The sequence below is a fragment of the Methylobacterium isbiliense genome, from assembly GCF_022179325.1.
GTDB classification, from domain to species: Bacteria; Pseudomonadota; Alphaproteobacteria; order Rhizobiales; family Beijerinckiaceae; genus Methylobacterium; species Methylobacterium isbiliense.
This window is the reverse complement of the sequence record NZ_BPQQ01000041.1, coordinates 1-57,671: the sequence shown is the minus strand read 5'-3', so window position 1 is coordinate 57,671 and position 57,671 is coordinate 1. Positions and strand designations below refer to the sequence as shown.

The window sequence follows — 57,671 nt, the reverse complement described above, 5'->3', positions numbered from 1 at the left end:
TTCGTCGAGGAAGATGTACTGGCGCACCGGGTCCCAGCCCGTGCCGCCCCATTCGACGGGCCAGTTCGGCACCGCCCAGCCCTTCCGGTTGAGGATCCGCTGCCAGGTGACGATGTCCTGCTTCGACGGATGGTGCCCGTCGACCATCTTGCGGCGGATGTCCTCCGGCAGGTTCTCCTTGAAGAAGCCGCGCACCTCCTCGCGGAAGGCCCGCTCCTCGGGGGTGAAACGAAGGTCCATGTGAGCCCTCACGTATGCGCCGATCCTCCCTCTCCCAAACGGGAGAAGGGTTCCGTCCTGCTACAGATCCTTGAATCCTTTACCGTCCGCCGCCAGCCGCTCCAGCAGGGGCGAGGGCTTGAAGGCGTCGCCGTAGAGCGCCTCGTAGGCGCGCAGGCGCTCCAGCACCCTCCGCAGGCCGATGCCGTCGGCCCAGAACATCGGGCCGCCGCGGTAGACCGGCCAGCCGTAGCCGTTGATCCAGACGATATCGATGTCGGAGGCGCGGATCGCCTTGCCCTCTTCGAGGATCTTCGCGTCCTCGTTGACCATCGGGTAGAGGCAGCGCTCCAGGATCTCCTGGTCGGAGGCCGGCTTCTGCGCCACGCCCTGGCGTGCGGCCACCGTGGCGATGATCTCCTCGGTCACCGGGGACGGCGTGGCGTTGCGCTTGGCGTCGTAGTCGTAGAAGCCCGCGCCGGTCTTCTGGCCGCGCCTGTCCTGCTCGCACAGGAGGTCGCGCACGGTCTCCGACCTGTTGGTCTCCCGGCTCCAGCCGATGTCGAGGCCCGCGAGGTCGCTCATGGCGAAGGGACCCATCGGCAGGCCGAAATCGTGGATCACCCGGTCCACGTCCCAGGGCTTCACGCCCTCCAGGATCAGGCGGTTCGCCTCGCGCTGGCGCTGGGCGAGCATGCGGTTGCCCACGAAGCCGTGGCAGACGCCGACGAGCACCGCGATCTTGCCGATCCGGCGGCCGACCTGCATGGCGGTGGCGATGACGTCCTGGCTCGTCCTGGCCCCGCGCACGACCTCGAGGAGGCGCATCACGTTGGCGGGCGAGAAGAAGTGCAGGCCGATCACGTCGCCGGGGCGGCCCGTGGCGGCCGCGATGGCGTCGATGTCGAGGTAGGAGGTGTTGGAGGCCAGGATCGCGCCGGGCTTGGCGATGCGGTCGAGCTTCGAGAAGATCTCCTGCTTGATCGCCATGTCCTCGAACACCGCCTCGATGATGAGGTCGCAATCCTTCAGCGCGTCGAGGTCGAGCGTGTCCGTCAGGAGGCCCATGCGGGTCTCGACGTCCTCGGGCCGCAGACGGCCCTTCCGGGCGGTGTTCTCGTAGTTGGTGCGGATCGTCCCGAGGCCGCGGTCGAGGGCCTCGCGCTTCGTCTCGACGATCGTGACGGGCAGGCCGGCGTTCAGGAAGTTCATGGCGATGCCGCCGCCCATCGTGCCGGCGCCGATGATGCCGACCTTGGCGACCGGGCGGGCGGGCGTGGTCTCGGGCACGTCCGGGATCTTGGCGGTCTGGCGCTCGGCGAAGAAGACGTAGCGCTGCGCCGCCGATTGCTCGCCGGAGACGAGCGTCAGGAACTGCTCCCGCTCGAAGGCGAGGCCCTGCTCGAAGGGCAGCCGGCAGGCCGCCTCGATGCAGGCGATGCAGGCCTCCGGCGCCTCGAAGCCGCGCATCCTGCGGGCATTCTCCGTCCGGAAGGCGTCGAACAGGCCCGGATCGTCCCGGCCCTCCGCGATCCGGTCCTCGCGGTCGCGGATCTTGGTCAGCGGGCGGCCCTCCGCCGCCACGCGCTCCGCGAAGGCGACCGCGTGGGCGCGCAGGGATTCCTCGGGCGCGAGGTCGTCGATCAGCCCCATCGCGGCGGCCTGCTTGGCGCCGATCGGCGCGCCGCCGACGATCACCTCCAGGGCCTTGCGCGGGCCGACGATGCGCGGCAGGCGCTGCGTGCCGCCGGCCCCCGGCAGGATGCCGAGCTTGACCTCCGGCAGGCCGACCTTCGCGGAGGGCACCGCCACCCGGTAGTGGCAGGCGAGCGCCGTCTCCAGCCCTCCGCCGAGCGCGTTGCCGTGGATCGCCGCCACCACGGGCTTGCCGACGGCCTCGATGCGGTTGAGGAGGTCCGGCAGGCCGATGCCGCTCTGTGGCTTGCCGAACTCGGTGATGTCGGCGCCGGCCGAGAACATCCGCCCGCCGCCTATGAGCACGATCGCCTTCACGGCCGGATCGGCCTCGGCGCGCTCGATCGCCGCCCGGATTCCCTCGCGCAGGGCGGAGCCGAGCGCGTTCACCGGGGGCGATTGCAGCGTCAGGACCGCGACGGCGCCCTCGCGGCTCTCGGAGACGGGGGTGGCATCGGTCATCGCGCGTGGTCCTCCGCGGTGCATCCGTACAGGTCCAGGCATCCTTCCGCCGACCGCGCACGACCGGTGCCGAGGCGGTCACCGGTTCGGCGGCGGAAATGATGCAACATCAAAATCCTAAGCAGAATTGCCCCGTGCCGTTCCGCTTGGGGTCAGGGCCGATCGCGGGAAGCGCGGGAACCTCTCTCGCCTGGGAGAGAGGGGTTCCCCACGCTCCATCCGGGAGAGGCCGCCCGCGCCTTCCCGGCCGCTCTCAATAGATCTCGAACAGCCCGGCCGCGCCCATGCCGCCGCCGACGCACATGGTGACGACGCCGTACTTGGCGCCGCGGCGGCGGCCTTCGAGCAGGATGTGGCCGGTCATGCGCGCGCCCGACATGCCGTAGGGATGTCCGATCGAGATCGCGCCGCCGTCGACGTTGAGCCGCTCGTCCGGGATGCCGAGCTTGTCGCGGCAGTAGAGCACCTGGCAGGCGAAGGCCTCGTTGAGCTCCCAGAGGTCGATGTCGTCCACGCTCAGGCCGTGCTGCGCCAAGAGCTTGGGCACCGCGAAGACCGGGCCGATGCCCATCTCGTCGGGGTCGCAGCCCGCCACCGCCATGCCCCGGTAGGCGCCGAGCGGCTGCAGCCCGCGCCGCTCGGCCTCGCGGGCCTCCATCAGCACGCAGGCCGAGGCCCCGTCCGAGAGCTGGCTGGCATTGCCGGCGGTGATGAAGCGCCCCTCCTTCACCCGCTGGCCGTCCTTGAACACCGGCTTGAGGGAGGCGAGGTCGTCGAGGCGCGTCTGCGGCCGGTTGCCCTCGTCCTGCGACAGGGTGATCTCGCGCGTGGTGGTCTCGCCCGTCGCCTTGTCGGTGACGCTCATCCGGGTGGTGAGGGGCACGATCTCCTCGGCGAAGCGCCCGGCCTCCTGCGCGGCGGCGGTGCGGGCCTGCGAGGAGAGCGCGTAGGCGTCCTGCGCCTCGCGCGAGATGCCGTAGCGGTCCGCCACCGTCTCGGCGGTCTCCAGCATCGTCATGTAGAGGGCGGGCAGGCGCTCCACGAGCCAGGGATCGGCGCCGCGGAAGCGGTTCATCCTGTCGTTCTGCACGAGCGAGATCGATTCGAGGCCGCCGCCCACCGCCACGTCGAGCCCGTCCGTCACGATCTCCTTGGCGGCGGTGGCGATCGCCATCAGCCCCGAGGCGCATTGCCGGTCGAGGCTCATGCCCGCCACGCTCGGGGGCAGGCCCGCCCGCATCGCCGCCTGCCGGGCGATGTTGGAGCCGGTGGAGCCCTGCTGGAGGGCCGCGCCCATCACCACGTCGCCGACCTCGGCCGGGTCGATGCCGGCGCGCTTCACCGCCTCCGCGATGGCGTGGCCGCCGAGCGCCTGGGCCTGGGTGTCGTTGAAGGCGCCCCGGTAGGCCTTGCCGATGGGCGTGCGCGCGGTGGCGACGATGACGGCTTCCCGCATCTCCAGTCTCCTCCTGCCCGTGGGGCCGCACGGGCGGCCGGACCGGGCTTTGGCCCACTTATCGAGGATCGGGTATGGCGCCGCAAGGCCCAAAACCGTGGGCGTCTGCCCATGGTGCCCCTCCCCGGCCGCCGCGTTTTCGAAAGGGCGGCTTGCTTAATCGCCATAGAGAGCTAAGGTCCCGCCAAAACGCAAGGGCTTTTGCGCGGGAGCCCCGGCGCAAGAGCGTCTGCCAAGAGCGTTTGTCATGATGGAGGAGCGCCGGTGACGCTGTTCGATCTCTCCGGCCGGGTCGCGATCGTGACCGGCTCGTCGCGCGGCATCGGCCGCGCGATCGCCGAGCGCCTGGCCGAGCACGGGGCGCGGGTGGTGGTGTCCTCGCGCAAGGAGGAGGGCTGCCGGGCCGTGGCCGAGGCCATCAACGCGCGCCACGGCGAGGAGCGGGCGATCGTGGTGCCGGCCAGCATCTCCTCCAAGGCGGATCTGCAGCGCCTCGCGCGCACCACCGAGGCGCGCTTCGGCCGCATCGACGTGGTGGTCTGCAACGCCGCCTCGAACCCCTATTACGGCCCGATGAGCGGCATCAGCGACGAGCAGTTCCGCAAGATCCTCGACAACAACGTGATCGCCAGCCACTGGCTGATCGGCTTCTGCGTCCCGGGCATGATCGCGCGGCGCGACGGCGCGATCATCCTGGTGTCGTCGGTGGGCGGCCTGAAGGGCTCCGGGGTGATCGGCGCCTACAACGTCTCGAAGGCGGCCGACTTCCAGCTCGCCCGCAACCTCGCGGTGGAACTCGGGCCGCACAACGTGCGCGTCAACTGCATCGCCCCGGGCCTCGTCCAGACCGACTTCGCGCGGGCCCTGTGGGAGAACCCCGAGAGCCGCGCCGCCTACACGGCCCGCACGCCGCTCGCCCGCATCGGCCAGCCCGACGAGATCGCGGGCGCCGCGGTGTTCCTGGCGAGCCCCGCGGGCTCGTTCATGACCGGCCAGAGCCTCGTCATCGACGGCGGCCAGACCATTACCTGAGCCCATGCGCCTGAACCCTTGCAGCTGAGCCCCACGCTGAGCCCCAAGCCCGGACCCGACCGCCCCGTCCCGAGGCCGCCGATGACCGAGACCACCGCCCTCCCGGAATCCAGTCTTCCGGCATCCCTGCTTCCGGCCTCCTGGCCCGCCCTGTCCTTCGCCGAGGCGACCGCGCGGCTCACCGCCCCGGGTTCGCCCTTCGCGGTCGGCGAGGCGGTGATCCGGGGCGTGCCGACCCGGGTCTGGGCCGCGGCGCCGCCGACGCTGCGCGACATCTTCCTGGGCGGGCGGCGGCACGGGGACAAGACCTTCCTGGTCTTCGAGGAGGACCGGGCGAGCTACGAGGCCTTCGCGCGCGCCACGCTGATGCTCGCCCAGGACCTGATCCGCGGCGGCGTGCGGCCGGGCGACCGGGTCGCCATCGCCATGCGCAACCTGCCCGAATGGCCGGTCGCGCTGTTCGCCACCCTGCTCACGGGCGCGATCGCCGCCCCGCTCAACGCGTGGTGGACCGGGCCGGAACTCGAATACGCGCTCAACGATTGCGGGGCCGCGGTGGCGATCGTCGATCAGGAGCGCCATGCCCGCCTCGCGGAGCGGCGCGCCGCCTGCCCGGCGCTGACCCGCGTGCTCCTCGCCCGCGCCGAGGCGCCGGGGGCCGAGAGCCTCGACGCGATCATCGGCCCGGTCGCCGCCTGGGCCGGCCTGCCCGACGCGCCGGTGCCGGACGTCGCCCCGGCGCCCGACGACGTCGCGACCCTGTTCTACACCTCGGGCACCACCGGGCGGCCGAAGGGCGCCATCGGCACCCACCGCAACGGCGCCTGCGGGGTGATGGCCCATCCCTACTCGCAGGCGCGCGCCTGCGTGCGGCGCGGCGAGCCGGTGCCGGTCCCGGACCCGGATGCCCCCCAGAAGGCGTCCCTGGTGGCGATCCCGTTCTTCCACGTCACGGGCTGCTTCGCCACGCTGATCCCCGCCCTGTGGCGGGGCACCCGGCTGGTCCTGATGCGGCGCTGGGACGTGGCGCGGGCGATGGCGCTGATCGCGCGCGAGCGCTGCACCACCGCCGGGGGCGTGCCGACCATCGCCTGGCAGCTGCTGGAGGAGCGGGCCGCCGCAACCCACGACCTCTCGTCGCTGGAGGTCGTCACCTATGGCGGCGCCCCCGCCCCCGCCGAGCTGGTGCGCCGCCTGCGGGCCGCCTTCCCGCACGCCCAGCCCTCCACCGGCTGGGGCATGACCGAGACCTCCGGCACCTTCACGCACCATCAGGCCGAGGATTACATCAACCGCCCCGACAGCTGCGGCCCGCCCCTGCCGGTCTGCGAGGCGCGCATCGTCGGTCCGGAGGGGCACGACCTGGCGCCCGGCGAGGTCGGCGAACTGCACGTGAAGGGGCCGAACGTGGTGGCGGGCTACTGGAACCGCCCCGACGAGACCGCCTTCCGGGACGGCTGGCTCGCCACCGGCGACCTCGCCCGGATGGACCAGGAGGGCTTCATCACCATCGTCGACCGCGCCCGGGACATGCTGATCCGGGGCGGCGAGAACATCTATTGCTGCGAGGTCGAGACCGCGCTGCACGAGCACCCGGCGGTGGTGGATGCCGCCGTGGTGGCGATCCCGCATCCGACGCTCGGCGAGGAGCCGGGCGCCGTGGTGGCGCTGGCGCGCGGGCAGGACGCTTCCGAGGAGGAGCTGCGCGGGTTCGTGGCGGCGCGGCTCGCGGCCTTCAAGGTGCCGGTGCGCATCCTGTTCCACGACGAGATCCTGCCGCGCAACGCCAACGGCAAGATCCTCAAGAGCGAATTGCGCAAGCTGTTCTGAGGGCGGATGCGGGGATCTCTCCTGAGCTGGCAGGCCTGGGCGCTCGCCTCGGCCGCCTTCGCGGCGCTGACCGCGATCTTCGCCAAGGTCGGGGGCGACGGGGTCGGCGCCGATTTCGCCACCTTCGTGCGCACGCTGGTGATCGTCGTGGTGCTGGGGGCGCTGCTGACGGCCGGCGGCCGGTGGCAGGCGCCCGGCACGGTCCCGGGCCGGTCCTGGCTGTTCCTGGTCCTCTCGGGGCTCGCGACCGGCGGCTCGTGGCTGTGCTATGCCCGGGCGCTCACGCTCGGCGAGGCGGCCCGCGTGGCCCCGCTCGACAAGCTCAGCGTGGTCCTGGTCGCGGTGTTCGGGGTCCTGTTCCTCGGCGAGCGGCTCTCCGGCCTCAACTGGCTCGGCATCGGGCTGATCGCGCTCGGGGCCGTGCTCGTCGCCGTGAAGGGCTGATCACCGCTGCACGAAGCCCGCCGCCATGTTGACCGCGAGCGCCAGCACGCTGGTGTTGAAGAAGTAGGCGTAGACCGTCTGCACGGTGGCGACCCGCCGCATGGTCTTGGCGGTGATGTCGGTGTCGGAGGTCTGCGAGGTCGCCCCGATCGTCACCGAGAAGTAGACGAAGTCCCAGAAATCCGGCTCCGGGTCGCCGTTGAAGTCGAGCCCGCCGCGGCTGTGCCCCGCCTCGTCCGCGCCGTAATAGAGATGGGCGTAGTGGATGGCGAAGACCACCTGCACGAAGGCCCAGGCCGCGACCAGGGTCAGCACCGCGAGGGCGATGTGGGGGATGCGGTAGGCACCGTGATCCTGCTGGTCGAACACCAGCATCGCCACCGCCACGCAGCTCGCCGCCGCGGCGAGCAGCGCGAACAGCGACACAACGAGCGCGCTGTCGTCGAGGCGCGAGGCCTCCCGGCGCAGATCCTCGGTCGATTGCCGCACCGTCAGCCGGACGACGAGGGCGATGTAGGCCGCCACGCCGAGGCACCACCCCGCCATCAGCCGCGTCCAGATGGACTCGAAGGGCAGCACGGTGCTCAGCACGAGCACGAGGACGGCCGCGGCCAGCAGCCGCGGCCGCATCCAGAACGCCAGGAGCGGGTTCGTCATCGTCGCCAGGGAAGCGCCCCGCGGGTGCGGGCCGGGACAGGCCTCGAGCCTTAGCATTGTTCCGCCGGGCCGCGACCGGCCCGGCGGCGAAAATGATGCGGGACGCGCAAGATCCGCCGAGCCGGCCTCTGCGCCGGCTCCGGGCCGCGGGGCCTGACGGCGGGCGAACCGCCTCACATCGGCTCGGGACCGCGCCCCATCGCGGCGATGCCGGTGCGGGAGATCTCCACGAGGCCGATGGCCGACATCAGCTTGACGAAGCGGTCGATCTCCTCGGTCGAGCCGGTCAGCTCGAACACGAAGGAGGTGAGCGTCGCATCGAGCGTGCGCGCCCCGAAGGCGGCGGCGAGCCGCATCGCCTCGACGCGGTGCTCGCCCCGGCCCGCCACCTTCACGAGGCACAGCTCGCGCTCCAGCGAATCGCCCTGCAGCGTCAGGTCGACGACCCGGTGCACCGGCACCAGCCGGTCGAGCTGCGCCTTGATCTGGTCGATCACCGCGTTCGTGCCCGCGGTGACGATGGTGATGCGCGAGAGGTGCCGCGCGTGCTCGGTCTCGGAGACGGTCAGGCTCTCGATGTTGTAGCCGCGGCCGGAAAACAGCCCGGCGATGCGCGCGAGGACGCCGGGCTCGTTGTCGACGATCACCGCGAGCGTGTGCCGGTTGACCGGCTCGACCCGGACGGGATCGGGGTAGTGCGTGTTCATGGCGTTCATCGTATCCCCCGAGCCCTCACACCAGGACCTTGCCTTCCTCGCCGATCACCGAACCGAGCTCCGCCCCGGTCTCGCCCAGGTAGTCCGACAGCAGCATCTCGTTGTGCGCCTTGCCGGAGGGGATCATCGGGAAGCAGTTCTCGGTCTTGTCGACGATGCAATCGAAGATCACCGGGCCGTCGTAGTCCAGCATCTCCTGGATCGCCGCGTCGAGGTCGCCCGGCTTCTCGCAGCGGATCCCCTTGGCGCCGTAGGCCTCGGCGAGCTTCACGAAGTCCGGCAGGCTCTCCGAGTAGCTCTGGGAGTAGCGCGAGCCGTGCAGCAGCTCCTGCCACTGCCGCACCATGCCCATGTACTCGTTGTTGAGGATGAAGATCTTGACCGGCAGGCGGTACTGCACGGCAGTCGACATCTCCTGCATGTTCATCAGGATCGAGGCCTCGCCCGCGATGTCGATCACCAGCGCGCCCGGATGGGCGAGCTGCGCGCCGATCGCCGCCGGCAGGCCGTAGCCCATCGTGCCGAGGCCGCCGGACGTCATCCAGCGGTTCGGCTCCTCGAACTTGTAGTACTGGGCCGCCCACATCTGGTGCTGGCCGACCTCCGTGGTGACGTAGGTCTCGCGGGCCTTGGTCGCCTCGTAGAGGCGCTGCACCGCGTATTGCGGCTTGATGGTGGTGCCGGACGGCCAGTAGCCGAGGCACTCGCGCGCCTTCCAGCCGGTGATCTTCGACAGCCATTCGGTGAGCCGCGCGGTGTCCGGCTCGGGCGTCAGCGCCCGCCACTCCCGCAGCATCTCGGCGAGCACCGAGGCGCAGTCGCCCAGGATGCCGATATCGGCCTTGACGGTCTTGTTGATCGAGGAGGCGTCGATGTCGACGTGGATCTTCTTGGAGAAGGGCGAGAAGGCGTCGAGCCGGCCGGTGATGCGGTCGTCGAACCGCGCCCCGATGCAGACCATCACGTCGCATTCGTGCATCGCGAGGTTCGCCTCGTAGGTCCCGTGCATGCCGAGCATGCCGAGGAACTGCGGGTCCGAGCCCGGATAGGCCCCGAGGCCCATCAGCGTCGAGGTGACCGGGAAGCCGGTGGCGCGGGCGAGCTCCCGCAGCAGCCGCGCGGCCTCCGGCCCCGAGTTGATGACGCCGCCGCCGGTGTAGAAGACCGGGCGCCGGGCGCCGGCCATCAGGGCCACCGCCGCCCGGATCTTGTCGGGGTCGCCGTGGATGGTCGGCCGGTAGGTCTTGTGGGCGTTCTCCACCGGGCGCCGGTAAAGGCCGCTGGCGAACTGCACGTCCTTGGGCAGGTCGATGACGACGGGGCCGGGCCGCCCGTGCGAGGCGACGTAGAAGGCCTCGTGCAGGATGCGCGGCAGGTCGTCGATCGACTTCACGAGGTAGTTGTGCTTCGTGCAGCTGCGCGTGATGCCGACCGTGTCGCATTCCTGGAACGCGTCGGAGCCGATCAGGTGGGTCGGCACCTGGCCGGTGATGCAGACGAGCGGGATCGAGTCGAGCAGCGCGTCGGTGAGGCCCGTGACGATGTTGGTGGCGCCGGGCCCCGAGGTCACGAGGACGCAGCCGACCTTGCCGGACGAGCGGGCATAGCCCTCGGCGGCGTGCACCGCCCCCTGCTCGTGGCGCACCAGGATGTGCCGGACGCTCTCCTGGTGGAACAGGGCGTCGTAGATCGGCAGCACCGCCCCGCCCGGATAGCCGAACAGCGTGTCGACGCCCTGATCCTGCAGCGCCCGGATCACCATCTCGGCGCCGGTCATCACCTCGCCCGCACTCATCGCCTGCTCCCTTCCCTGTCCCTGTCCGCCGCGCCGGGTCCGTTCGGGCAATAAAAAAGGGCCCCGAAGGACCCTGCATGCGCCACCGAGGGGCTCACGAGCTGTCTCAAGCCCGCCCCGTCCGTGGCGCCTCCCTTACAATAAGACCCGCGCGCATGTCGCGATGCACCTGCCCTTGGAAAAGTGGCGCGGACCGTACGCGGGCGGGGGCACCCGGTCAACCGGTTTCGATGGCGGATGCTTCGACTTTCGGGGCAAGGGGAGGCGGCCGCGTTTGGAAATCCCGGCCGGGCGCCTATCTGGCGCGCGAGGACGTCGCGCCGGACCGGCGCGAAGGACGGGGCGGGATCGGGGGCGTGATGGCGGGGGCGACGGCCTATCTGGTGGTCGATGTGGCCGGCACGGCCTGCGCGGTGCCGGGCGCGGCCGTGGACGAGATCCTGCCCCTGCCCCGCCTGTGGCGCCCGCCCGGCGGGCCGGCGGCGCTCGCAGGCTTCTTCGACCTCGGCGGCCAAGCGGTGCCGGTGCTCGACCTCGCGGTGCTGTTCGGCCTCGCGCGGCCCGCCCAGGCACGCCGGATGGTCTACCGCCACCTCCTCCTGATGGCCGGGCCGATGCCGCTTGCGCTCCTCGTCGACCGGGCCGCCGACCTCGTGCGCGTGCCGCCCGAGGCCGTGACGCCGGTGCTGGACGGGGCCACGCTGAACGGCTGCGTCGCCCACGAGATCCGCCTCGGCGAGCGTCTGCTGCACGGCCTGAGCCCGGAGCGGATCCTGCTCGCCGAGGAGCGCGCGCGCCTCGATGCCCAGACCCGTGCGGCCCAGGCGCGCCTCGCCGAGTGGGCGGCATGAGGCGGACGGGATCTGCGGCGTGAGACCGGCCTCCGCCGCCCCGATCCACGACCCGGCCTTCGCGGCGCTGAAGGCGGCGGTCGTCGCGCGCACGGGCCACCACTACTATGCCGACAAGGACGACCTGCTCTGGGAGCGGCTGCGCGCCCGCCTGCGGGCCGCCGCGGCGCCGGACGCCGCCGCCTACCTCGCCCGGCTCGGAGAGTCGGAGGAGGAGTGGGCGGCGCTCGAAGCCGAGATCACCATCGGCGAGACCTTCTTCTTCCGCTACGCGGAGCAGTTCGCCGCCCTGCGCTCGACGATCCTGCCCGAGCGGATCGCCGCCCGGTCGCCGGAGAAGCGCCTGCGCCTGTGGAGCGCGGCCTGCTCCACAGGCCCCGAAACCTACTCGCTCGCCATCCTGCTGCACGAACTCCTGGGCGAGCGGCTGCCGGACTGGCGCCTCTCGCTCACCGGCACCGACATCAACCGCGACGTGCTGGCGGTGGCGCGCCGGGCCGAGTACGGCGCCTGGGCGCTGCGCAGCCTCCCGGCCGAGGAGCGGGCGCGCTACTTCCGCCGCGGCGCGCGCGAGAACACCTGGGTGCTGCGCCCCGAATACCGCGGGCTCGCCCGGTTCGAGCCGCAGAACCTGCTCCACCTCGTGGACGGCACCGCCTCGCTGGCGCTCACCGACTACGACGTCATCCTGTGCCGCAACGTGCTGATCTACTTCCACCCCGACACCGTCACGGCGGTGGTCCGCGCGCTCGCCGCCCGCCTGCGGCCCGGGGGCTGGCTGCTGCTCGGCCACGCGGAGCCGAACCCCTCCTTCTCGGAGATCCTCGACCCCGTGAGCCTGCCCGGCACCGCCGCCTATCGCCGGCCGCCGGAGGAGCGGGAGCGGCCCCCGGTCCCGCCCGCCGCGCCGGAGCCGGTCGCCACGCCTGCGCGTCCGGCCCGCCACGTGCCCGTCCGGACGCCGCGCCCGCAGGAGCCTCCCCTTGCGCGTCCCCTGGCGCGTCCGCTCGCGGGTCCGTCGACCCGCCCGCCGGCGCCCGCCCCCGCCGCCTCGGCGTCCGACACGCCGCTCGCCGCGGTGCGCCGCCTCGCCGATGCGGGCGACCTCGATGCGAGCTGGCAGGCCTGCCGCGCCGCGCTCCAGGCCGATCCCACCGATGCGACGCTGCGCCTCTACGAAGGGCTGCTCGCCCGCGCCCGCGCCCGGCCGGAGGAGGCCGAGCGCGCCTTCCGCGGCGCGATCTACCTCGATAAAGGCTTCGTCATGGCCCACTACCATCTCGGTCTGACGCTGATCGCCGCCGGCCGCCGCGAGGCCGGCTGCCGCGCGCTGGCGAACGCGCTGCGGCTCGCCGCCGGCCTGCCGGCGGAGGCCGGCCTGCCCGAGGGCGACGGATTGACTCCCGGCGACCTTGCCGAGGCCGCCCGGCCCTTCCTCGGGGGCGGCGCCCCGTGACGGCTCCCGGTCCGGCGGCAGGCGCCCAGGACGGCCCTGCTCACGAGATCCTGGCCGACGAGGTGCTGAGCCCGGCCCGGATCGCGGCGCTGCTCGACGCGCGCAGCCGCCGCCTCGCCGCGCGCGGGCAGGCGCTGCCCGAGACCCGCGCACGCCTGCGTACCCTCGTCTGCCAGGCCGGGGCGGAGCGGTTCGGCCTGCCGGTCGAGGCGGTGGCCGAGGTGGCGCCCTTTCGGCCCTGCACGCCGGTGCCGGGGGCGCCGCCGGCGCTCCTCGGCCTCTCGGGCCGCGGCGGCGTGCTCCTCAGCGTGCTCGACCTCGCGGCGGCGCTCGGCCTCGGCGCCGAGACCCCGGAGGACGGGCGCTGGCACCTCGTGGTGCTGCGCCGCGAGACCCCGCGCATCGGCCTGCGCGTCGAGCGGGCGCTGGCGGTGGTCGACGCCCTGGTGGACGAACCTTCGGGCGACCGCCCGGTGTCCGGCCGCGCCCGGGCCGGGGCCGACGACCCGCAGGGCTTCCCCCTGGTGAACCTCCCTGCCCTGCTGCGGCCGTTCCTCGGCGCGCGGCAGCCCGCCTGACCCTTCCATCTCGGAGCGTGAGACCAGCGTGTCGATCTCGATCGGGAACCGCATCCTCCTCGGCTTCACCGCCGTCATCCTGGTGATCGTGGCGCTCGGCATCTACGCCCTGGCGCAGATCGGCGACGTGCGCCGCTCCACCGACATCATCGTCACCCGCGACCTCGTGGTCATGCGTCAGCTCGACACCATCCGCGAGGCCCAGCGCCGGATGAGCGACCTGCGGGACGAGGCCACCACGCGCTACTTCCTGCGGGCGCTCAACCGGGAGGTCCCGCCCAAGGAGGAGCCGGCCGTGACCTGGCGCCAGGCCGCGGCGGCGACCGAGACGGCGCTCGCCGGCACCATCGCCAGCACGGCCGAGTTCCGCGCCCAGTCGCTCTCCGCCGACCGGGCCGCCGCGTGGCAGCAGATGAGCGAGATCCTGACGGCGGCGAGCGTGGAGCTGCGCAGCATCCGCACCCTCACCGAGCGCCAGTTCGAGGCCCTGGGATCCTCGGATCTCGCGACGATCCAGTCGGCCGAGACCGCCCTCGACCAGGCGCAGGAGAACTTCGTGCGCGCCATGGCGCAGGCCCGCGACGCGCTCGGGACCGTGATCGCGGTGGGCCAGCGGCGGGTCGGCGACATCTACGAGGAGAGCCGCATCTCCACCATCGCGGCGCTCGCCACCTGCGTGGTGATGGCGCTCGTGATCACGTGGCTGATCCGCCGCGCGGTGGCGACCCCGCTCGAGGCCGTGATGGCCTTCGTCGCGCGGGTCGGCGAGGGCGACCTCTCGGGCCGGCTTGCCGAGACCAGCCGCGACGAGTTCGGCCGGCTCGGGGTGGTGCTGAACCAGATGGTGGAGGGGCTGCGTCAGCTCGCCAGCCAGAACCGCAGCGCCACCGCCAACCTCAACGCCGCCGCCGCCGAGATCCGCGCCTCCGCCCAGGAGCAGGCCGCGAGCGTCGAGGAGCAGTTCGCCGCCGTGCAGGAGACCGCCGCCACCGTCGACGAGATCACCCATGCGGGGGCCCAGATCGGCAAGCGCGCCCAGGAGGTGATCGCCACCGCCCAGGCCACCGCCCAGACCTCGCAGGCGGGCCTGCGCGCCGTCGACGAGACCGCCCGCGCCATGGACGCGATCCGCGAGCAGAGCGAGGCCGTGGCCGGCAACATCGTGGCGCTCAGCGAGAAGACGCAGGCCATCGGCGAGATCATCGCGACGGTCAACGACGTTTCGGAGCGCACGCATCTCCTCGCGCTCAACGCCGCCATCGAGGCGGCGGCGGCGGGCGAGTCCGGCCGCAGCTTCGCGGTGGTGGCGAGCGAGATGAAGGCGCTGGCCGACCAGGCCAAGGAGGCGACCGTGCAGGTGCGCGCGCTGCTCGGCGACATCCAGCGCGGCATCAACGCCTCGGTGATGCTGACCGAGGAGGCGGTCAAGCGCGTGGCGCTCGGCAAGGAGCGCTCGGACACCACCCATGCGACGATCGAGGAGATCACCGCCCGGGTGCAGGAGAGCGTCCAGACCTTCCAGCAGATCGTCGCCTCGACCAACCAGCAGCAGCTCGGCATCGAGCAGGTGATGGGCGCCCTCCAGAACATCCGGCAGGCGAGCCAGCAGACGGCGGCCGGCACCCGGCAGGTCGAGACCGCGGCGGCCAACCTCAGCGAACTCGCGACCGCCCTCACCGCGCTCGCCGAGCGCTACCGGCTCTAGGGCGGCCCGGGGAGCCCGCCCGATGGACATCCGCGCCATGCTGCTCGCGGCCTTCGAGGCCGAGCACCGGGAGCATCTCGGCGCCATCCGGGCGGCGCTCGCCGCCGCGCGGGCCGGCGCCGCGCCGGACTGGAACGACGTCTTCCGCCGCGCCCACAGCCTGAAGGGCGCGGCGCGCGCCGTCGACCTGCCGGCGGTGGAAGACATCGCCCACCGCCTGGAAACCCTGTTCGACCGCATCGTGGAGGGCGCCCAGCCCCTCGACCGGGCGGCCGAGGCTGCCGTGACGCTCGCCCTCGACCGCATCGAGGGGATGGTGGCGGCGCTCGCGGAGGTGCCCGAGCCGGCCCTGCCGCAGGACGCTGCCGCGGCCCTCGACCGCTGCCTGTCGGGGAGCCCGGCGGCCGCGCAGCCCTCGGCCGAGACCGCACCTGCGCAGCGGCCCGCCGCGGCGCCCCGCCCGGCTGCCACGGAGGTCACGCCCGCGCCGCGGCCAGCCGAGGCGCCACACCCCCCTTCTGCCGAGACCGTGCCCGCGCCGCGGCCGGCCGAGGCGCCCCGCGCCGAGCCCGCCGAGGCCGCGCCCGCGGTGCTGCGCGTGGCGGGCGAGGATGTGGACCGCCTCTCGCGGGCGGTGCACGACCTCTCCCTCGCCCTGCAGAGCCAGGACGAGATCGGCGGGGCGGTGGCGGCGCTGGAGAGCGGCGGACGGGCGCTGCGGCGCACCGCCGACGCCCTGCGCGAGCGGGCCGGCGAGGTCTCGACCCTGTCGCGCCGCCTGCGCGAGGCGGGCGATCCGGGGGCGGCCGCCCTCGACGCCGCCCTCGACCTGCTGCGCCGCCTCGACGGCGAGGTGCGGGCGATGGTGCGCGGCGCCTCCGGCCTCGCCCGCACGCAGCACCGCGCCGCCGGCACGGTCGAGGTCGCGGTGCGGCGCCTGCGCGAGGATGCCGACCGCCTCCTCCTCGTGCCCGCCGAGACGGTCTTCGGCGGCTACGGGCGCATGGTGCGCGAGATCGCCCGCGAGGCCGGGCTGCCGGTGGAGGTGCGGCTGGAGGGCCTCGATCGGCCCGTCGACCGGGTCCTGCTCCAGGCCCTCAAGGATCCGGTCCTGCACCTGATGCGCAATGCGGTGAGCCACGGGGCGGAGCCGCCGGAGGCGCGGCGCGCGCGCGGCAAGCCGGAGGCGCTCACCATCACCCTGTCGGTGAGCCTGCGCGGCGGCGACCTCGTGCTCTCCGTGCGCGACGACGGGCGCGGCCCCGACATCCCGCGCATCGTCGAGACCGCCCGCCGCCAGGGCCTGATCCCGCCGGAGGCCCGCCCGAGCACCCGCGAGGCCCTGCGCCTCGTCTTCGCGCCGGGCTTTTCCACCGCCGAGCGGGTCGACCGGCTCGCGGGCCGCGGCGTCGGACTCTCGGTGGTCGCAGAGGCGGTCGCCGCCTTGCGGGGGCGGGCGCGGCTGCGGCGGGCCGAGCCCTGGGGCGCGGAGGTGATCGTCACGGTGCCGGTCTCGGCGGCGCGCCGTCCGCTCCTCCTCGTCGAGGCGGCGGGCCGGATCTACGCCCTGCCGGGCAGCGCGACCGCGCGCCTGCTGCGCCTCGCCCCGTCCGACCTCGTCCCGGTCTCCGGGCTGCCCCACGCCCGGGTCGCCCTCGACGGGCGCGAGGTCAGCGTCCCGGTGGTGCCGCTCGCCGCCCTGCTGGGCGGCCCCGCGGCGCTGCCGGTCGAGGACGGGCGCGTGCGCGCCGTGCTGGTGCGCAATGGGGCCGACCTCTGCGCGGTCGCGGTCGACCGGCTCCTCGACGTGCGCCCGAGCCTCGTCGGTCCCCCGCCGCCGATCGGGGGCGATCCCGGCCTCGTCTCCGGCACGGTCCTGCTCGCCGACGAGAGCCCCGCCCTCGTGCTGGATCCGGCCGGCCTCGTCGCCCGCTCGGCGGAGGCGGGCGGGCGGCTTGCCGCCCTTCCGGCGCCGGCGGCCCGCAGCGCCCGCCGGCGCACGCCCACGATCCTCGTCGTCGACGATTCGATCACCACCCGGACGCTGGAGAAGAGCATCCTGGAGGCCGAGGGCTACCGGGTCTTCGTCTGCGTCGACGGCCAGGACGGCCTCGACCGGCTGCGCCGCGACGGGGCGCAGGTCGACCTCGTGGTGGCCGACGTGGAGATGCCGCGCCTCGACGGCTTCGGGCTGTTGCGGGCGATCAAGGAGGATCCCGACTTGACGCGCCTGCCGGTGATCCTGATGACCTCCCGCGGCGACCCCGCGGACATCCGTCGCGGTCTCGATCTCGGCGCCGACGCCTACATCACCAAGCAGAAGTTCGATCAGCGCGAACTCCTCGACACGATCGGTCAGTTGCTGTGAGCCCCCTCGCCCGCCCCTCCGTCCCGTCCCGGCGGTCCCTCGACGCCGCCGGCCGCCCCGGCACCGCGGCCCGGCCCGCCTCGCGCCGCCGGCGGGAGGCGGGCCGGTGAGCGCGCCCATCCGCGTCATGCTGGTCGAGGATTCCCTGGTGGTGCGCCAGCTCCTCGCCCATATCGTGAGCCGCGATCCGCGCCTCGCCCTCGTGGCCGCGGTCTCCTCCGGCGAGGAGGCGCTGCGGGAGATCCACCGGGTGCAGCCCGACGTGATCTCGATGGACATCCGCCTGCCGGGCATCGACGGGCTGGAGACCACCCGGCGGATCATGGCCGAGCGGCCGACCCCGATCGTGGTGATCGCGGATGCGGTGGAGGACGCCTCCCTCAAGATCTCGATGAACGCCCTGCGGGCGGGCGCGCTCAGCGTGGTGGAGAAGCCGGTCGGCACCGGGCACCGGGCCTACGAGGCGGTCTCGGACGAGATCTGCACGCAGCTGCGGATCATGAGCGCGGTGCCGGTGATCCGCCGCCGGGCGATCGGGGCGGAGCGCGCGCGGCCCGTCCCGCTCCCCGACCTGCCGGCGCGCGACGAGGCGGGCGTGCTGCCGACCCTGGTGGCGGTGGCGGCCTCGACGGGCGGACCGCCCGCCTTCGCGCGGCTCATCGGCGCCCTGCCGGCCGACTTCCCGGCGCCGATCCTCCTCGTGCAGCATATGGGCGCCGCCTTCATGGACGGGTTCGCCGCGTGGCTGAACGGCGTGGTGCCGCTCGCGGTCGAGATCGCCCGCGACGGGGTGCGCCCCCTGCCCGGCCACGTCTACGTCGCGCCCGGCGACCGGCACCTCGTGCTCGGCAGCGGCGGCCTCATCGCCGTCTCGGACGAGGCGCCGGTGGGCGGCCAGCGCCCCTCCGCCACCGCGCTGTTCCGCTCGGTCGCCCGGGTGGCCGGGCCGCGCGGGCTCGGCATCCTGCTCACCGGCATGGGCGAGGACGGGGCGGCGGGCCTCCTCGACATGCGCATGGCGGGCGCCTTCACGCTGGCCGAGCACGAGAGTTCGGCGGTGGTCTACGGCATGCCGGCGGCGGCGGTGCGCCTGCGGGCCGCCGGGTCGGTGCTGCCCCTCGACCTGATCGCCCCGCGCCTGTTGCGCGCGGTCCAGCCCGGAGGTCCGCGATGAGCGCGCCGGTCCCGGGCATGGCCGGGGCGCTCCCGGACGAGGCCGGCGGGCCCCCGCGCGAGGTCCCGGCCCGGATCCTCCTCGTGGAGGATTCCGAGACGCAGGCCCTGCAATTGCGCCTGCTCCTGGAGGCGAGCGGGTTCGCGGTCACGCGCTGCGCCACCGCCGAGGCCGCGCTCGAAGCCCTGAACCGGGGCGTGCCGGATCTCGTCGTCGCCGATTACCACCTGCCCGGCATCAACGGTGACGAACTCACGCGCCAGATGCGCCTGTCGCTGCGCACGCGCGCGACCCCGGTCCTGATGCTGACGGAGGCCAAGGGCCGCGACCTGGAGCGCCAGGGGCTCGAGAGCGGCGCCGATGCCTACGTGCCGAAATCCGCCGACCGCGACCTCCTGGTGCTGCGCATCCGCGCGCTCCTGCGCGAGCGCGGCGCGGCCGGCCCGCGCGAGGCGGCGCACGGCGCCTTCCGGCGCGCCCGCCTCCTCGTGATCGACGCGAGCGCCAGCGACCGCGCCGCTCTCGCCGGCCTCCTCGCCCAGGAGGGCCACGAGGTCGTGACCGCCGCCGGGCCCGAGGAGGCGCTCGACGCGCTCGGCGCGCCCGGGGCGGCCTTCGACTGCGTCACCGTCGATCTCCTGGCCGCGACCTACGATGCCGTCGCGCTCTGCCGGCGCATCGCGGCCCTGCGCGGCGACGGCGCGGGCGGCTTCTCCCTCGTGGGCATTGGCAGCGCCGGGGCGTCGAGCAAGGACCTGCTGGTCCGCGCCTTCTCGGCGGGGGTCGACGACGTGGTGCCCAAGGGCGCCGAGGGCGAGGTGCTGGCGATCCGGGTGCGCACGCTCGTGCGCCGCAAGCTCCTCGACGAGGACAACCGCCGGGTCGCCGACGAACTGAGCCAGCACGAGCGCGCGGCCGAGCGCGCCCGGGCCGAGGCCGCCGCCGCCGAGGCCAAGGCGGCGCTCGCGGGGGCGCTGGCCCAGGCCAACCACGACCTCGCGGACGCCAACCGGCAGCTCAAGGACGCGCAGGCCAAGCTCGTCCAGGCCGCCAAGATGGCCTCGCTCGGCGAACTCGTCGCCGGCATCGCCCATGAGATCAACAATCCGCTCGCCTTCATCCTCGCCCACCAGGGCACGGTGGAGCGCCTGCTCGGCGAGATCGGCGCCGAGGCGGACGCCCTGTCGGAGCCGGCCCGGCGCGCGCTGGTCAAGGCCCGCGACCGGGCGGGCTCCATGCGGCTCGGCCTCGGGCGCATCCAGGACCTCGTGGTGAACCTGCGCAAGTTCTCGCGCCTCGACGAGGGCGAGATGCGCTCCGTGAACGTGCCGGAGGCGATCGAGACCGTGCTGGCGCTGCTCCAGCACAAGCTCGGCACCCGCATCGCGGTGGAGCGGCGCCTCCACGGCGCCACCGAGATCCACTGCACGCCCGCGCTCCTCAACCAGGTGGTGATGAACGTGATCGGCAACGCCGCCGACGCGATTCCCGGCGAGGGCACGATCACGGTCGAGACCCTGAGCGACGGGGAGAACGACCTCATCCGCATCAGCGACACGGGGCCGGGCGTGCCGGAGCACCTGCGCGAGCGCATCTTCGAGCCGTTCTTCACCACCAAGCCGGTCGGGTCCGGCACGGGACTCGGCCTCGCCATTGCGTACGGCGTGGTTCAGGCGCATAGCGGCGCGATCACCGTCGAGACGGCGCCCGGGGGCGGCGCCTCCTTCGTCATCAGCATTCCGCGGCGGGCCTCGTGACCGTGGGCGGGACGAACGATGGGACGAGCATGGACAGGAGCGCCGCACGGGGCACGATCCTCGCGGTCGACGACGAGCCGGACATCCTGGTCGCGCTCGAAGACCTCCTGGAGGACGAGTACCGGGTTCTCACGGCGAGCCGGCCCGAGGCGGCGCTGGAGATCCTGAAGGCCGAGCCCGACGTGGCGGTGATCGTCTCCGACCAGCGCATGCCGGGCATGACCGGCGACGCGCTGCTCGCCCGCGCCCGCGGCCTGAGCGACGCGCAGACGATCCTGCTCACCGGCTATGCCGACCTCTCGGCCGTGACCTCGGCGCTCAACCGCGGCGGCATTACCGGCTACGTCACCAAGCCCTGGGATGCGGGCCTGCTGCGCGGCGCCGTCCGGGCGGCCTACGAGCGCCACCGCCTCGGGCGCGATCTCGCCACCGAGCGGGCGCTCCTGCGCGGCCTCCTCGACCACGCGGGCGACGCCATCGCGTTCAAGGATGCCGAGGGCCGCTTCGTGCGCCTCAACGCCGCCAAGGCGGCGCGGCTCGGCACCACGGTGGAGGCCTGCCTCGGCCGGCCCGAGAGCGACTTCCTCGACCCCGCGGCCGCGCAGGCCGTCGCGGAGGCCGACCGGGCGGCAATGGCCGGCGGCCAGCGCACCGAGGCCACGGTCTCGGGCGGTCCCGCCGCTGCCCCCACCTGGGCGCAGGTGGTGCGCGTGCCGATCCCCGATCCCGGCGGCGGGACCGGGCACCTCGCCACCATCGAGCGGGACGTCACCGAGCAGAAGACCCTCGAGGCGCGCCTGCGCCAAGCCGACAAGATGCAGGCGCTGGGCACCCTGGCGGGCGGCGTCGCGCACGACTTCAACAACCTGCTCACCGCCATCATGGGCAGCCTCGAACTGGCGCTGCCGAAGGTCGAGGGCGATCCGCGCCTGTCGCGGCTGATGACCAACGCCTTCCACGCCGCCCAGCGCGGCGCGGCGCTGACCAAGCGCCTGCTCAGCTTCAGCCGCCAGCGCGATCTGCAGGCCCGGGTGGTCGACCTCAACCGGGTGATCCGGGGCATGGACGACCTCCTCGGGCGCAGCCTCGGCGGCTTCGTGCAGGTCGAGCACCGCCTGAGCCCCGACCTCTGGCCGGCGCGGGTCGACCCCGAGCAGCTCGAACTCGCGATCCTGAACCTCTGCATCAACGGGCGCGACGCCATGCCGGACGGCGGCGTGGTCTCGCTCGCGACCCGCAACGCCACGGTGGCGGGCAGCCAGGAGCCCGACCTGCCGGACGGGGATTACGCGATCATCGCCATCGAGGACACCGGCACCGGCATTCCCCCGGAGATCCTCGGCCGCGTGTTCGAGCCCTTCTTCACCACCAAGGCGCAGGGACAGGGCACGGGCCTCGGCCTCGCGATGGTGTTCGGGCTCCTGCGGCAATCGGGAGGCACGATCCGCATCGACAGCGAGGTCGGGCGCGGCACCCGGGTCGACCTCTACCTGCCCCGCTCGCACGAGCCGCTCGACGCGGACCAGGCGGCCGGCCCGGACGCGGTGCCCCTGCGCCGCCGCGCGCGGATCCTCGTGGTGGACGACGACCCGCAGGTGCGCCACGTCACGGCCTCGTTCCTCAGCCGCTTCGGGCACGACCCCGTGGAGGTGCCGAGCGCCGAGACGGCGCTCGCCCGGCTCGAAGCCGAGCGCTACGACCTCGTGGTGGCGGACCTCGCGATGCCGGGCATGACCGGCCTCGACCTCGCCGAGCAGGTGCGGGCGCGCTGGCCCGCCCTGCCCTTCCTGATCGTCACCGGCCACGCGGAGGCGGCCCGCATCCCGCCTTCCTACGCGGTCCTGGAAAAGCCCTTCCCCTCGACCGAGATCGGCGCCCGGGTCGCCGTGCTGCTCGCGGAGGCGGACTCGGCGTGAGGCCGCCGCATCGGTCGCACAGAGCGTGTCCGGGCGGGCGGAGGCTCACGCAAGTGGACGGGCGCGTCCCGCCGAGTTCAATCGGCGCGTGCATCGACGTCAGGTCGCGGACACGACTTGGCGCTCGGCGCCTCTGATGGCACCCGTGCTTGCCGTCGTGGATCGTCGGGGCAGGCTAAACATCAAATCGCTTCGAGATGATCTCGCCATCAGGCGGGGATATGCCGGCAGTATTCGGGATGCAATTCTGTAATTTGCCGTGGTGCCGAAGCCACGGTTTCGACCGAATGCCCCGGTTAATCTGACCGCATGTGCATCACAGCGCGCGGTTCTCCGATGAACGTGAGGTGGCAGCCTTTCGAGGTGTCGGGTCGGGTCCGGGCCGACCTCAAGCGGCAGCAGGCCTGCATCCTCTGGTTCACCGGCCTGTCGGGCGCGGGCAAGTCGACGGTGGCCGACCTCGTGGAGACCCGGCTCACCCAAGAGGGACGGCACGCCTACATCCTCGACGGCGACAACCTGCGGCACGGGCTCAACCGGGATCTCGGCTTCACGGATGCGGACCGGGCCGAGAACATGCGCCGCACCGCCGAGGCGGCCCGGCTCCTGGCGGATGCCGGGCTGATCGTGCTGGTCTCGCTGATCTCGCCCTTCCGCCGGGAACGGGCGCTGGCGCGCGCGATCGCCGGTGACATCCCGTTCTTCGAGGTCCATGTCGACGCGCCCCTGGCCGAGTGCGAGCGGCGCGATCCCAAGGGCCTCTACCGCAAGGCGCGCGCGGGCGCGATCCGCCACTTCACCGGCATCGACTCGGCCTACGAGCCGCCGGAGACCCCCGACCTGCGGCTCGACACCGCCGCGACCCCGCCCGGAGCGGCGGCCGAGCAGGTGCTCGCGCTCATCGCCCGGCGGGCGCCCTTCTTCGACGGCGCCTGAGCCGCGGCGGCGCGCGGGCGGCGTCGCAGCGGGCCGTCCCGCCGCCTCAGCGCGTGCGGCGCGGCAGCACCTCCGGGAGCGCCCGGGCGAGGTGGTCGGGATTGAACGGCTTCTCCCAGTGCGGCACGCTCCGGAAGGCGACCGGCACCGCGCCGCGATCGTAGCCGGTGGCGAACACGAACGGGACACCGCGAGCCGCCAGGATCTCGGCCACCGGGAGCACGGTCTGGCCTCGCACGTTGATGTCGAGGACGGCCGCGTCGAGGTGCTCCGCCGTGACGAGCGCCAGCGCGTCCTCGCAGCTCGGCGCCGGGCCGACCACCTCGGCACCCAGCCGCCCGAGGGCATGGGCGATGTCGTGGGCGATGAAGTACTCGTCCTCCACCACCAGGATTCGGCGCTGCGCGAGCACCGCATGCGTGGATCTCGTCATCGATGCGCCCCGTCCGGTTCCGTTATCCTGGATAAAGGGCATGAGGATGCGACGACGATAACATGGGTTGCATGGATGGGTCTGCCGATCATGTACCGAGGCAGTGGTAGAGGAGAGCGGACCGGATGGCCACCTACCTGATCCGCAAGCTGGAGCAGTTCACCGCCCTGTCGCGGGACGACAAGGAGGCGCTCGAACGGGCGGCCTCGGTGCGGCAGCGCCGGCTCGGCTCGCGGGAGGACATCTTCCACGAGGGCGATGCGCCCGGGCGCGTCAACCTCATCCTCGACGGCTGGGCCTGCCGCTACAAGATGCTGGAGGACGGCCGGCGCCAGATCGCCGCCTTCCTGCTGCCGGGCGACCTGTGCGATCTCCGGATGTTCATCCTGCGCCAGATGGACCATTCGGTCGGCACCCTCTCGCCCGTCACGGTGGCGGAGATCCCGAAGGATGCGGTCATCGACCTGAGCGACAATTATCCCCGCATCAGCCGCGCCCTGTGGTGGACCTCCCTCGTCGAGGAGGCGATCCAGCGCGAATGGACCACCAATCTCGGCCAGCGCGACGCGCTCGAGCGCATGGCCCACCTGCTCTGCGAGGTCTTCGTGCGCCTGCGCGCGGTCGGGCTCACGGCGGGGTCGTCCTGCGAGCTGCCGGTCACCCAGGCCGAACTCGCCGATGCGACGGGTCTCTCCACCGTCCACGTCAACCGCACCATCCAGGAGTTGCGGGCCCGTGGCCTCGTCATCCTCCGCGGCAAGACCCTGTCGATCCCGGACCTCGACGCGCTCCAGGACGTCGCCCTGTTCTCCGCGAACTATCTCCACCTCGGCCGCGTCGGCCGTGAATACGATGCGAACGACGTCTGAGACGGCGCGATGCCCGGGTGCCGGGCGGACCGGATCAGGCGCGCCGGGCCGGGCCGGCCCGCGCGGCCTCCTCGATCCGCGCGATGGTGCGCCGGATCTCCTCGCGGGTCTCCTGCCAGCCGCGCAGCGTCTGGCGCAGCGTGTCGAGGAGCTGCTCGGCCGCCGTGACGCTCAGGTCGCAGCGGCGCAGATGCGCGATCCGGTCGATCTGCTCGGCGATCCGTCGCTCGCCCGCCGCGATGGCGGACTCGGCCCGGGCGAGATGGCGGGTCTCGGCGTCGAGATCGGGCATGGCGGTCTCCTCGCCGGCGCGGCGCGCAGGCTCCCGACATCGGCGCCTTGGATTCAACGGCCGGCACCGCCGCGCGCTCCCTCGCCCGCCCGCGGACGGGCCCGGCTCACCGTTACCCCCGCGGCCGGAGCCGCTGCGCCCCGGAACAAGTCGGCGGCGCTCCGGCTTCCCTCCCGGTCCTCTCCCGCGGCCCGGTCACGCGAGACTGCCATGAGCCATCGCGACATCATCGTCATCGGCGGGTCGTCGGGGGCCACCACGCCCCTGCGCACCCTGCTCGGGGGCCTGCCGACGGACCTGCCCGCGGCGGTGTTCATCGTCCTGCACATCCCGGCGCGCAGCATCGGGGTGCTGGCGAGCGTGGCCGCGGCGGCCGGCCATCTCCCCGTCCAGTCCGCCGCGGACGGCCTGCCGATCAGGCCCGGCCACGTCTATCTCGGCGTGCCCGACCACCACCTGCTCCTCATCGACGGCCGCATCCGCCTCGGGCGCGGCCCGCGCGAGAACATGGCGCGCCCTGCCATCGATCCCCTGTTCCGCTCCGCTGCGGCCGCCTACGGGCCGCGCGTCATCGGGGTCGTCCTCAGCGGCTTCCTCAACGACGGGGCGGCGGGCCTCGACGCCATCAAGCGCTGCGGCGGGGTCGCGCTGGTGCAGGACCCGACGGAGGCCATCGCCGACGAGATGCCGCGCAGCGCGCTCTCGGCCGCCACCGTCGACCTCGCGGTCCCGAGCGCGCGGCTCGGCGACGTGCTCTCGGACCTCGTGCGCGAGCCGGCCGGGGCGCAGGTGCCGGTGCCGCCCGAGATCCGCCTGGAGGTGGACATCGCGGCGGGCGAGCGGGTGGACAGCGAGGTGCTGCGCCGTCTCGCCGAACCCGTCGCCCTCACCTGCCCCCATTGCCAGGGCGTCCTCTCCCGCGTGCGGGGCGGCAAGCCGCTGCGCTTCCGCTGCCAGGTCGGGCACGCCGTCACCGCCGACATCGCCGCCAAGGAGCAGGAGGGCGCGGTCGACGAGGCCCTGCGGGTGGCGTTGCGCATCATCGAGGAGCGGGCCGAACTGGTGTCGCGCATGGCCGAGGAGGGCCGCGAAGCCGGCCGCAAGGCCGTGGCCGAGTTGTACGGAGCGCGGGCGATCGAGTATCGCCAGTACGCGGACACGATCCGGCGGGCGGTCCTGCTCTCCATGAACCCGTCCGGATCCCGCGTGGACGAGGGCGGCCAGGACGGGCCGTGACGCCGGGGCGGGACGGATTGCGGAGCGACGGCGCGAACGACGATGTCGAATGACACTGGTTCCCCTTCTGCCGCTGCCGAGACGGCCTCGCCGGCCGGCGTCGTCGTGGCGGTCAGCGCGTCGGCGGCGTCCCCGGACTCGCTCGCCTATCTGCTCGCGCACCTGCCGCCGCTCGACGGGATCGCCGTGGTGCTGGCCCTCCAGCATCCCGAGCTGCTCGACGCGGAGCGGCTGGCGCGCGCGCTGGCGCCGCCGGGCCGCGCCCTGAGCCGGGTCCAGGCCGACGCCCTGCTCGAAGCCGGGCAGGTCTACCTGCCCGATCCCGGCACGATCGTGACGGTGGAGCATCACCGCTTCCGCGTGCGGCCGGCCGAGCCGCCCCCGGAGGCGGGCGGCACGATCGACAGCCTGCTCGTCTCGCTCGCGCGGGACGAGGACCGCTACGCCATCGCGGTGACGCTCGCGGGCACCAACGGCGACGGCACCCTCGGCGTCAAGGCGATCAAGGAGGCGGGCGGCCTCGCCTTCGCGGAGGAGACCGAGGAGGCGCGCTCGGGCGAGCTCGCGGGCAGTTCGAGCCCCGCGGCGATCGCCGACGCCATCCTGCCGGTCGCCCGCCTTGCCGAGCGCCTCGCCTCGGCGGTCGGGCATCTGGTCCGCGGCCGGGACGGGGTCTTCGCGCCGGATTCGCCCGACATCGCGGGTGCGCTCACCAGCATCGCCACCATCCTGCGCAACAAGACCGGCCACGATTTCCACGGCTACAAGCCCGGCACCTTCCTGCGCCGGGTGCAGCGCCGGATGCAGGTGCTGCAGACCGACCAGATCCAGACCTACGTCGAGAGCCTGCGCGCCAAGCCCGACGAGGCGCAGAACCTGTTCAACGACCTGCTGATCGGGGTCACGCAGTTCTTCCGCGACGCGGCGGAGTTCGAGATCCTGCAGCGCGAGGTGATCCCGGCCCTGTTCTCGGGCAAGACCCGCAGCGACCAGCTGCGGGTCTGGGTGATCGGCTGCTCGACCGGCGAGGAGGCCTATTCCATCGCGATGCTGCTGCGCGAGTACATGGCCGACCGGGACGACGCGCCGCAGATCCAGATCTTCGCCACCGACCTCGACGGACGGGCGTTGGCCTCGGCCCGGGCCGGCCGCTACGCCGACGACATCGCCCGGGTGCTGACCCCCGAGCGCCTCGGCCGCTGGTTCGTCAAGGAGGGCGACACCTACTGCGTCGTCAAGGAGCTGCGGGAGATGTGCATCTTCTCGCAGCACAGCATCATCAAGGATGCCCCCTTCTCACGGCTCGACCTCGTCTCCTGCCGCAACCTGCTGATCTACCTCGAGGCGGAGCTGCAGAGCCGGGTCGTCCCGCTGTTCCACTTCTCGCTGCGCCCGGGCGGCTTCCTGTTCCTCGGCAATTCCGAGAACGTGTCGCGCCACACCAGCCTGTTCGCCCCGATCGAGAGCCGCTCGCGCATCTTCCGGCGCCTGGAGGGCGGCAGCCGCGTCCTGCCCGACTTTCCCTTCACGGCGGTGGACCGCCGGCTGGTGAGCGCCGCCCCCGCCGACCGGACCCGGATCGCGGAGGCGACCCTGGCGCGCCGGGCCGAGCGCTTCGTCGAGCGCTACGCGCCGGCCTACGTGATCGTGGACGAGTCCTTCACGGTCCTGCACTTCTCGGGGCGGACCGGGCGCTACATCGATCCGGCCGGAGGGGCCGCCTCCCTCAACCTGCTGCAGCTCGCCCACCCGGACCTGCGCCTCGACCTGCGCGCGGCCCTGGCGCAGGCGGCCGAACAGGGCGACACCGTCCAGATCGACGGCCTGCGCGTCGGCGCGAACGGCCAGCGCCTCATGGTCGACCTCGTGGTCGAGCCGGTCCAGGAGAGCGGGGCGTCACCCCAGAACTACATCGTGCTGTTCAAGGACGGGGCGGTCCTGCGGGATCCTCCCGACCCCGCTGCCGCGGCCTCCGCCCAGACCGAGTACGCCCGGCGCCTCGAAGACGAGCTGCGCACCACCAAGAACCGGCTCCAGGCCACCATCGAGGAACTGGAGAGCACGAACGAGGAGCTGAAGTCCTCCAACGAGGAGTACCAGTCCCTGAACGAGGAGCTTCAGAGCGCCAACGAGGAGCTGGAGACCTCCAAGGAGGAGCTGCAATCCGTCAACGAAGAGCTGACGACCGTCAACGGCGAACTCGCGCACCGGGTGCACGAGCTGACGCGGGCGACCAGCGACCTCAAGAATTTTCTCGAAAGCACGCAGATCGCCACGGTGTTCCTCGACAACGAGCTGCGGGTGACGAACTCGACGCCGGCCGTGGTGGACGTCTTCCACCTCGTCGAATCCGACATCGGACGGCCGATCGCTCACATCAAGTCCCGAGTCGCCTACGACGAGCTGCAGGACGACGCCCGGCGGGTGCTGCGCACGCTCGCCACGATCGAGCGCGAGATCGCCAATCCGGAGACGGGCGCGCGCTACATGGTGCGGGTGCTGCCCTACCGCAGCGTCGACAACTTCATCGCCGGCGTTGTGCTGACCTTCGTCGACATCACGGCGCGCCAGCAGGCCGAGGCGGCGATGCGGGTGAGCGAGGGGCAGGCCAAGCTGCTGCTCGCCGAACTGCAGCACCGGGTGCGCAACACCCTGGCGGTGATGCGCTCGATCGTGCGCCGGACCGCGGCGACGAGCGACACGGTCGACGATTACGCGGCGCATCTGGAGGGGCGCATCGACGCCTTCGCGCGCGTGCAGGCGGCCGTCACCCGCGACCCGGCGGCGGGCATCGACCTCGAACAGCTCGTCAGCCACGAACTCCTCGCCTACGCGGCGCATGAGGGCGAGCAGGTCCGCAGCATCGCCGGCCCGCCGGTGCGCCTGCGCGCCAAGGCGGCCGAGACCTTCGCGCTCGCGGTCCACGAACTCGCCACCAACGCGGTGAAGCACGGCGCCCTCTCGGCGTCGAACGGCCGCGTCGCGGCGGCGTGGCGCTTCGACGGCGCCCCGGACGCCGAGCCGACCCTCGTCTTCGACTGGACCGAGAGCGGCCTCGACCGCCCGGTGGCGCCGCCCGCCCGCCGGGGCTTCGGCTCCGAGCTGATCGAGCGCACCCTCTCCTACGAACTCGGCGGCCGCGCCGTCCTGAACTTCCGGCCCGAGGGGCTGCATTGCCGCATCGTGCTGCCGGCCACCGATCGGATCATCGCGAGCGGCCGGCCCTGACCGCTCCGGCGCGAGGAGCCAGGATCATCGCCGGCGTGTGCCGCAGCACGCCGGTTGCCTCTGCGCCATGCGAAGTCCTGGCCATCGCCTCACCCAAGGAACTGCGCGATGGTCAGGTTCGTCACCGGTGCGCTCGTCTCGGTCTCCCTCCTCGTCGCGGCGGGTGCCGCCGAGGCCGCGCCCTTCGGCTTCTGCAAATCCTACGCGAACGACGCCGCAAAACAGTATCAGCGGATGCGCTCGACCCCGTCCTGCGCCCGGCCGCCGAGCAACTTCTGGCACCCCGACCGGCAATTGCACCTCGACTGGTGCCTGACCGCGCCGGTCCTCGCCGTCAACGCCGAGCGGTACAAGCGCGACGACGTCCTGGCGAATTGCGACACGGGCCTCGGCGGTTGAGGAGCGGCGCCCCGCTCAGGCCCGCGGCGGCTTGGCGCTGATCGGCTTGGCGCTGATCGGCTGGTCGAAGATCACCCGCTTGCCCCCCGGCTTGTGGCGGACCCCCATCACCCGGCGCCCGACGTTGAGCGCCCGCCCCTCGCGCAGCAGACCCTTGAGCGCCTCCGTGGAGGTCGCCGCCGCCATGAGCAGCCACGCCACGTCGGCCCCGTCCGGCGTGTCGGGCGGCGGCGGACGGCCGGTCTCGGCGAAGCGCCGCGCATCCTCGTGGCTGTAGAGCGCCCAGCCGAGAAACCCGGCCACCCGCTCGCCCTCGAAGGCAAACAGGGCGTGGCGGCGCCGGATCTGGACATCCACCGTATGGATCACGTCGCCGAGCCGGAAGCTCGCGAACGGCTCCCGGCGGGCCAGGAAATGCACCGCGATGCCGAGGCTGGCATAGGTCGGATCGAGGGCGCGGATGATCGGGGTCATGATCCTGCCGTGCCGGGCCTGCCGCGTCCGGACGGCGGGGCGGCCCGTCTCCCCCGCCCTCCTGGTCCGAGCTTGTACCATCGCCCCAGGATGCTGACGCACCGATCTCGATCCCGGGCAAGCCCGGGATCGACGGGGCCGATGACCCATCTCGACTTCTCGCGAAGCCAGAGGCTGGGCGAGAATTCGAGACCGGAACCAACGGTCGTCTTCAACGACCGTTGGTGTTGCGCCGCCGCCCTGCCGCGCCGGTGCGCCGCCGCACGGCGGCCTCTCCCCTCGCCTGCTTTGATGCGAGCGTCCCCCGAGAGCCGATGAGCCTCGGCGGAGGACCGATCTCGCCGCGGGCGAGTGCTGCAGAGAACAGCGCCAAACTCATCGTCGACTGAGAACGCCGCCGCGCCGCGGGGGCGAAATCTGCGCAATGCGACCGGCACGCGGCGCGATGGCGCCTGCCGGCATGGCAACGAGGATTGCAGACATGCCGACGTCTTACCAGAACTTCAATGCGGCGCGCGGGTCGATGTACCTCGCCACCCAGGGCGACGCGAACGACCAAGTGACGGCTTGGTACGAGCTGAACGGCACCCAGGAGGCCCGCATGCGCGAGGCCGTGGGGCTGTGGGACGACGTGTCGAACTTTTCGGGCGGCATCTCGGCGGACGATGCCGGCCTCGCCGGGCGCTCGGTCACCTGGGTGACCGAGACCTTCCTGGGCATCCCGACCGGCGGCCACTGGCAGAACAACCTGTCCTTCGACTGGACCCGGGTCGCCGTGGCCGACATCGCCGGGACCAGCACGCTCGGCGTCAACAAGACCTTCGGCGCCAACAACCGCTACCACGAGGTCTACATCGACAGCACCCAGGAAGGCGTCGGGGATTTCCAGCTCGGCAGCATCGCCTTCAACACGCTCGTGCACGAACTCGGCCACTCGGTGATCGACGGGACCGACTCGGACAAGTCGCACATCCCGGGCGATCCCATGCATTCGATCATGGATGCGTCGAGCAACGGCAATGTCGGCGGTCTCCAGGGGCCGAATGCTTGGTACGCCGCGACCCCGATGACCTACGACATCGATCAGGCGATCCGCCAGCACGGCGCCTCGACCACCACGCGCACCGGCGACGACGTCTACGGCTTCAATGCCCGCTTCAGCGGCCCCTACCGGGCGGCGTTCGACTTCTCGGTCAACACCCGGCCGCTGGTGACGATCTACGACAACGGGGGCAACGACACCCTCGACGCCTCGGGCTTCCGCGACGGATCGGGCAACGCGCGCGCGGTGCATGTCGACCTGCGCCAGGGCGAGCAGAGCCGCATGCTCGACGGCGACCGGCAGATCTTCGCGCTGATCTACACCACGAGCTGGGTCGAGAACGCGGTCGGCGGCGGGGCCAACGACGAACTGGTCGGCAACGGCCTTTCCAACCGCCTGACCGGCAACGGCGGCAACGACACGCTCTGGGGCCAGGGCGGCAACGACACTCTCGACGGGGGCGCGGGCGACAACCTGCTGTTCGGCGAGGAGGGCGCGGATCTGCTGCTCGCGGGCGGCGGCAACGACACGCTCTGGGGCGGCATCGGCGCCGACCGGCTCGATGCCGGCGCGGGCGCCAACCAGCTCTTCGGCGAGACCGGCTCCGACACTCTGGTCTCGGGGGCGGGCGCCGATCACCTCGACGGCGGCGAGGGCTTCGACTACGCCGATTACGGCGGCTCGGCCACCGGGGTCGCGGCCGACCTCTCGACCGGCAAGGTGCTGTACGGCAACGCCCAGGGCGACACGCTGGTCGGCATCGAGGGCCTGCTCGGCTCCGGCCATGACGACACGCTCACGGGCGGCACGGGCGCGAGCTACCTCGGCGGCCAGGGCGGCAACGACGACCTGCGCGGCCTCTCGGCCAACGACACGCTGAGCGGCGGCAGCGGGCACGATACGCTCACGGGCGGCGGCGGGGCCGACTGGCTCGACGGCGGCGAGGGTGTCGACACCGCCTCCTTCGGGGGCGCGGCGGTCAGCATCAACCTCACCAGCGGGGTCCATGGCGGGGAAGCGGCCGGCGATGTGTTCGTGTCGATCGAGCGCTTCGCCGGCACGGGCAACGGCGACACGATGGTGGGCAACGCCTCCGGCAACACCTTCCTGGGGCGCGGCGGCGACGACCGGCTCTACGGCTACGAGGGCTCCGACACGCTCGACGGCGGTGCGGGCGCCGACACGCTCGACGGCGGCGGCGGCAGCGACTGGGCGAGCTACGCCTCCTCCGGCCAGGGCGTCTACGCCGACCTCTCGCTCGGCAAGGTGCTGTACGGCGACGCCCAGGGCGACACGCTGGTGAGCATCGAGAACCTCGAAGGCTCCGGCTACAACGACACGCTCGCGGGCGGCGAGGACGCCAACACCCTCTGGGGCCAGGGCGGCAACGACGAGCTGCGCGGCAACGGCGGCAACGACACCCTGGCGGGGCAGGCGGGCTCCGACACCCTCACGGGCGGTCTCGGGGCCGATTACCTCGACGGCGGCGACGGGGCGGACTGGGCCTCCTACACCGATTCCTCGGCCGGGGTGACCATCGACCTCAGCTCCGGCAAGGTCGCGGGGACCGGGGGCACCGCGCAGGGCGACACCCTGGTGAGCATCGAGAACATCTACGGCTCGACCCTCGCCGACCGGATCACCGGCAGCGCCGACGCCAACACCTTCCTGGGCGGTCTCGGCAACGACACGCTGCTGGGCCTGGCCGACGCCGATACCCTGAACGGCGGCACCGGCGAGGATTCGATCGACGGCGGCACCGGCGCCGATCTCGTCGACGTGGTGGCGAGCGGGGGCGACCGCGTCGCGGGTGGCGACGAATTCGACCGGCTGATCGTCCGCCGCGCCGACGGCCAGGGGGCGTGGTCCTTCGACGCCGCCACCGGCCGGGGCTCGGACGGGTTCACGGCCTCCGGCTTCGAACGCTTCGACGTCTACGGCGGCAACGGGGCCGAGACGCTGCTGGGGAGCGCGGCCGCGGACCTCATCGGCGGCGGCGCGGGCGCGGACGTGCTGACCGGCCGGGGCGGTCGCGACGTGTTCGTGTTCGACGCCGCCCTGCTCGTCGGCAACGCCGATCACATCACCGACTTCACGGCCACGGGTGCGGAATCCGACACGATCCAGCTCGCGCGCGGGGTGTTCACGACACTCGGCGCGGGCGCGCTCGCGGAGGATGCGTTCAAGGACCTCGGCACGGGAGCGGCCGACGCCAGCGACCGCATCCTCTACGACCGCAGCACCGGCGGCCTGTTCTACGACGCGGACGGGTCGGGCGCGGGTGCCCAGGTGCAGTTCGCCACCCTGGACAATCTCCCGACCCTCTCGGCGGCGAACTTCGCGATCGTCTGAGACCGTCTCCGCTTGATCAAAGCGGAGACGGGATCAGCAAGCCCGCGCGGTGGAGCCCACGGCTCCACACGACGGAGCGAAGCCCACATCCGCCATCCCGAAGGGATCAAGCGGATGGGGTATGACGGCCGCACCGCGGGCGCCCCCTCCCCGAGGGGGCGCCCGCGCCCTGCGGCCGATCAGGCCACCGGCGGCTCGGGATGGCGGACCGCCCGGTCGACCTGGGCCAGCACGTCGTGCGCGCGCCAGGGCTTGGGCATGTAGACGGCGTTGCCCGGCAGGTGTCCGGTCCGGTCGTCCGCGTAGCCCGAGGTCACGACGAGCCGCACCCCCGGCCAGAGGCGGCTCACCGCCCGGGCGAGGTCGACGCCGTCCATGCCGCCCGGCAGGCGCACGTCCGTGAACACCATCGCGACCTCGCCGCCGCGCTCCTTCAGGAGGTCGACGGCGGCCTCCCCGGTCTCGCAGGCGACGACGTCGAGCACCGTATCCTTGAGCACCGCCACCGCGAGGTCGCGCACCCCGGGATCGTCCTCCACCACCAGCACGAGCCGGGTCGGCCCGGCGGCGGGCCCGCCCGGCCGGTGGCGCAGGGCATCGCGCGCGAGGAGCAATTCCGCGAGTTCCCGGATGCGATGGGGCAGCGCCTCGTCCGGCGGCGGGCCGAAGACCTCCTGCAGCCCTCGTCCGACCCCATGCGCCACGGAGGTTTCCGAACTGGTGTGGGCAGAGGGGAAGACCGTGTCGGCACGACGCATCACAGATCCTTTCGTCCGAGGCTTCCTTTCGCGGCCTGCGACTGGCTATCGCAGGTTAACGCCCTTGAGGGGAATGAGATCGCGGGAGGTTGGTTTCAGCTTGGCGCTTGCGGAAAACGGCCGGCACCCGCAATTCAGGCCCGCAGGACGCCCGCGGTCGCGGCCGGCCGGCGCCGTCCCGGCCTGCGGTGATTTTGTCGCCCCATGATGAACGCGGCCGTGGGAACCGCGCCGTCCAGAACAGGTTGCCCATCTGCAGCGTGTAGCGTCTCGGATCCTCTGCGGATCTCCTCCCTTTACTGGGCCGCACCGTGTGTGCGGCCCATTTTTATTGCATGTGTTAAACAGATGCTGCCAGAATGACTAACCTATGTGATGCGGGCCAGGGTCGAGGCCGGATCCCGGCCACAGACTGGTGCACCGGCTCGCGCGCGGCTGTATAGGACGGCCATGACCCCGCCTCCCGGCCCCGTCCTCGTCAAGATCTGCGGTCTCAGCACGCCCGAGACCCTCGATGCGGCGCTCGACGCGGGCGCCGACCTGATCGGCCTCGTGCATTTTCCCCGCAGCCCGCGCCACGTCGACCTCGCGGCCGGCGCGGCGCTGTCGCGGCGGGCCGCGGGCCGCGCGGGCCGCGTCGCGCTCCTGGTCGATCCGGACGATGCGCTGCTCGACGCCGTGACGGCGCTCCTCGATCCCGACTGGATCCAGCTGCACGGCCGGGAGGATCCGGCGCGGGTCGCCGCCGTGCGCGCCCGCACCGGCCGCCCCGTGATGAAGGCCCTCGGCATCGCCGAGGCGGCCGATCTCGCGCGCATCCCGGCCTACGCGGAGGTGGCCGAGCGCATCCTCCTCGACGCCAAGCCCCCGCCCGGGGCGGCCCTGCCCGGCGGCAACGGCCACGCCTTCGACTGGACCCTGATCACACGCGCCGGACTGGCGCCGGGCTTCATGCTCTCGGGCGGCCTCACCCCGGCCACCGTGGCGGAAGCGATCGCCGTCACGGGGGCGCGGGCGGTCGACGTCTCCTCGGGCGTCGAGATCCGTCCGGGCGAGAAGGATCCGGCGCGCATCCGCGCCTTCGTGGCCGCCGCGCGGGCGGGCTCGCGGAAATCTGAAAGCGCAGACTGACCTGAGGAAATTGCCCTCCGGCGCGATTGGGCCTAGAGCAGGCGCCGACAGGCTGCCCGCGGAGACCGGCCCCTTGCGCCGCCCGCATCCGCGCCCGAGGAACCTCGCCGTGAACGCTCCCCAGACCCCGAACTCATTCCGCACCGGCCCCGACGAGCGCGGCCGCTTCGGCATCTTCGGCGGCCGCTTCGTGGCCGAGACCCTGATGCCCAACATCCTCGAACTGGAGCGGGCCTACGCCGAGGCCAAGGCCGACCCGGCCTTCCAGGGCGAGATGGAATCCTACCTCACCCACTACGTCGGCCGGCCGAGCCCGCTCTACTTCGCCGAGCGGATGAGCCAGCACTTCGGCGGCGCCAAGATCTACTTCAAGCGCGAGGAGCTGAACCACACCGGCTCGCACAAGGTGAACAACGTGCTGGGCCAGATCCTGCTCGCGCGGCGGATGGGCAAGCCCCGCATCATCGCCGAGACGGGGGCCGGCCAGCACGGGGTCGCCACCGCGACTTTGTGCGCGCGCTTCGGCCTCAAATGCGTCGTCTACATGGGGGCGGTCGACGTCGAGCGGCAGAAGCCGAACGTCTTCCGCATGAAGATGCTGGGCGCCGAGGTGGTGCCGGTGCAGTCCGGCACCCGCACCCTCAAGGACGCGATGAACGAGGCCCTGCGCGACTGGGTCACCAACGTCGCCGACACCTTCTACTGCATCGGCACCGTGGCCGGTCCCCACCCGTATCCGGCCATGGTGCGCGACTTCCAGTCGGTGATCGGCCGCGAGACCCGCGAGCAGATGCTGGCGCTGGAGGGCCGCCTGCCCGATTCGCTCGTCGCCTGCATCGGCGGCGGCTCGAACGCGATGGGTCTCTTCCACCCCTTCCTCGACGACCGCGAGATCGAGATCTACGGCGTCGAGGCGGCCGGGCACGGCGTCTCGACGGGGCTGCACGCCGCCTCGCTCACCGGCGGCAAGCCGGGCGTGCTGCACGGCAACCGCACCTACCTGCTGATGGACGGCGACGGGCAGATCGCCGACGCGCACTCGATCTCGGCGGGCCTCGACTACCCGGGCATCGGCCCCGAGCACGCGTGGCTGCACGAGACGGGCCGCGTCACCTACCTGTCGGCCACCGATCACGAGACCCTGGAGGCGTTCCGCCTCTGCTCGCTCCTCGAAGGCATCATCCCGGCGCTGGAGCCCGCCCACGCCCTCGCCAAGGTGGCCGAACTGGCGCCCGCCAAGGCCAAGGACCACCTGATGGTGGTCAACCTCTCGGGCCGCGGCGACAAGGACATCCCGCAGGTGGCCGAGATCCTGGGCGACGCCCTGTGACGGCGCGGATCACCGCGGTCCCTCGGATCGCCGCGATCCAGCGGATCGCCTGAGCCGTCCGGGCGTTTGCCAACGCGCCCGCGCCGCGAGACAGTGCCGTCCCGCGCGCGGCCGCGACCGGAACCCCTGCGATGCACGGCAGCGTCTTCGTCGAGATCACGCCCGAGATCCTGCTCAAGGCCTACGCGGCGGGCATCTTCCCGATGGCCGAGGATGCGGACGACCCGGCGATCTACTGGGTCGAGCCGCGCGAGCGCGGCATTCTGCCCCTCGACCGCTTCCACGTGGCGAGCCGGCTCGCCCGCACGGTGCGCTCCGGCGCCTTCGAGGTCGTCACCGACCGCGACTTCGACGCGGTGATCGCGGGCTGCGCCGCGCCCCGCCGCGACAGCGCCCGCACCTGGATCAACGGCCGCATCCGCGCCCTCTACGGCGAGTTGTTCGATCTCGGCTACTGCCACACGGTCGAGGTCTATGCCGGTGAGCCGCGCACGCTGGTGGGCGGTCTCTACGGCGTGGCGCTCGGCGGCGCCTTCTTCGGCGAGAGCATGTTCCACCTCGCGCGCGACGCCTCGAAGGTCGCCCTCGTGCACCTCGCCGCCCGGCTGCGGCGCGGCGGCTACCGCCTGCTCGACGCGCAGTTCGTGACCAGCCACCTCGCCCAGTTCGGCGCCGTCGAGGTGCCGCGGCAGGTCTACAAGCGGCACCTGCGCGAGGCGGTGGAGCACCCCGCCCGCTGGGACGGTGCGCCGCTCGCCGGCCCCGAGGCGCTGGCGATCCTGTCTGGCTGATACAGTCGAGATTCCGGGATAATCCGGCAATGATCGCGACCGGATCATCATAAAAAGCTCCGCCAGCGAACAGGTCGCGGCGGAGCAGGTCATCGACTGTGCCGAGAGCGGACCCGGCGGAATTTAATCTACACGCGGACGGGCGCGCGTCCAGCCGGGAGCCGGCCGGTGCGCGGCAGAACTGTCGTTGGTCGATGCGTTCAGCGCGGGTCGCCGAGCGGCATCGGCGGGACCGGGCCGTCATTCGTCGGGAAGAAGCGCCGCGATGGCGTCTGGCGCGGCTGTACCGGCGTGCCGCGCAAGGGGGCCACGTCGACTTGGCCCTGGCGGTTGACCGGCTGCGTCCGGCGCCCGTCGTCGCGCTGGGCCTGGTCGCGGCGGCGGCGCTCGGGCCGGGCGGCCGCCACCGGCGCGTCGTCCTGCTCCTTGGCCTCGGCGATGATGTCGGTGCCGCCTTTGCAGTCAACCAGCCAGACGTCGTAGATCGGGTGCTCGATGGCGTGCAGGCCGGGGCTCGCGGCGAACATCCAGCCGGTGAAGATCCGCCGGTACTTGTTCTCCAGCGTCACCTCGTCGACTTCGAGGAAGCCGGTGGTGCGGGCGCTCTCGGTCGGGGGCCGGGTATAGCAGACCCGGGGGGTGAGCTGCAGCGCGCCGAACTGCACCGTTTCGTCCACCGCCACCTCGAACGACACGATCCGGCCGGTGATCTTGTCGAGCCCGGAGAACACCGCGGTCGGGTTGCGGATCTTGTCGGCCGCCGCGCCCTGCGGGGCGAGGGCCGCGAGGGCCGCGAGGAGGCCGGCGCGCGCGGCATGGCGGAGGGTCGTGCGGCTCAAGCGGGGTCTCCCCAAGGTGATCGCGATCCAAGGAGGATCCCGATCGGCGGTCCCGCGGTTAACACCGGAAGGGTGGTGGAAAAAGGGCGCCGCCCTACTCGCCCGGCGTCCAGGGCACGTAGTCGCCGGTGGCGGCCGGGCGCTGGCCGTAGGAGAGCTGCGAGCCGCGCGGCCGGTAGGCCGCCACCGTGCCGGTGAGGTTCTCCTCGTGCGGCTTCTGCCACTCGCGCGGCACGTAGGCCTCCTCGCTCGGCGCCACGTCGACGGTGTGGCTGAGCCAGCCGCGCCAGCCGGGCGGCACCTTCGAGGCGTCCGCCTCGCCGTTGTAGATCACCCAGCGCCGCTCCGGCCCGACCGAGGGGTCGATCAGCGGCCCCTGCGCCCGGTAGTAGCGGTTGCCGAACTCGTCCTCGCCCACGAACGTGCCGTGGCGCTTGGTGTAGAGGTCGAGGCTCACGGTCGAGCCGCTCCACCACGTGAAGATACGGAGCAGGGTGTCTTTCAGCGCCATCGCGGCGGCCTCGCGGGGTTCATCGGTCCTGCGGCGGGGGGCGGCCCGCCCTCTTCGATCGCGGCGGACTATGGTGAGACGGACCGGGGAAGTCCAGCCGCCGCGCGTCGCGGGGCGCCCTCCCCCGCTTCGTGGCGGAATTGCATCGAGAGCCGCTGAGTTGCGGGGATGCGGCGGTCCGGTTCCGGTGCACAACGAAAAAATCCGCGCCGAATCCCGAAAGCCGTGCGCGGGGTTAGCCGCGCCCGAGGAGATATCCACAGCTTTCGCTTCGCCGACACAACATCTAGCGTGGAACACGGCGGGCGAGCACTAGTTATTGACGCGGAGGCCCGAATCTCGGTAGCTTGCCGGCATGTTGAGGGGCTGGTTCGCCGGCTCATTCTCGACGTGCCCGCGGTGCGAAAGGCCGCGGTTGGCAAGCCCTGGCCGCGCGCCAAGCGGTGCCGGGACGGCATCCTGAACCACTCGGGGAAACGACCGCGCGGTCGCGGTTCGGACAGTCGTGTCTTGACGGGAGAGTATCACCCATGCGGATCGAGCGGCGCATCACCACGGCCGGCCAGTCCCCCTATGCCGGCATTCCGTTCCGCAAGGCGGTGAGCGAGATCCGCAACCCGGACGGATCGGTGGTGTTCCGCCTCGACGGCATCGACGTGCCGGAGGCGTGGAGCCAGGTCGCCTGCGACGTGCTCGCCCAGAAGTATTTTCGCAAGGCGGGCGTGCCGGCGGCGCTCAGGCGCGTCGAGGAGACCGGCGTGCCCTCGTTCCTGTGGCGCTCGGTGCCGGACGAGGAGGCGCTGGCCGCACTGCCCGAGGAGGCGCGCACGGGCTCCGAGATCTCGGCCCGGCAGGTCTTCGACCGGCTCGCGGGCTGCTGGACCTACTGGGGCTGGAAGGGCGGCTACTTCACCGCCGAGGAGGACGCGCAGGCCTTCTACGACGAATTGCGCGCCATGCTCGCCCGCCAGATGGTGGCGCCGAACTCGCCGCAATGGTTCAACACCGGCCTGCACTGGGCCTACGGCATCGACGGCCCGAGCCAGGGCCACTTCTACGTCGACCACACCACCGGCGAACTCACCAAGTCGGCGAGCGCCTACGAGCACCCGCAGCCGCATGCCTGCTTCATCCAGGGCGTCCAGGACGACCTCGTCAACGAGGGCGGCATCATGGACCTGTGGGTGCGCGAGGCGCGCCTGTTCAAGTACGGCTCGGGCACCGGCTCCAACTTCTCGGCCCTGCGCGGCGAGAACGAGCGGCTGGCGGGCGGCGGCAAGTCGTCGGGCCTGATGAGCTTCCTCAAGATCGGTGACCGGGCGGCGGGCGCGATCAAGTCCGGCGGCACGACGCGGCGCGCCGCCAAGATGGTGATCGTCGACGTCGACCATCCCGACATCGAGCCCTTCATCGACTGGAAGGTGAAGGAGGAGCAGAAGGTCGCGGCCCTCGTCACCGGCTCCAAGGTCGCCGCCAAGCACCTCAAGGCGGTGATGCGGGCCTGCGTGAACTGCGAGGCCGAGGGCGACGCCTGCTTCGACCCCGAGCGCAATCCGGCGCTCAAGCGCGAGGTGAAGGCGGCCCGCCGCGCCATGGTGCCGGACGCCTACATCCGGCGCGTGATCCAGTCCGCCCGCCAGGGCGAGACGGAGGTGGACTTCCCGATCTTCGACACCGACTGGGATTCCGAGGCCTACCTCACGGTCTCGGGGCAGAACTCCAACAACTCGATCTCGCTCACCGACGACTTCCTGCGCGCGGTCGAGGCGGACGGGGACTGGCAGCTCAAGGCCCGCATCGGCGGCAAGGTGACCAAGACCCTGAAGGCGCGGGACCTCTGGGACCGGATCGGCGCGGCCGCCTGGGCCTCGGCGGATCCGGGCCTGCACTTCAACACCACGATGAACGACTGGCACACCTGCCCGGCGGGCGGGCGGATCCGGGCCTCGAACCCGTGCTCCGAGTACATGTTCCTCGACGACACCGCCTGCAACCTCGCCTCGGCGAACCTGCTGGCGCTCTACGACCGCACGGCCAAGACCTTCGACGTCGAGGGCTACGAGCATCTCTGCCGGCTTTGGACCATCGTCCTCGAGATCTCGGTGATGATGGCGCAGTTCCCCAGCCGCGAGATCGCCGATCTGTCGTACCGCTACCGCACCCTCGGGCTCGGCTACGCCAATGTCGGCGGCCTGCTGATGACCATGGGCCTGCCTTACGATTCCCGCGAGGGCCGGGCGCTCGCCGGCACGCTCACCGCCATCATGACGGGCGTGGCCTACGCCACCTCGGCCGAGATGGCGCGCGAACTCGGCCCCTTCCCGGCCTACGAGGAGAACGCCGACGCGATGCTGCGGGTGATCCGCAACCATCGCCGCGCGGCCCACGGCGAGGAGGGCGGCTACGAGTTCCTGAACACCGACCCGGTGCCCCTCGACCACGCGGCCTGCCCGCAGGGCGACCTCGTGGCCCACGCGACCCGGGCCTGGGACCGGGCGCTGGCGCTCGGCGAGGAGCACGGGTTCCGCAATGCCCAGGCGACCGTGATCGCGCCCACCGGCACGATCGGCCTCGTGATGGATTGCGACACCACCGGCATCGAGCCCGACTTCGCGCTCGTCAAGTTCAAGAAGCTCGCGGGCGGCGGCTACTTCAAGATCATCAACCGGGCGGTGCCGGACGCGCTGCGCGCGCTCGGCTACCGGGAATCCGACATCGCCGAGATCGAGGCCTACGCGGTCGGCCACGGCTCGCTCGGCCAGGCGCCCGCCGTCAACCCGGGATCCTTGCGCGCCAAGGGCTTCACGGACGAGAAGATCGCGGCGGTCGAGGCCGGCCTGAGATCGGCCTTCGACATCAAGTTCGTGTTCAACCGCTGGACCCTCGGCGACGACTTCCTGACCCAGACCCTCCGGGTCCCGGCCGAGAGGCTCGCCGATCCGGCCTTCGACCTCCTCGCCCATCTCGGCTTCACCCGGAAGGAGGTCGAGGCCGCCAACGTGCATGTCTGCGGGGCGATGACGCTGGAGGGCGCGCCGCACCTGAAGCGCGAGCACTACCCGGTGTTCGACTGCGCCAACCCGTGCGGACGCACCGGCACGCGCTACCTCTCGGTGGAGAGCCACATCCGCATGATGGCGGCGGCCCAGCCCTTCATCTCGGGGGCGATCTCCAAGACCATCAACATGCCCAACGACGCGACCGTGGAGGATTGCAAGGAGGCCTACCGCCTCTCGTGGACGCTCGCCCTCAAGGCCAACGCCCTCTACCGCGACGGCTCGAAGCTCTCGCAGCCCCTCAACGCGGCGCTGATCGCGGACGGGGACGACGATGAGGTCGAGGAGCTGGTGGAGGCCCTGGTGGCCCAGCCGGCGGCCGCCCGGACCGCGGCCGTGGCGGAAAAGATCGTCGAGCGGGTGGTCGAGCGCGTCGAGCGCATCCGCTCGCGCGAGAAGCTGCCGGCGCGGCGCAAGGGCTACACCCAGAAGGCCGTAGTCGGCGGCCACAAGGTGTATCTGCGCACCGGCGAGTACGACGACGGGCGGCTCGGCGAGATCTTCATCGACATGCACAAGGAGGGCGCGACCTTCCGCAGCCTGATGAACAACTTCGCCATCGCGATCTCGCTCGGGCTGCAGTACGGCGTGCCGCTGGAGGAGTACGTCGAGGCCTTCACCTTCACCCGGTTCGAGCCGGCGGGCTTCGTGCAGGGCAACGACGCGATCAAGAACGCCACCTCGCTCCTCGACTACGTGTTCCGGGAACTGGCGGTGTCCTATCTCGGCCGGGCCGACCTCGCCCATGTCAGCCCCTCCGAGATCGGCGGCACGGTGATCGGCGGCGGCGAGAGCGGCGACACCACGCGCGACCCGCCGAAGCCGGCCCCGGCCTCGGCCGTGGTGTCCCGCGGCCTGCTGCGCGGCTCGGCCGACCGGCTGACCCTGATCCACGGAGGGCCGGCCGGCACCACCGCCGGGGTGGCGGCGCCCGCGACCGGGCAATCGGCGCCCGCGGGCGGCACGATCCACGCGGTGCGGGGATCGGTGGCGCTCAAGACCGAGCCGGCGCTCGCCGCCCGGATCGGGAGTGCGGCCGACACCCTGCCCTTCGCCACCCCCGAGGCGAAGGCCGAGCGGAGCGTCGCGGATCGCCGCGCCGAGGCGAAGATGAAGGGCTATGTCGGCGAGGCCTGCCCCGAATGCGCGAACTTCACGCTCGTGCGCAACGGGACCTGCCTGAAGTGCGACACCTGCGGTGGCACGACGGGCTGCTCGTAGGGCGGCGGTCGGTCGGTCTCGGTGTAGCTTGAGGCAAAAGATGAGCACTGTGAGGGAATAAATGGTTTCAAGCGCCCCTCCGCAGGAGGGGCGCAAGATGAACATCGCTTAGAGCAAGTTCTACGGAAATCTCCACGAGCTTCGCATTCTTCGCGACAGGATTATCTAAGTCTGGCTCAAAATTCTATTCAGTTGATTCTGTTCGATAAATACGGCGGACGGGTGCCGACGGTATTCTCTTGTGAAGATAAACAAGACATGCTTGCTGCGGCGCGCAGCACAAAAAAGCAAATCGACCATTTAGAGTAAACAATCGGCGGCGGAATAATTGTCCGCCGCCGGAAAGTACGATGCGAACAAACCGTGATCAACTAGAGATGTAGACAAAGGAAACCATATGGCGGCGCACACCAGCGGCATTCGAACCTTCCTCCAGCGACATTGCTCCGACCCGGCCGCCTTGATCTCCGTCTTCGAGGGCGAGCACCGTCTCTACACGCTGAGCGCGAACGAACGGCTTTGTTCCGCCGGCGAGGAGGCGGAAAGCGTTTGGATCGTCGAGGAGGGCCAGCTCAAGGTCCTAGCTGGGGAATCGATCGTCTGGCGAGGCGCAGGCGAGATCATCGGCGAGATGGCTTTCCTGCGCGGTCAGGCAAAGGCGACACCGTTGCGCGGAAACGACGTAGTGGCCGCTTGCAGGACCAAGGTCTGGAAGATCGACCGCGCGACGCTCGACGGCCTGGATCCGACGACTCGGGCGCTCTGGTACGAGACTGTCGCGCGGGTCCTGGTCACGAAGCTCGATGAGGCGAGCTTGCTGCGCGCGAGCCAGGCGCGGGACCTAGCCGACGGCGACCGAATCATCGAGCGCCTCGTCTGTCCCGAGGGCGTCCAGGCGACGTCCGCGTTCCTGCTCAACGGAGCCGACCGTATCCCGCCGGTGAAGAAGACGGCGGTGATCTGGTTCAGCGACCTGTCGGGCTTCTCAGCCCACTCCGAGGGCCTCGACGCCAGCGAAGTCGGCGACGTCCTACGCCGCCTGACAGACCCACAGGTCGAGGAGATCCAGCGGGCGAAGGGGCAGGTCGACAAGCACATGGGCGACGCTGTCATGGCCTTCTGGCTCTGCCCCGACGATCTCCGAGTGGAGAGGAGCCTGGCGGGCGCGACGCGCGCGGCCCTGGAGGCCGCCCGCCGCGTTACCGACATCGCCGAGGCCTCGGCGCTCCCGATCGGCATCCGCATCGGCCTGCACGTCGGCGAGGTGTCGGTCGGCGATTTCGGCGGCGGCGACCGCATCGCATTCACCATCGTCGGCCAGCCCGTCAACGCGGCCGCGCGCTACGAGCAGTACCGTCACGACCCCGGGCAGCCGGGTGGGCGGGTGCGGGTCAGCGACAAGGTGTTCGCCAGGCTGCCGGACGACGTCCGTTCCGCCTTCCAGCCGACCGCCGTGGAGTTTCCCGACAAGCACGACCGGCGCTTCGTCGCCTACCTGTCCTCGATCTGACCTGAGGGATCGACATGGCCTGGGACCTGAACCGAAGCCGGACCCGCATCGCACGTTTCATGAGCACGGTGCCACAGTCGGCCGTCGACGTGCGGACCTTCGACCAAGCCTACCTCTCGCAGCGGACCAGGGACACCCAGGCCCGCGGCAAGAGGCTCGGCCTCGACGAGGCGCCCATCTTCGCCCTCCCGCGCGATCGGGCGATCGTGGTCGATGGCGTGCACGTCTACGCCCAACTGCTCGACTATCACGACCAGATCCAGGAACAGGGCCACGAGACCGAGGCCAGCCACAAGCGCGTCCTGCAGTTCCTGCACCTCCACTACTCCGCGACCGACCGCGTCGTGGAGGAGTTCGAGGCTCAGCGCGTCGACTACCATGGTCCCAGGTTGCACGCAGTCCTGGTCACGCCGACCGGAGACGAGAGGCAGCGCGTCCTGCGCGCCGTCGCATTTGCGGTCGCCCTGAAGGAGACCATCGAGGCCGCCGGCCGCAACTTCGGCGGAGCCCGCCTTCGCACGCGGGTCAGGATCGGCATCGACACCGGGCGGGCGGTGGCCGTGAGCAGCGGCCGTGGTGCCGACCTCGAACCGCTGTTCCTCGGCAGCCCGGCGAACTATGCCGCCAAGCTGGCCGAGGGGGACCGTCCAGGCATCTACCTCAGCGACCGCGCCCGGACCGTATTGAGCGAGCCGACGCTCGGCTGGGCCATGGAGCGCTCGGTCGCGCTCGCCGCGGACCGCCAGTATGGGTTTGCCAATGCCGGCTACGGCCAGGCCCAGTCCGGCTTCGACCCTGCGCCGACCCAGGCGCGGGTGCTCGCCGCGGTCCGCGCCCTGCAATCGGACTTGGATCTCGCCGCCCTCACCTCCCCCGAGGCGACGTTCCGCTTCCACCGTCACGAGCCGCCGCTCAAGACGATCGACTTCGGCGAGCTGATGCCGAGCCGTTCGATCAGGATGGGACTGGCCTCGGTGTTCGCGGACCTGTCGGGGTTCACCGCCTACGTCGACGCCTGCATCCAGGGCGGGCGGGTCGCGGAGATGACCGCGAACCTGCACGTGATCCGAGGCGAGTTGGCCGCCTGCGCCCGGGACGACTTCGGCGCCAGGAAGGTCCGCTTCATCGGCGACTGCCTGCACGGTCTCGTGGCGGTCGGCACGCGGCTGGCGACGGAACCAACGGCAACGGTGGATGCGGCGGTGATGCTGGCCGGCGGCCTTCGTTCCTCGTTCGACCTCTGCAGGGGCATGCTGCCGGGGCTCGGCACAATGGGCATAGCGATAGGCTCCGAGTACGGCGAGACCCCGATCAGCCGGATCGGCATCCGCGGCGACCGGAGTGTTCGCTGCGCTTCCAGCAAGGCCGTCTCTAGCTCCGAGGCCATTCAGTCCGACCTGAACGGCCGCCAGACCGCTCTCGGGCCGGTCGCGCTCGCCAATGCATCCCCTAACGTAAGGAGGCTGTTTGGGCGCGGACCGGTCGAGGATCTCGACCACGAGCGGGCCGCTCGCCTCGTTGGGCCGGAACGCGCAGTGTCGCCGGCGAGGGTGGCGGCCCTTCCGGCCAGCGTGCTCATCTCGCAGGGGGCGGCCGCAACGGAAGCGGTGCGTGAACGTGGCAGCGGCCGCCATGCGTGAGCCGACGTCGCCCCTATGGCGCGCGGCCGTCAGTCAGGTGCGCGAGCGCATGCGGGACCTCCACGGTGTCGAGCCGACGCCGTTGAGACCCAGAGATATCGCCGCGTACCACCATCGCTTCGGGATCGCGTCCGGCTGGCGGATCCCCGTCGACTTCGGCGAGCCGGACCCAAGGCAGATCGACGTTCTGATTCCAACCGGTTTTCCTCGCTCCAGGCCGCAGTTCGGCCTTGTGGAACGGCCGCCGTTCCTGACGTGGCCCCACATCGAAAGAGACGGAAGCCTATGCCTCCTCGCCAACATGAGCGAGATCGACCCGGATGACCCTGCCGGAGTGGTGGTCCGCTTGCTCGGCAAGAGCTGCACCCTTGTGCGGGAGCTCCTTGCAGGCGCCATGGTGGAGCGGGATTTCCGGGACGAGTTCCTCACCTACTGGCGGTACGATCGAAACGTCGCGGATGGCCGCTTGACCAGCATTCTGAGGCTCGAACGTCCCTCCCGCGAGATCAGCGTCTGGCAGGCTCCGAAGATCCGCCTCCTGGGCGAGACCGAGGTGCAGGTCGCGGACTGGATCCGCAATCGCTTCGGCCCCGACGCTCTCCGCCGGCCGCGGCTTGAACGGGGCCTGCTGATGTGGCTCGACCGGCCAATGCTGCCGGCCGAGTACCCGAGGACGGCGCGGGACGTCCTCGTCTTGGCCGAGAGTTGCGGCGGCGACGTGCCCAGACTCCTCGCCGACCTTGTGTCGGCTCGCCAGGACAGCATCGTCACCGCGATCGCGGCCGAGGGGCGCTTTGGGCCCGGAATCGTGAGCGTCACGATCCCGACGCCGCGGGACACGCGCCGCATGCGGGGGCGCTCGACGGCGCCGTTGTTCGACGGGTTCCGTTCTTCCTACATCCCGGAGGCGCTGCTCACCCGCCGTTACCTTGGAACCACCCCGGTTTTGCGCGACGAGCCCAGCAGGGCGGACGCCCGGTGGATTCATGGCCGCGGACATGATCCGCGCACGGAGCGGCTCATGGAGGCGACGGTCACTGTCCTGGGCTGCGGCTCGGTGGGCGCCCCGGTGGCGGTTGCGCTCGCCCAGGCAGGCGTCGGCCATCTGCATCTCGTCGATCACGACGAACTGTCGTGGTCGAATGTCGGGCGCCATCCGTTGGGGGCCCCGTCGGTTCGCCGGAACAAGGCGGAGGAACTCGCCGCCAAGCTCCGGTCCGACTACCCGCATGGCCGGTTCGAGGCGTTCCCCGTCTCGGCGCAGGCGATGCTCGCGACCGATGCGGAATGCATCGGCGAGAGCCACCTTGTCGTGTCCACAATGGCGGATTGGCGCGCTGAGAGCCGACTCAACGGCTGGCATTGCCGACGAGGTAGGCCGATGCCGGTGATCTACGGCTGGACGGAGGCACATGCCGCCGCCGGGCATGCGGTCGCCATCCTTCGCGAGGGCGGATGCCTGCGATGCGGGTTTGGGCGGACGGGTGTGCCCGACTTCCAGGTCGTGGAATGGCTGAACGACGCGGGTACAACGCTCGAAGAACCCGCTTGCGGCGCTCACTATCAACCCTACGGTCCCATCGAGCTCGGGTTCGTCACGTCGCTGATAGCGCAGTTCGCCCTGGAATGCTTGCTCGGCAAGGTGATCCTGTCGAGTCAGCGGATCTATGCGGCGCGACACCCCTTTATCGAAGAACTGGGCGGCCGTTGGTCGGATAGCTGGGTGAGGGAGTATCCTGCCCAAATCAACGGCGCTGTCATCGTGGATAGGGAATGGCCGTGCAGTCCGTGCGGCGGATGCCGAAGCCAACAGAGGCAGCTGGCCCATCCGAGGCCGGCCGACAGCGGTGCGGTGTGACGTCTCCCATCGCTTTGGTCCGGCCTGAGTGCGAGTTTTACGGTTTTTTGGAGTTGCCCCTGCTTGTGATCAAGGTTTATACAAGTTCTCGGGCTGTGTGGTCGCCTCCCGGAACTTGGACCATGCCAAGTGAGAGGGCCGGGCTCGGCGGCAGCCTCGGACGGGTCCAAGGCCTTACAAGCAACGCCATCGGCGGCCTATCGCCGATCGCGCTATGCGGTCTCACTTCGTTGTACTCCACCCGCCAATCCTCCACCTTCCGGCGGGCGTCGTCCAGGTCCAGGAACCAGGCCTGATCCAGGCACTCGGCCCGGACCCGGGCGTTGAAGGCCTCGGCATAGGCATTGTCGGTCGGCTTGCCCGGCCGGCTGAAGTCCAGCGTCACCCCTTTAACGTAGGCCCACAGGTCGAGCTCGCGCGACCTGAACTGGCAGCCCTGGTCGACCCGGATCACCCGCGGCGCACCGAACCGGCGGACGGCCTCGTCCAGCGCCGACGTCACCTCCAGGGCTGTGGCGGTTCGGCAGACTCGCAACACCGGGCAGATCCGGCTCCAGGTGTCCACGACGTGAGCACCCAGATGCGCCTGCCGTCGAAGAGCTGGTCGTACATCCAGTCCATCGCCCAGACCTGGTTCGCACCCGTCGCGGGCGTGCGATCGTCGCGAACCATCGCCGCAACGCGTCGCCTCGGGGGCTTGTGGCGCATCGTGAGGCCCGCGAGCTTGTAGAGGCGGTAGACACGCTTGGCGTTGACGGCCCCACCCTCCCGGCGCAGCAGAACGCAGATCCGCCGGTAGCCGTAGCGGACCCGCACATGGGCGATCTCTTGGATGCGCTTGCGGAGGACAGCCTGCTCGGGGCGTCTGGACCGGTAGTGGTAGGTCGAGCGCGGGGCCGGTACTGCCCGGCAGGCTCTGCGGACCGACACGCGGAAGGCGGTGCGCACGAAGTCGACCATCCCCCGCCTCCGAGCAGGCGTCACATCTTTCGCCGGATGACCTCGGAGAGCATCTCCTTGTCGAGGGTGAGGTCCGCCACGAGCTTGCGCAGGCGGGTGTTCTCCTCCTCGAGATGACGCAAGCGGCGCACCTCGGAGGGCATCAGGCCACCGTACTTCTGCTTCCATCGGTAGTAGGTAGGTTCGGACACGCCCATCTTGCGGCAGACCTCCGCGACGGGCGTGCCCGCCTCGGCCTGCTGGAACGGCTCTTCTTCATCGATCAGGCCTCCTCAGCGGAACGAGCCTTACCCGAAACCTCTCACGTCATCCGGTCCGACTTTCGGGTTTGAACCACTCGGCGTAGGCACCCCAGTTGCGGGCCACGCGCTGAGTCAGCCCGGTGTCTCACGCCGAGTGAAGGCTCATCGCCCCGCGGCGCGGCACTCGGGCACCCATGCAGGTGAGGCCTCTCGCGTGTAGCTCGACCCGGACGTCGTTCCCGCCCCTCGCCTCCCCGATATCGTGCAAGGGTTGGTGGACGTCACCGACGAAGTAGAACGAGGAAGCGGAGGGCGTCCGCCATGCCCCGTCGAGCGCGCCGCAGGCGAGGTCGCGTCGTGCCCGCTCGATCGCGGCGACCACGCAATCCCCGAGCGCCGGGTCCGCCCTGCGGTCGCGCTCCGACTCGTAGTTCCCGACGTCCGGCGGGATGGCGACGAAGTGCCGATCGTACGATTCCGGCCGCGCAGCCCGAACGTCGTCCGCCCAGCTCGAAACGAAAGCGAGCGAGCGACCTTCGCCCAGCAGCCGCGCGGCCAAGCCACGGGCCCAGGAGTCAAGGCGCCGCTGCGCAATCTCGGCCACGATGGCGTGGCCCTCCTGTTCCCATCCCAGGGCCGCCGACTCGGCGGCCGTCCAAAGCAGGCAGGCAAGGCCGATGCGTCGCAAGCCCACCCTCCGAGGTCGGGCACGCGCCCGGTCGCCCATCGCGTGCCATGCCTCCGTCCCGAATGCCCGCTCACGGCTTCCGAATCGTCAGACGATTGCGGTTTCCGGGACGTATCGGTGTTCGGGCTGAATGGTCCCGCCGAGTTGGCGGATGCGCTCCCTCACGCGCTCGTCGACCTCCCCGATCGACAGCGTGAGGCGCCGCTCGGACGCCGCGAAGATGTGCGTGGATGCGGCGACGGCTTCCCTGAGCCGGCCGAAATCCACGGCGGTCCTCGCCTTGACCTTGTAGCGCATGGGTACCTCGCACCGCGTTCCCTACCATCTTCGGCGCGGGGCGTTAAGCGTTCGCTTACCGGCGGCTCAATTCCTCGCCGCGGCACGGACGGCCGCGGCGCAGTCGATGCGCCCATGACCCTGGGCGTTCGGTCCGGCGGATAGGCGTGCCGCGGTCGAGCGGATCAACTCGAAGAGCTCATCCCGTCCCAGGTCGGGCTTCAGGGACCACAGGAGCGCGGCCAAGCCCGCGCCTTGAGCGCAGGCCCCGCTCGTTCCCCACCCGTTGGGGAGCGCGCGCGTAGCGGAGCCGTAGAGCACCCTGCCGTTCTCGGGCGTGGGGGCGACGACGTCGGGCTTGCGGGCGTTGCCCTCGCCGGCGTGGTCTTGTCCCGGGCCGCGGCTTGAGTAGTGCCACATCGTACCGTCGAGCTTGCAGGCCCCGACGGTCAGGACGTCCGCTCGCGACTTGTACAGCCATATGCTGTTGGGGTCGTCTCCGTCGGGGTCGCCCCCGGTCAGGTGGTGGTTGTTGCCGGCGCTGAAGACCGCGACGACTCCCGCCTCGACGGCGTCCGCGAGCGCGTACGGGAAATCCTGGCCGACCAGGTCCGGCGGCGTTCCGGCCTCCATTCCGAAGCTGTTGCTCGCGACGATCCTCATCCCTCCCTTCGCGAGATCCGCGAGGTAGTCGTAGATATCCATGAGTTCCGTGTCGAAGAACTCGGTCCTGCAGGCGATCAGCCCGGCTTCTGGTGCAACGCCGTCGAACGCCCCGCCCGCCTTCCTGCTCGCGGCCGCGATGCAGGCCGCCATGGTCCCGTGCCCGACCGGGTCGACCCATGCCTCGCCCGCGTCCGCCGGCCAGCAACCCACCCTCCTGGCATCCGCGAACTCGGCGCGCGTCCCGTCGATGCCTGTGTCGACCACGGCCAGCGCAACCCCAGCCCCGCGGGTCTGGGTCCAGGCGTTCCTGGCGCCGATCGCTTCCAGCACGTCGTCGAGCGATGGTCCCGCGCCGTCGTCGGGCGCGGATTCGTCGGCCGACATCGGCCCGCCGAGCTCGACCTGATACTGGTAATCCTCGACGACCTCGACGTCGAAGCGGCGCCGGAAGGCATGCAGGTCGGTCGGATAGCCGGCCGTACCCATCATCGCCACCGCACTCGCCACGGCCCGGCGCCTGCTCACGGTCGCGACGCCCGCGGGCCTTGCCGCCGCGAAGGCGGCCTCCATCGCTTCGGTACCACGGAAGCGGAGCTTGTACCGCCGCCCCGGGACGATGTCCGCGGGGGCGCGGGGTGCCGCGGTCGCGGGCACCCAGGTCGTGGCCCGCCCAGGGTCGGTCCGCGGTCCGCGGCGCGGTGGGCGCGCGGCGCCGAGGAAGAACTGCCGGCCGAGGACGAACCCGAGCGCGAACGCCGCCGCCAAGGCGAGGTACGCGGGCACAGGCGAGACCTCGCGCCTCGGATGCTCACGCACGTCGTTCCAGTCCCGCTCGACGGCCTCGCGGACCCTGGCCCGGGTCTCGTTGGCCGGCGCATTGTCGGCGTGCGACGCCGCGGATGTCGTCCGGTCTTCCTCGGGTTGCTGCACGAAGCCCTCCTTTCCCTGCCGCCCCGGTGGTGCGCGGTCAACGCGCCAATTCGACGCCGATGCTGTGCCTGCCCTTCGGCAACACCTCCATCGCGTAGCCGTGCCGGGCGGGGTCGTGGGTCTCGAGGAGCTTCCGGGTCGTCTCCGTCTCGTTGGTGACGACGAGGCGGATGGCCCTGCCGTCCGCCGCCTCCACGATCCACCTGAGCGTGTCGTAGTCGGGGTTCCCATACTTCCCGTTCGCCGAGATCACGTAGGTGTCGGCTGTCACGGTCCGGAAGAAGCCGCCGTCGGCGTTCCGGTCGCTGCCGTGATGCTGCACCTTCAGGACGTCGACGTGGCAGGTGCCCGCGGCGTCGAGCAGCCCGGCGCGACGCAGCCCCTGGACGATGTGGTCGCCGCGGGCGTCGCCGGTGAGGAGAGCCGTCCTGCCGGCGAACGCGACGTGCAGCACGATGCTGCTGAGGTTGGGCACGCTTCTGTCGGACATCGCGGCCGTGCCGGGATCCCGGGCGGCATCGGCCTCGGCCCTGGCCAGCCACGCGAGCCACTCCTTGCGCAGGGCGTCGAGGTTGGCCTTGCTCGGCCCGACCACCCGCACCGTCAGGCCGTTGACCGGGATCGGCCTCTTCGCCGTGTCCGCGAGGATCAGGTCGCCGTCGAAGCCACGGTTGATCGGGATCCCCAGCTTCCTGGCCATGACGCCCAGCTTCTGGCCCTCCCGGACGCCGAGGAACGCGTCGGTCGCGAACGGCATCGAGACCGCCGCCGATCCCGCGAGCGTCATCAACTGCTGGATGCGCTGCGTGATCTCGCCGTCGGGGTCGATCGACCGGCCGAACGAGTTGTGCCACAGGCCCTTGATGGTCACCCTCGGGTCCCGCCCGTCGGCGATGTCCTCCTCAGCCGCGGCGAGGAGGTCGAGGACGCCGATGACGTGGTCGTTGTCGACGTGGCTCAGCACGAGGAGATCGAGGGTCGCTCCGGGCCCGGCGATCTCCTTCAGTGCAGCGTCGAGATCGGCCTCGAAGGAGCCCGGCGGCCCCCCGTCGACGAGGATGAACCGCCGCTTCCTGGCGGTTCCGAACTCCAGGACGAGGGCGTCGCCGAACTGCGCCTGGACCGCGTGGAGCTTGAACATGGGCACTCGGCTCAGATGACGCGGAGGTTGGACGCCAAGTCGCCCGTCACCACCAGGGCGAAGTCCTGGGGCGGCTCGAGCAGCGTGCTGGCCGTGACGGCGACGCGGTACGTGCCCGGCCGGGGGCTCGGGATGCGGACGACGAGTACGTTGTTGTTCGGGTCGGCGAGCAGGCCGGCGATCCGGAGCGTGGAGGCGGCCTGCGCGTTGCCGGGATACTTTCCGCCCCCGCCGTCGTCGACGAGCAGGACGGCCCTGTTCTGGACGCTGCGGGCGGGCGGGTCGGTCCAGGTCAGGCAGAGGTTGAGCGGGCGCCCGCCGTTGACGTCCACCTCGAAGAGGCGCCGGTCCCCGGACTGCGCCAGTCCGCGCCCTGTCTTCCAAGTGTCCTCGAAGTGGAGTTCGAAGCCCGACTGGCCCGGGACGGGAAGCGTGTTCGCCATGTCGATGCGGCCGAAGCCCTGGTGGAAGTTCGGCGTCCCCTCCAGAGGTGCGACGGCATCGTCGCCGGGCATCCAGGACGCGCCGTTGACCAGCGTCGCCTTGAGGAGCGCGGCGCTCGGCTCGGGCCAGCCCCGGAACCGCACGTAGTACTCCCGCACGAGCGCGGCGCAGCCGGAGACGTAGGGGGCGGCCATGCTCGTGCCGCCCATGAAGGCGTAGCGGGCGTTGCCCGGGTAGGGTCCCCAGAACTTGCGCAAGGGCGCCTGCGAGGACCGCGCCGCCACGACGTCGGTGCCGGGCGCGACGACGTCCGGCTTGACGCGGTGGTCGTCGCACGGTCCGCGGCTGCTGAAGGCCGCGAGGCAGTCGGCGTTCCCGGACACCGTCTGCCTGCCGATCGGCGACTTCGGGTAGCGGTCGGCCCAGACGTCCTTCCACGTCAGGCTCGCGTACCCTCCGGACCGGCGGTCGCTGCGGCTCGCGCCGACCGTGAGGGCGTTCTTCGAGGTGGCTGGCGCCGCCACCGATGGCCAGTCCACGAACCCTGTTTTCGCGTTGGGCTTGGCCCCGGGCGCCCGCGCGACGGCGATGCCGTCGTTCCCCGCGGCGATGACCACCAGCATGTCGGGGTTGTGCGCGACGAACTCGTCGATCTGCAGCGAACTCACGGAGTAGCCCGCGTAGGCGAACGCGCCCCAGCTGTTGTTGTGGATGCGGGCGCCCGCGTCGTAGGCTTCCCTGAGAAGGTTGCCCAGGTCCGTCGGCAACCCGCCCAGCCGCCCGTTGACGTCGAGGATCGACTGGAACACGAGCTCCGCCTTGGGCGCGGCCCCCCTCACCTCCCCGTCCGATGCGGCCCCGTCGCCCAGCAGGCAGCCCGCGACGTGGGTGCCGTGACCTTCCGGGTCGCTGTGGTCGCCAGGCCGGCCAAGGGCGACGACGGCCCTGACCCGTCCTGCGAAGTCGGGGTGGGTGTCGTCGAGGCCGGTGTCGGCGACACCGACCACCTGACCCTGCCCCTCCAGGCCGACCGCCGGATCGGCCATCTGCTCGATCCCGAGTATGCGGCGGCAGCACTGGTCGAAGAGGCGCGGCGGAAGGAGTTCCTCCACAACGGCGACCTCCGGCAGCCTCGCGAGGTCCCTCACGTCGCGCCCACGCTCCGGCAGACCGACGCGAACGACGCCGCCATCGACGGAGAGCGGAGAGCGCTCGCGCTTGCGGAGCCACTCGACCACCTGGTCGACGTCTTCCGCGCGGTGCGTACGTACGGCGTAGATGCAGGTCCGCCGGGTGGCCGGATCCGATCGCCTCGGCTGCGCCGCCGGCGGGTCGCGCAGGGTATCCTTGTCGGTGTAGAGCCTGAGCCAGTCGACGAAGGGCAGGGCCGCCAGCGCATCGATCTCGTTCGGCGCCAGCCGCACCGTGTACTTGCTGGAGCTCAGCCTCTCGGTGAGCCTGACCCCCGCTGCCAGCAGCTCCTCGCGCCTGGCCTCGGTGAGCGGACCGTGAAGCCGCACGATGTAGAATTGCGGTTTCGCAGGGTCGCGCGACACCACCTTGTCGCCGGGAGACTTCCCGCGTGCCGCGACCGGGAGGCTGCGCGGGCGACGGGTGGCCTTCCGCGGCGCTGCGGCTGCCCCCGCGCCGCCCCGCCCGACCGCCATCGCCATCGGGGCGAGTTCCGGCGATCCCGAGGGCTGCATCGCGATCGGCACCCTGCTCATCCGGCCGACCTTCTCGATCGGCGCCACGACCAGGCCCTTGGACGTCAGATCCGGAATGTGCTTCTCGTCGACCAGGCCGAGCACGTAGCCGTCGGTCCATTCGGCGTCGCGGATCAGGTTCCGCTCCTCGAGCAGCCGCGCGTCCTCCCGCTCGGCCTCGTGCATGTAGTAGGCCTTCACCCGATACTGGGACACGTCCGCCCTCCCTCGACGACGCGCGACCTCCTCGTCGCCGCGGCGCCGTCAGCATGGAGGCGCCGCCCCGCCGGGCGGCCCACGTACCCTGGCACGTCCATCGCCGAGTGCGAAGTCGAAATTGCGGCCGGCAGCGCTTTCATCGTCGGTCGTCCATTGGAACGGAGCTCGCCCGCGCGCCGTATGTCACGAATCGATTGTCGACGCGGTTTGTTTTGGCATGCGGTATGATCAGTCGCACTCGTGAAAGATACTTTTTCCCTCCTGCCTTGAAGCTGCGAGTTCATATGTATCGTTGAAGCCGTAGAGGTTGCATTACATTTTATGTATATTGGAAGATTTTCATATATTCAGATGTGAAGATGCTGGGGGAATCAAGCAAAATCAATTAACAAAGTTAATCATGCAGATCATAATCCCTGCATTATGTCTTTATTGATTGACGAATAGTCTTGCAAATCAATTTGCGCATCAAATCCACGATCCGCCTAGGGCAAGGTATGCCGTCCCAGGTCAGACGATCGTGGGCAGGAAGTGCCGTCACGGGGCGGGCAGCGCTCGCACAGGGCGCGGATGCCTGCCGTTGCTCAGCCGAGCGGGGTGTCTTCGAACGGCCATCTCGGCACCTCGTCCTCGGCAAGTTCCTGGCCCTTAAGGTGCTTGCGCACACACCGATCGCATATGAGATAGCCCCAGTTCACGAGGCTCTTCGACGCCGTCTCGCCCAGGTCCGCGAGCCTTGTCGGGATTGCCGCCAGCGCCTTGACGCGCACGGGGTCGCACGGAAGGTCGCCGGGGCCGGACGCGGGCGGCGGCCGCGTGTCGATGCCCCAGTAGGCTCCCAGGCGCTCGTATGGGAGCAGCGGATCCTGGGCGAAGCGGCCAGCCTCGAACGCCTGCCGGCCCGCGGCGAACCGCGCGATCAGATCGCGCCGGCGCAAAGCCCTGACTTGGTTGTCCGTTAGGTCGAGAATGCGCCGAAGATGCCTGACCCAGTCGCCCGGCACGCGGGGCTTTCTCGCGAAAGGCGCCCCGCCGTCGCTGACCAGGAGCGTCGTGTAGCGCTTCACGATCGGTTCGAGGCCGTGGTTGTCGTAGACGCCGCCGTCGGTGAGCAGCACGGCGGCGCGGAGCGCCGCGACCTCCGCCCGACCATGGTCGTGGACTCCGCGCTCCGGCCAATCCTCGAAAGCGCCGGGGTCGAGTTCCAGCCTCAACGGCGACAGGATGGGCGGGAAAGCCGAGGAGGCGGCGACGGCCTCTGCGAGCCGGATCGCTTGACGCTTCGGCGTCACGAAACCCAGGACGTAGTCCCCGCTGTAGCGTTTGGAGAAGCGCCAGAGGGCGCCGGTCTGCAGGTTGGTGGCGCAGAACACGAAGCGGGGCGAGTCGGGAAGGGCGGCGAGCGTGGCGCCGAGGAAGAGGGCGCCATCGTAACTGGCAGCGACCTGCTTTGCCGCCGAGGTGAAGGGCAGCAAGCCCGCGATGGCATCCCTGACGTCGATGCTGCGTCGCGAGAACGCGTAGAGCGGATGCACGATCTCGCCGAAGAAATGTTCGAAGCGGCCCTCCGGGTCGCGCCGCAGCGTCCGCCACTTGTAGCCGAGCAGGCCGGCCGTGATGGATCCGCCGGATACGCTGGCGACACGGTCCACGCGCGCCAGCAGGCCGAGTTCATTCAGGCGCTGGAGCGCGCCCGCGTGGAACAGCATGGCGCGGAATCCCCCGCCAGAAAGGGCGAGGCCGATTCCCCGTTCGAGGCGGCCGCCTTCCCAGGAGAATTCCGCAGCAGCCACGGCCTCGTCAGACACGACGGCTTCGTTGGCGGCGACCGACATCGTTCACCCTCCATCGGCGCCCTCAGCGGGCCTCCCGGCCGTACGGCGAAGGATGGTCGGGTGCAAATCAAGGCGGCGAGAGCCCCGACCGGCCCGCTCGATCCCGGGCCCCGCACGGCGGACGACCCTGCTCCTCCCAGCCCATGAGGGGCCTTGCACGCAGACCGGACCCGTCGGCACTTGCCTCTCCGAGTGGCCGGTTCCCGCCCCGATCGTCGCCCGGGAACGTGCCCGAAGGGTAAGCCTGAACAGGGGGGATGTGAGAAAGGCGCGGTTCAGGCCCGGAACATGCCGCTGTGACGCGCCGGGATGCCGAGCCTCGGACGCATGGCCCGCCCGGCGAGTTGCTCGACTTGGATCGGTCCGGCGGCGGTTCGCCGGACGCCGTCGCGAGACTCGCGCTCCATTACCGTGCCTGGACCGACAAGAGGATCGAGCTTCCGGTCGCGCTACGGACCGAGCTCTCGCGGATAGCCGAAGCGTGCGGCCGCGCTGTACCGGGCGTGAGCCGCGCCGCCGAGGTTTTGGCTATTCGGATTTTGGCGTG

General features: G+C 71.4%; 42 protein-coding genes and 1 pseudogene (1 of these 43 running past the window's edge). 24 read left to right on the top strand and 19 right to left on the bottom strand.

Features of this window, described 5'->3' with window-relative positions; genetic code table 11:
- The 3 genes from pimC to MFF61_RS18165 form a co-directional block, all read right to left on the bottom strand.
- Window positions 1–240, bottom strand: partial view of a pimeloyl-CoA dehydrogenase large subunit gene (gene pimC, locus MFF61_RS18175; protein ID WP_238236730.1) — the beginning only. Its footprint begins 969 nt before the window's first position; the window shows 240 of its 1,209 coding nt (coding positions 1–240); it begins with the start codon at window positions 238–240; its stop codon lies off the left edge, out of view.
- 60 nt (window positions 241–300) lie between these two features.
- Entirely contained in the window at window positions 301–2,376 is a 2,076-nt protein-coding gene (locus tag MFF61_RS18170) for a 3-hydroxyacyl-CoA dehydrogenase NAD-binding domain-containing protein (RefSeq protein WP_238236727.1), read from the bottom strand.
- Window positions 2,377–2,629: 253 nt separating this feature from the next.
- Entirely contained in the window at window positions 2,630–3,832 is a 1,203-nt protein-coding gene (locus MFF61_RS18165) for an acetyl-CoA C-acyltransferase (protein WP_238236726.1), read from the bottom strand.
- A gap of 264 nt (window positions 3,833–4,096) precedes the next feature.
- On the opposite strand from MFF61_RS18165, the gene MFF61_RS18160 reads away from it, so the two are divergent.
- From MFF61_RS18160 to MFF61_RS18150, 3 genes are all read left to right on the top strand, one after another.
- Entirely contained in the window at window positions 4,097–4,864 is a 768-nt protein-coding gene (locus tag MFF61_RS18160; protein WP_238236725.1) for an SDR family oxidoreductase, read from the top strand.
- 81 nt (window positions 4,865–4,945) lie between these two features.
- Window positions 4,946–6,694, top strand: coding sequence for a class I adenylate-forming enzyme family protein (locus MFF61_RS18155; protein ID WP_238236724.1), 1,749 nt, complete (start codon window positions 4,946–4,948; stop codon window positions 6,692–6,694).
- Window positions 6,695–6,700: 6 nt separating this feature from the next.
- Complete coding sequence (locus MFF61_RS18150; RefSeq protein ID WP_238236723.1) at window positions 6,701–7,138, top strand: EamA family transporter; 438 nt, start codon at window positions 6,701–6,703, stop codon at window positions 7,136–7,138.
- Here MFF61_RS18150 and MFF61_RS18145 read toward each other — a convergent pair whose 3' ends face one another.
- The 3 genes from MFF61_RS18145 to MFF61_RS18135 all read right to left on the bottom strand — a co-directional run bounded on the left by MFF61_RS18145 (window position 7,139) and on the right by MFF61_RS18135 (window position 10,306).
- On the bottom strand, window positions 7,139–7,795 hold the full coding sequence (locus MFF61_RS18145; RefSeq protein ID WP_238236722.1) for a DUF1345 domain-containing protein: 657 nt from the start codon (window positions 7,793–7,795) through the stop codon (window positions 7,139–7,141).
- A 173-nt stretch (window positions 7,796–7,968) separates the two neighbouring features.
- Entirely contained in the window at window positions 7,969–8,511 is a 543-nt protein-coding gene (ilvN, locus tag MFF61_RS18140) for an acetolactate synthase small subunit (RefSeq protein ID WP_238236721.1), read from the bottom strand.
- Between the two features lie 16 nt (window positions 8,512–8,527).
- The gene (locus MFF61_RS18135; protein ID WP_238236718.1) at window positions 8,528–10,306 is read right to left on the bottom strand and encodes an acetolactate synthase 3 large subunit; all 1,779 of its coding nucleotides are present in this window, start codon (window positions 10,304–10,306) and stop codon (window positions 8,528–8,530) included.
- Between the two features lie 359 nt (window positions 10,307–10,665).
- Here MFF61_RS18135 and MFF61_RS18130 point away from each other — a divergent pair, with 359 nt between their 5' ends.
- The 9 genes from MFF61_RS18130 (at window position 10,666) to cysC (ending at window position 23,047) form a co-directional block, all read left to right on the top strand.
- Window positions 10,666–11,157, top strand: a complete 492-nt coding sequence (locus tag MFF61_RS18130) for a chemotaxis protein CheW (protein WP_238236717.1) — start codon at window positions 10,666–10,668, stop codon at window positions 11,155–11,157.
- Between the two features lie 10 nt (window positions 11,158–11,167).
- Complete coding sequence (locus tag MFF61_RS18125; protein WP_444543594.1) at window positions 11,168–12,613, top strand: CheR family methyltransferase; 1,446 nt, start codon at window positions 11,168–11,170, stop codon at window positions 12,611–12,613.
- A complete protein-coding gene (locus tag MFF61_RS18120) occupies window positions 12,610–13,191 on the top strand; it encodes a chemotaxis protein CheW (RefSeq protein WP_238236714.1) in 582 nt (193 codons plus the stop codon). Before MFF61_RS18125 ends, MFF61_RS18120 begins: the two co-directional genes overlap by 4 nt.
- Window positions 13,192–13,219: 28 nt before the next feature.
- The gene (locus tag MFF61_RS18115; protein ID WP_238236713.1) at window positions 13,220–14,896 is read left to right on the top strand and encodes a methyl-accepting chemotaxis protein; all 1,677 of its coding nucleotides are present in this window, start codon (window positions 13,220–13,222) and stop codon (window positions 14,894–14,896) included.
- Between the two features lie 22 nt (window positions 14,897–14,918).
- The gene (locus MFF61_RS18110) at window positions 14,919–17,264 is read left to right on the top strand and encodes a hybrid sensor histidine kinase/response regulator (protein WP_238236712.1); all 2,346 of its coding nucleotides are present in this window, start codon (window positions 14,919–14,921) and stop codon (window positions 17,262–17,264) included.
- Between the two features lie 127 nt (window positions 17,265–17,391).
- Window positions 17,392–18,438 (top strand): chemotaxis-specific protein-glutamate methyltransferase CheB, encoded by a 1,047-nt coding sequence (cheB, locus tag MFF61_RS18105; RefSeq protein ID WP_238236758.1) that lies wholly within the window; start codon window positions 17,392–17,394, stop codon window positions 18,436–18,438.
- Window positions 18,435–20,195 carry a response regulator gene (locus MFF61_RS18100; RefSeq protein ID WP_373324731.1) on the top strand — a complete coding sequence of 587 codons (1,761 nt, stop codon included), beginning with the start codon at window positions 18,435–18,437 and terminating at the stop codon, window positions 20,193–20,195. The genes cheB and MFF61_RS18100 overlap by 4 nt, the downstream gene beginning before the upstream one ends.
- Before the next feature lie 29 nt (window positions 20,196–20,224).
- Window positions 20,225–22,111 (top strand): response regulator, encoded by a 1,887-nt coding sequence (locus MFF61_RS18095; protein ID WP_238236711.1) that lies wholly within the window; start codon window positions 20,225–20,227, stop codon window positions 22,109–22,111.
- Window positions 22,112–22,420: 309 nt separating this feature from the next.
- On the top strand, window positions 22,421–23,047 hold the full coding sequence (gene cysC, locus MFF61_RS18090) for an adenylyl-sulfate kinase (protein ID WP_306423401.1): 627 nt from the start codon (window positions 22,421–22,423) through the stop codon (window positions 23,045–23,047).
- Between the two features lie 46 nt (window positions 23,048–23,093).
- On the opposite strand, the gene MFF61_RS18085 is transcribed toward cysC, so the two are convergent.
- Window positions 23,094–23,480, bottom strand: coding sequence for a response regulator (locus MFF61_RS18085; RefSeq protein ID WP_238236709.1), 387 nt, complete (start codon window positions 23,478–23,480; stop codon window positions 23,094–23,096).
- A 125-nt stretch (window positions 23,481–23,605) separates the two neighbouring features.
- On the opposite strand from MFF61_RS18085, the gene MFF61_RS18080 reads away from it, so the two are divergent.
- Window positions 23,606–24,349 carry a Crp/Fnr family transcriptional regulator gene (locus MFF61_RS18080; protein WP_238236708.1) on the top strand — a complete coding sequence of 248 codons (744 nt, stop codon included), beginning with the start codon at window positions 23,606–23,608 and terminating at the stop codon, window positions 24,347–24,349.
- Between the two features lie 34 nt (window positions 24,350–24,383).
- Here MFF61_RS18080 and MFF61_RS18075 read toward each other — a convergent pair whose 3' ends face one another.
- Window positions 24,384–24,641 carry a hypothetical protein gene (locus MFF61_RS18075; protein WP_238236706.1) on the bottom strand — a complete coding sequence of 86 codons (258 nt, stop codon included), beginning with the start codon at window positions 24,639–24,641 and terminating at the stop codon, window positions 24,384–24,386.
- 210 nt (window positions 24,642–24,851) lie between these two features.
- Here MFF61_RS18075 and MFF61_RS18070 point away from each other — a divergent pair, with 210 nt between their 5' ends.
- The 3 genes from MFF61_RS18070 to MFF61_RS18060 all read left to right on the top strand — a co-directional run bounded on the left by MFF61_RS18070 (window position 24,852) and on the right by MFF61_RS18060 (window position 29,504).
- Window positions 24,852–25,877, top strand: a complete 1,026-nt coding sequence (locus tag MFF61_RS18070) for a chemotaxis protein CheB (protein WP_238236705.1) — start codon at window positions 24,852–24,854, stop codon at window positions 25,875–25,877.
- A gap of 42 nt (window positions 25,878–25,919) precedes the next feature.
- Window positions 25,920–29,105 carry a CheR family methyltransferase gene (locus MFF61_RS18065; protein WP_238236704.1) on the top strand — a complete coding sequence of 1,062 codons (3,186 nt, stop codon included), beginning with the start codon at window positions 25,920–25,922 and terminating at the stop codon, window positions 29,103–29,105.
- A 108-nt stretch (window positions 29,106–29,213) separates the two neighbouring features.
- Window positions 29,214–29,504, top strand: coding sequence for a hypothetical protein (locus MFF61_RS18060; protein ID WP_238236703.1), 291 nt, complete (start codon window positions 29,214–29,216; stop codon window positions 29,502–29,504).
- 15 nt (window positions 29,505–29,519) lie between these two features.
- Here MFF61_RS18060 and MFF61_RS18055 read toward each other — a convergent pair whose 3' ends face one another.
- Window positions 29,520–29,978 (bottom strand): hypothetical protein, encoded by a 459-nt coding sequence (locus MFF61_RS18055; protein ID WP_238236701.1) that lies wholly within the window; start codon window positions 29,976–29,978, stop codon window positions 29,520–29,522.
- Between the two features lie 481 nt (window positions 29,979–30,459).
- Between MFF61_RS18055 and MFF61_RS18050 the strand changes: the two genes are divergently transcribed.
- Entirely contained in the window at window positions 30,460–33,372 is a 2,913-nt protein-coding gene (locus MFF61_RS18050; protein ID WP_238236700.1) for a calcium-binding protein, read from the top strand.
- A gap of 179 nt (window positions 33,373–33,551) precedes the next feature.
- Here MFF61_RS18050 and MFF61_RS18045 read toward each other — a convergent pair whose 3' ends face one another.
- Window positions 33,552–34,130 carry a response regulator gene (locus MFF61_RS18045; RefSeq protein WP_238236699.1) on the bottom strand — a complete coding sequence of 193 codons (579 nt, stop codon included), beginning with the start codon at window positions 34,128–34,130 and terminating at the stop codon, window positions 33,552–33,554.
- A 450-nt stretch (window positions 34,131–34,580) separates the two neighbouring features.
- Here MFF61_RS18045 and MFF61_RS18040 point away from each other — a divergent pair, with 450 nt between their 5' ends.
- From MFF61_RS18040 to aat, 3 genes are all read left to right on the top strand, one after another.
- Window positions 34,581–35,261, top strand: coding sequence for a phosphoribosylanthranilate isomerase (locus MFF61_RS18040; RefSeq protein WP_238236698.1), 681 nt, complete (start codon window positions 34,581–34,583; stop codon window positions 35,259–35,261).
- A gap of 109 nt (window positions 35,262–35,370) precedes the next feature.
- Entirely contained in the window at window positions 35,371–36,591 is a 1,221-nt protein-coding gene (trpB, locus tag MFF61_RS18035) for a tryptophan synthase subunit beta (protein WP_238236697.1), read from the top strand.
- A gap of 131 nt (window positions 36,592–36,722) precedes the next feature.
- The gene (gene aat, locus MFF61_RS18030) at window positions 36,723–37,382 is read left to right on the top strand and encodes a leucyl/phenylalanyl-tRNA--protein transferase (RefSeq protein WP_238236696.1); all 660 of its coding nucleotides are present in this window, start codon (window positions 36,723–36,725) and stop codon (window positions 37,380–37,382) included.
- Between the two features lie 200 nt (window positions 37,383–37,582).
- Here aat and MFF61_RS18025 read toward each other — a convergent pair whose 3' ends face one another.
- Entirely contained in the window at window positions 37,583–38,221 is a 639-nt protein-coding gene (locus tag MFF61_RS18025; protein WP_373324730.1) for a DUF2155 domain-containing protein, read from the bottom strand.
- A gap of 94 nt (window positions 38,222–38,315) precedes the next feature.
- Window positions 38,316–38,732, bottom strand: a complete 417-nt coding sequence (locus MFF61_RS18020; RefSeq protein WP_238236695.1) for an NADH:ubiquinone oxidoreductase subunit NDUFA12 — start codon at window positions 38,730–38,732, stop codon at window positions 38,316–38,318.
- A gap of 530 nt (window positions 38,733–39,262) precedes the next feature.
- Between MFF61_RS18020 and MFF61_RS18015 the strand changes: the two genes are divergently transcribed.
- From MFF61_RS18015 to MFF61_RS18000, 4 genes are all read left to right on the top strand, one after another.
- On the top strand, window positions 39,263–43,009 hold the full coding sequence (locus MFF61_RS18015) for a vitamin B12-dependent ribonucleotide reductase (protein WP_238236694.1): 3,747 nt from the start codon (window positions 39,263–39,265) through the stop codon (window positions 43,007–43,009).
- 397 nt (window positions 43,010–43,406) lie between these two features.
- Complete coding sequence (locus MFF61_RS18010) at window positions 43,407–44,519, top strand: adenylate/guanylate cyclase domain-containing protein (RefSeq protein WP_238236693.1); 1,113 nt, start codon at window positions 43,407–43,409, stop codon at window positions 44,517–44,519.
- A 14-nt stretch (window positions 44,520–44,533) separates the two neighbouring features.
- Entirely contained in the window at window positions 44,534–46,159 is a 1,626-nt protein-coding gene (locus MFF61_RS18005; protein WP_238236691.1) for an adenylate/guanylate cyclase domain-containing protein, read from the top strand.
- Complete coding sequence (locus MFF61_RS18000; RefSeq protein WP_238236689.1) at window positions 46,131–48,017, top strand: ThiF family adenylyltransferase; 1,887 nt, start codon at window positions 46,131–46,133, stop codon at window positions 48,015–48,017. Before MFF61_RS18005 ends, MFF61_RS18000 begins: the two co-directional genes overlap by 29 nt.
- 178 nt (window positions 48,018–48,195) lie before the next feature.
- On the opposite strand, the pseudogene MFF61_RS17995 reads toward MFF61_RS18000, so the two are convergent.
- The 7 genes and pseudogenes from MFF61_RS17995 to MFF61_RS17965 all read right to left on the bottom strand — a co-directional run.
- A pseudogene (locus tag MFF61_RS17995) lies at window positions 48,196–49,243 on the bottom strand (IS3 family transposase); the annotation flags it as partial.
- A gap of 121 nt (window positions 49,244–49,364) precedes the next feature.
- A complete protein-coding gene (locus tag MFF61_RS17990) occupies window positions 49,365–49,907 on the bottom strand; it encodes a S1/P1 nuclease (RefSeq protein WP_238236688.1) in 543 nt (180 codons plus the stop codon).
- An 87-nt stretch (window positions 49,908–49,994) separates the two neighbouring features.
- Window positions 49,995–50,204 carry a hypothetical protein gene (locus MFF61_RS17985; protein WP_048445049.1) on the bottom strand — a complete coding sequence of 70 codons (210 nt, stop codon included), beginning with the start codon at window positions 50,202–50,204 and terminating at the stop codon, window positions 49,995–49,997.
- Between the two features lie 66 nt (window positions 50,205–50,270).
- Window positions 50,271–51,779, bottom strand: coding sequence for a S8 family peptidase (locus MFF61_RS17980; RefSeq protein ID WP_238236687.1), 1,509 nt, complete (start codon window positions 51,777–51,779; stop codon window positions 50,271–50,273).
- Window positions 51,780–51,816: 37 nt separating this feature from the next.
- On the bottom strand, window positions 51,817–52,920 hold the full coding sequence (locus MFF61_RS17975; RefSeq protein WP_238236686.1) for a ComEC/Rec2 family competence protein: 1,104 nt from the start codon (window positions 52,918–52,920) through the stop codon (window positions 51,817–51,819).
- An 11-nt stretch (window positions 52,921–52,931) separates the two neighbouring features.
- The gene (locus MFF61_RS17970; protein WP_238236684.1) at window positions 52,932–55,286 is read right to left on the bottom strand and encodes a S8 family serine peptidase; all 2,355 of its coding nucleotides are present in this window, start codon (window positions 55,284–55,286) and stop codon (window positions 52,932–52,934) included.
- Window positions 55,287–55,873: 587 nt separating this feature from the next.
- Window positions 55,874–57,124: a patatin-like phospholipase family protein gene (locus tag MFF61_RS17965; protein WP_238236683.1), complete on the bottom strand. Its 1,251-nt coding sequence runs from the start codon at window positions 57,122–57,124 to the stop codon at window positions 55,874–55,876.
- Between the last annotated feature and the right edge of the window lie 547 nt (window positions 57,125–57,671).

What these genes read in the sequence shown, in the direction of transcription:
- MFF61_RS18170 (WP_238236727.1), bottom strand. Translation starts at nt 2,376, where the DNA reads ATGACCGATGCCACCCCCGTCTCCGAGAGCCGCGAGGGCGCCGTCGCG.
- MFF61_RS18165 (WP_238236726.1), bottom strand. Translation starts at nt 3,832, where the DNA reads ATGCGGGAAGCCGTCATCGTCGCCACCGCGCGCACGCCCATCGGCAAG.
- MFF61_RS18155 (WP_238236724.1), top strand. Translation starts at nt 4,946, where the DNA reads ATGACCGAGACCACCGCCCTCCCGGAATCCAGTCTTCCGGCATCCCTG.
- MFF61_RS18150 (WP_238236723.1), top strand. Translation starts at nt 6,701, where the DNA reads ATGCGGGGATCTCTCCTGAGCTGGCAGGCCTGGGCGCTCGCCTCGGCC.
- MFF61_RS18145 (WP_238236722.1), bottom strand. Translation starts at nt 7,795, where the DNA reads ATGACGAACCCGCTCCTGGCGTTCTGGATGCGGCCGCGGCTGCTGGCC.
- ilvN (WP_238236721.1), bottom strand. Translation starts at nt 8,511, where the DNA reads ATGAACGCCATGAACACGCACTACCCCGATCCCGTCCGGGTCGAGCCG.
- MFF61_RS18135 (WP_238236718.1), bottom strand. Translation starts at nt 10,306, where the DNA reads ATGAGTGCGGGCGAGGTGATGACCGGCGCCGAGATGGTGATCCGGGCG.
- MFF61_RS18130 (WP_238236717.1), top strand. Translation starts at nt 10,666, where the DNA reads ATGGCGGGGGCGACGGCCTATCTGGTGGTCGATGTGGCCGGCACGGCC.
- MFF61_RS18110 (WP_238236712.1), top strand. Translation starts at nt 14,919, where the DNA reads ATGGACATCCGCGCCATGCTGCTCGCGGCCTTCGAGGCCGAGCACCGG.
- cheB (WP_238236758.1), top strand. Translation starts at nt 17,392, where the DNA reads ATGCTGGTCGAGGATTCCCTGGTGGTGCGCCAGCTCCTCGCCCATATC.
- MFF61_RS18100 (WP_373324731.1), top strand. Translation starts at nt 18,435, where the DNA reads ATGAGCGCGCCGGTCCCGGGCATGGCCGGGGCGCTCCCGGACGAGGCC.
- MFF61_RS18095 (WP_238236711.1), top strand. Translation starts at nt 20,225, where the DNA reads ATGGACAGGAGCGCCGCACGGGGCACGATCCTCGCGGTCGACGACGAG.
- cysC (WP_306423401.1), top strand. Translation starts at nt 22,421, where the DNA reads ATGTGCATCACAGCGCGCGGTTCTCCGATGAACGTGAGGTGGCAGCCT.
- MFF61_RS18085 (WP_238236709.1), bottom strand. Translation starts at nt 23,480, where the DNA reads ATGACGAGATCCACGCATGCGGTGCTCGCGCAGCGCCGAATCCTGGTG.
- MFF61_RS18080 (WP_238236708.1), top strand. Translation starts at nt 23,606, where the DNA reads ATGGCCACCTACCTGATCCGCAAGCTGGAGCAGTTCACCGCCCTGTCG.
- MFF61_RS18075 (WP_238236706.1), bottom strand. Translation starts at nt 24,641, where the DNA reads ATGCCCGATCTCGACGCCGAGACCCGCCATCTCGCCCGGGCCGAGTCC.
- MFF61_RS18070 (WP_238236705.1), top strand. Translation starts at nt 24,852, where the DNA reads ATGAGCCATCGCGACATCATCGTCATCGGCGGGTCGTCGGGGGCCACC.
- MFF61_RS18065 (WP_238236704.1), top strand. Translation starts at nt 25,920, where the DNA reads ATGTCGAATGACACTGGTTCCCCTTCTGCCGCTGCCGAGACGGCCTCG.
- MFF61_RS18060 (WP_238236703.1), top strand. Translation starts at nt 29,214, where the DNA reads ATGGTCAGGTTCGTCACCGGTGCGCTCGTCTCGGTCTCCCTCCTCGTC.
- MFF61_RS18055 (WP_238236701.1), bottom strand. Translation starts at nt 29,978, where the DNA reads ATGACCCCGATCATCCGCGCCCTCGATCCGACCTATGCCAGCCTCGGC.
- MFF61_RS18050 (WP_238236700.1), top strand. Translation starts at nt 30,460, where the DNA reads ATGCCGACGTCTTACCAGAACTTCAATGCGGCGCGCGGGTCGATGTAC.
- MFF61_RS18045 (WP_238236699.1), bottom strand. Translation starts at nt 34,130, where the DNA reads ATGCGTCGTGCCGACACGGTCTTCCCCTCTGCCCACACCAGTTCGGAA.
- MFF61_RS18040 (WP_238236698.1), top strand. Translation starts at nt 34,581, where the DNA reads ATGACCCCGCCTCCCGGCCCCGTCCTCGTCAAGATCTGCGGTCTCAGC.
- aat (WP_238236696.1), top strand. Translation starts at nt 36,723, where the DNA reads ATGCACGGCAGCGTCTTCGTCGAGATCACGCCCGAGATCCTGCTCAAG.
- MFF61_RS18020 (WP_238236695.1), bottom strand. Translation starts at nt 38,732, where the DNA reads ATGGCGCTGAAAGACACCCTGCTCCGTATCTTCACGTGGTGGAGCGGC.
- MFF61_RS18015 (WP_238236694.1), top strand. Translation starts at nt 39,263, where the DNA reads ATGCGGATCGAGCGGCGCATCACCACGGCCGGCCAGTCCCCCTATGCC.
- MFF61_RS18010 (WP_238236693.1), top strand. Translation starts at nt 43,407, where the DNA reads ATGGCGGCGCACACCAGCGGCATTCGAACCTTCCTCCAGCGACATTGC.
- MFF61_RS18005 (WP_238236691.1), top strand. Translation starts at nt 44,534, where the DNA reads ATGGCCTGGGACCTGAACCGAAGCCGGACCCGCATCGCACGTTTCATG.
- MFF61_RS17985 (WP_048445049.1), bottom strand. Translation starts at nt 50,204, where the DNA reads ATGCGCTACAAGGTCAAGGCGAGGACCGCCGTGGATTTCGGCCGGCTC.
- MFF61_RS17975 (WP_238236686.1), bottom strand. Translation starts at nt 52,920, where the DNA reads ATGTTCAAGCTCCACGCGGTCCAGGCGCAGTTCGGCGACGCCCTCGTC.
- MFF61_RS17965 (WP_238236683.1), bottom strand. Translation starts at nt 57,124, where the DNA reads ATGTCGGTCGCCGCCAACGAAGCCGTCGTGTCTGACGAGGCCGTGGCT.